This is a genomic window from Microbacterium dextranolyticum, assembly GCF_016907295.1.
GTDB classification, from domain to species: Bacteria; Actinomycetota; Actinomycetes; order Actinomycetales; family Microbacteriaceae; genus Microbacterium; species Microbacterium dextranolyticum.
In genome coordinates, this window is sequence record NZ_JAFBBR010000001.1 from 1 (window position 1) to 57,671 (window position 57,671).

A 57,671-nucleotide genomic window follows, 5' to 3' on the forward strand; every position below is an offset into this window, starting at 1 on the left:
GCCTACGCCGGCGGCGATCGCGACGGCACCGGCGAGCATGAACCCGCGTGCCTCCACGCCGGCGACGACATCGAACGCGTCGGCGAACGGCTCGATCACCGCGTCGACGACGGCTCGGAGCGCGGCGGCATCCGCCATCAGCGGCGAGATGTCGCGGAACAGGATGCCGGGTTCGGGAAAATCGGGGATCGTCGCGATGAGCGACTCGGCGCGCGCGAGGGCCTCTGAGGTCACCGGTCCAGGCTACGCGCCGCACACGACCCGGTTCGCAACTCCGGAGTTTCTGCGCCTCCCGCTCCTCCACGGCCGCGTTTCCGCCTCCCCGCCCACAGATCTCCGGAGTTGTGCCCCGCAACCGGGAGGTCGACACGACCGAACCCACCCGAGCAACCCGAGTCGATCTATGCGCAAGCGCTTGCGCTATGCTGGATGCCATGACGTCGCAGCTGACCTCTCCCGCCCCCGATCTCGCCGACAGCCGCCCTGGCGCGGAATGGTGGCGCACCACCGTGATCTACCAGATCTATCCCCGTTCGTTCGCCGACGCCTCGGGCGACGGCATCGGCGATCTGCCCGGTGTGACCGCCCACCTCGACGATCTGACCTCTCTCGGCGTCGACGCGATCTGGCTGAGCCCCTTCTACCGGTCGCCGCAGAAGGACGCCGGATACGACGTCGCCGACTACTGCGACGTCGACCCGCTGTTCGGCACCCTCACCGACTTCGACGCGATGCTGGATGCCGCGCACGCCCGCGGCATCCGCGTGATCGTCGACCTTGTGCCGAACCACAGCTCCGACCGGCACGTCTGGTTCCAGGAGGCGCTCGCCTCCGCCCCCGGCAGCACCGCGCGCGGGCGGTACCTGTTCCGCGACGGCGCGGGCGAGAACGGCGAACTCCCGCCGAACAACTGGGAGTCGGTCTTCGGAGGCCCGGCCTGGACCCGGGTGACCGAGCCGGACGGCACGCCCGGCCAGTGGTACCTGCACCTGTTCGACACGAGCCAGCCCGATTTCGACTGGTCGAACCCCGAGGTGCAGGAGTCGTTCCGCGGCATCCTGCGCTTCTGGCTCGACCGCGGCGTCGACGGGTTCCGGGTCGACGTCGCGCACGGGCTCGTGAAGACTGACGGCCTCCCCGACCACCTGCCGCCGGTCGACGGAGACAGCATGGGCGGTCACGACGAGGCGCCGTACTGGGGCCAGGAGGGCGTGCACGAGATCTACCGCGACTGGCACCGGGTGCTCGCGGAGTACGACGGCGACCGGGCGCTCTGCGCCGAGGCGTGGCTGCCGACCGTCGACCGCACCGCCGAGTGGGTGCGCTCCGACGAGATGCACCAGGCGTTCAACTTCCCCTATCTCATGACCGAGTGGCAGGCACCCGCCATCCGCGAAGTGATCTCCGAGTCGCTGCGCGCCTTCCCGGCGGTCGGCGCGCCCGCGACCTGGGTGCTCTCGAACCACGACGTCGTGCGCCACGCATCGCGTCTGGCTCTCACGGCCGAGAACCCGCAGGGGCACGGCATCGGTCCGGACTCGCCCGGTCAGCCGATCCCCGACCTGGGCCTGCGCCGCGCCCGCGCCGCCACGTCGATCATGCTCGCCCTGCCCGGCTCGGCGTACCTGTACCAGGGCGAAGAGCTCGGCCTGCCCGAGGTCATCGACCTGCCCGACGCGGCCCGGCAGGATCCGACGTGGTTCCGCACCGACGGTGAGCGCTACGGCCGTGACGGATGCCGCGTGCCGATCCCCTGGACGGCGTCGGCTCCGGCGTACGGCTTCGGGCCCGCCGATGGCTCGGGCGCATCGTGGCTGCCGCAGCCCGCCGAGTGGGAGACCCTGGCCCGCGACGTGCAGGAGGACGACCCCGACTCGACCCTGTGGCTGTACCGGGAACTCCTGGCGACGCGCCGCGCCGAAGACCTCGGAGCCGGCTCCCTGACCTGGCTCCACGGCTACGAGGACGACGTCATCGCCTTCCGCAACGGCGAGGTCACCGTGATCGCCAACCTCGGCACCCGCCCCCTGCCCCTCCCCTCCGGCACCGTGCTCGTCGCGAGCGAGCCGATCGCGGGGGCGGAGCTGCCCGTCGACACCGCCGTGTGGCTGCGGGCGGAGTGACCGGGCGCTGACGTGACGAGTCTCGACGACGTCGCCCGCGCCGCAGGGGTCTCGACCGCGACCGCGTCTCGTGCCCTCAGCGGGCGCGGGCGCATCTCGGCCGCGACCCGCGCGCGCGTGCGCGCCGCCGCCGAGGCGCTCGGCTACGTGGCATCCGCCACGGCGTCGTCGCTCGCCTCGGGCCGTGCCCAGAACATCGGCGTGGTCGTGCCGATCATGGACCGCTGGTTCTTCGCCAGCGTCCTCGACGGCATCGCGACCCGCCTCGCCCCCCGCGGCTACGACCTGACGCTGTACAACCTCACCGATGACCCCGATCAGCGCCGTCGCCTGTTCGACACGTCGCTGCGGCGCGGGCGGGTCGACGGCGTCATCGTCTTGTCGGTCGCCCTGACCGACGACGAGATCGCCGCCCTCGGCGGCCTCGGACGGCCGGTGCTGGGGCTCGGCGTGCCGCGCGGCGGGCTGCCGGCGCTGCGGGTCGACGACACCGCGGTGGGCCGTGCCGCGACCGAACACCTGCTCGGTCTCGGTCACCGCCGCATCGCGCACATCGGGCAGAGCGTGACGACGGATGCCGCGGGGACACCCGGGCGCACGCCCGACGTCGACATCCCCACGCGACGCCGTCGGGGTTTCGAGGCGGCGATGGCCGATGCCGGCGCCCCGGCCGCGGTCTTCGTTCCGGCGGATTTCACCGTGGCGGGCGGTCACGACGCCGCCGCGCGTCTGCTCGATGGGGACGAGCCGCCGACGGCGATCTTCGCCGCGTCGGACGAGATGGCCTACGGCGTGCTCACCGCCGCCCGGGAACGCGATGTCCACGTGCCTCGCGACCTCTCGGTGATCGGCGTCGACGGCCACGACCTGGGGGGCCTGTTCGAGCTGACGACGATCGACCAGTTCCCGCATGCACAGGGCGAACGCGCCGCCGAGGCGATGCTGGCGATGCTGGGCGATCAGGCCGCCGCGGGGGAGGGCGCCGCGGCATCCGACGCCGACTCGCCGCGCCGCACCGAGGCATCCGAGCCCGCTCTGCCGTTCTCGCTCGTCGTCCGCGGCACGACCGCGCCGCCGCGGGGCTGATCCGCGGGCTTCCCGACCGGGGCACCGAGCTGTCCGGCACCGCCCCCGGGGCCCCACGTAGGCTCGGGGCATGAGCATCGACCTCGAAGCCCTCTACATCGACCTGCATCGCCACCCCGAGCTCTCCTTCCAGGAGACACGGACCGCCGGCGTCGTCGCCCGCGAGCTCGCGGCACTCGGGCTCGACTACGTCGAGGGTCTCGGCAAGACGGGCGTCGCGACGAGCATCACGGGCACGGCGCCGGGCGAGGGCCCCGTCGTGTGGCTGCGCGCCGACATGGACGGCCTGCCCGTCGAAGAGCAGACCGGGCTCGCCTACGCGAGCACGGCGCGCGGCGTCGACCCGGCGGGTACCGACGTGCCGGTGATGCACGCCTGCGGTCACGACATGCACATCACGGCGCTGCTCGGCGCGCTCGAGAAGCTTCTCGCGACCCGCGACGAGTGGTCCGGAACCGTCGTCGCGGTCTTCCAGCCGGCCGAGGAGTACGGCGCCGGATCGCAGGCGATGATCGCCGACGGCGTGCTCGACCGCTTCCCCCGCCCCGACATCGTGCTCGGCCAGCACCTGACGCCGCTGCCCGCCGGCACGATCGGCGTGCGCCCGGGGACGCAGATGGCGGCATCCGACGGCCTCACGGTGCGTCTGCTGGGTCGCGGCGGGCACGGCTCGCGCCCGCACGCGACGATCGATCCGGTCGTGATGGCGGCGGCGACCGTCATGCGTCTGCAGACGATCGTCTCGCGCGAGATCGACCCGCGCGAGATGGCGGTCGTGACCGTCGGCTCGATCCACGCCGGACTGAAGAACAACATCATCCCCGCCGAGGCGAAGCTCGAGCTGAGCCTGCGCTACCCCGACGACGAGGCCCGCGCCGACGTCCTGGCGCGGGTCGAGCGCATCGTGCGGGCCGAAGCCCAGGCATCCGGCGCGAAACAGGAGCCCGTGATCACGACGGACCACTCGCTGCCCCCGACGATCAACGACGCGGATGCCACGGCGCGACTCACCGCCGCGTGGAACCGCGCCTTCGGCGAGGGCACCGTGATCGACCCCGGCATGTTCACCGGCAGCGAGGACGTCTCGTGGTTCGCCCGCGAGGCGGGCGCGCCGCTCGTCTTCTGGTTCTGGGGCGGCGTCGACCCGCAGACATTCGCGGATGCCGTGGCCCGGGGCACCCTCAACGAAGACATCCCGACCAACCACTCCCCCCACTTCGCGCCGATTCTGCACCCCACGATCGAGCGCGGTGTGGACGCCCTCGTCGTCGCCGCCCGGGAATTCCTCGCGTGAGCCTCGAAGACCTCTTCGGCGCGGGTGCGGGCGACGACCCGCCCCGCCGCGAGCCTCAACCGACTCGCGAGGCTCGACCGGCCCGCGAGCCCGAGCCCCCGCGCGAACCGAAACCCCCACGCACCCCCAAGCCTCCGCGCGAGGCGGGCTCGGACGGGGGCGACGGGTCGCGCACGCCGCTGATCCTGGCGATCGTCGCCGGCGTGCTGGCGGTCGCCGTCGTCGTGACGCTCGGGTTCGCGCTCACCCGGGGCGGGCCGACCGACGCCGACCCGGCGCCGCCGGCGAGCACCGACACGGCCGCCCCCGGCACGCCCACCTCGTCGCCGACGCCCTCGCCGACCCCCACCCGCACACCCGTCGCGCTCGACTTCTCGGCGACCGGGTTCGCCCTCGCCGACGCGACGGGCACACCGGTGTTCACGTACGCGTGGACCGACGATGCGAAGAAGGCCGTCACGGCGCTGTCGGCCGCCTTCGGCGCACAGCCCACGCAGCGCGTCGAACCGGGCGACGGCTCGCACTACCCCGACTACACGGTCTACCAGTGGGAGGGCTTCATGCTCTTCGACATGATCGAGACTCCCGGCGGCACGCCCCGTGCGCAGTACCCGCAGCCCTCGTACACGCTGTTCTCACGCAACCAGGTGGGCGGCATCGAGATGGTCGCCGAACACGGCCTGACGATCGGGATGACGGTCGACGCGGTGCGCGCCCTGCGGCCCGACGTCGAGATCCCCCGCGGCAACGTGGGCGCGATCCGGTTCGTCTTCGACACCGCCCGCACGAACGCCGCCGGGGCGCCGCAGTACAGCGCGATCGCCGACACCAACGGGTCGGTCATCACCGCGATCCTGTCGTTCCGCTACTCGCCGCTCTGACCCGACGCGGCGCCCGTGACCGCCGCCTCGTCGGGCTCACGGGCATCCGTCAGCCGCTGTCCCGACACCACCCCGGGAAGGCCTCGCCCCCCGGCCGTCGTGAAGACGAGCACGACGGATGCCACGACGAACGCGAACTGCAGCGCGGACCATCCGGCGGGAAGCAGCCCCAGCAGCACGTACCCGCCGACGCCGCCGAGGAAGCGCAGGGGGCGCGCCAGCGCCGCGGGGAGTCGCCCTCCCCGGTAGCGCAGCTCGACGGCGAGGTCTCCGATCGAGCGCCCCGTCCACAACACGACCGTGAGCCAGACGGCCAGAGGTGCGACCGTCGCCGCGACCGACCCCGCGCCGCCGTCGAGCACGGCATCGCGATCGCGCACGACGTACGCGATCCACACCTGCACCGCGGTCTCGGCGGCGAACGCCACCAGGAAGCCGCCCAGCGCGTCGCACACCATCGCCAGCAGCCGCCGGCCGCGCGTGACCGGACGCGGGCGGCCCGCGGCATCCACCGAGGCGCTGCCCCGCAGCCGTCGGGGAACGATGAGCGCGAGGAGCGAACCGAGCACGGCGCCCACAGTGTTGGTGAGCAGGTCGTCGACGTCGAACACGCGGTACGCGCACGGGTACACGCCCCAGACCCCGGTGAGCTGCGTCGTCTCGATGACGAGCGAGATGCCGAACCCGACCCCGAGCGCCACGAGGATGCCTCGACCGCCGAGCACGCGCAGGAAGAATCCGAGCGGCACGAACAGCAGCACGTTGAGGGCCAGCTGCAGCACCGCGACATCGGTCAGGCTGCGTGCCGCGCCCAGGTCGTGGACGAACGCCGTGACGTCCAGATTGACTCCCGCGCAGACGTAATTCTCGGCGTCGGGGAGGGGAAGCAGCGTGTACGTCCAGATGGCCCAGAAGTAGACGAGAGCCGCCGCCCACAGCATGAATCGCCCAAGCGTCAGGCCGCCGCGACGGCGGTAGCTCACCGCGACGAACGGAACGAACAGCGCCACACCCACGACGGCGCCGAGAGCGATCGCGACGGCTCCGGAGAGGACCTCGTTTCCCATGTGTCGATCCTCGCAGGCGCCTGGATTGCGCGCGGACGCGCCAGGGCGTAATGTCGCCCGCCGTGACCGATGACAAGTCCCCGGCGGCCGAGGAGACACCGATCGCCAAACGCATCCTCATCGGAGAGCCGCTGACGAGCGAAGAACTCGAAGGACAGCTGCTCCCGAAGAAGATGGCGCTGCCGATCTTCGCCTCCGACGCGCTGTCGTCGGTGGCGTACGCGCCGCAGGAGCTGCTCATGATCCTGCTCATCGGCGGAACGGCGTTCCTCGCCTTCAGCCCGTGGGTCGCGGCGGCCGTCGTCGCCCTGCTCGTGGTCGTCGTGCTGAGCTACCGGCAGCTCATCAAGGCCTACCCGTCGGGCGGTGGCGACTACGAGGTCGCACGCACCAACCTCGGCGAGAAGGCGGGCGTCATCGTCGCCGCGGCGCTGCTCGTCGACTACATCCTGACGGTCGCGGTGTCGGTGGCATCCGGTGTCGACAACATCATCTCGGCCATCCCGGGCCTCGACACCTGGCGCGTCGAACTCGCCGTCGGGTTCGTGATCCTCATCATCCTCGTGAACCTGCGCGGTGTGCGCGAGGCGTCCTCCGCCTTCGCCATCCCCACGTACGTGTTCATCGGTTCGGTGCTGCTGATGATCGTCACCGGGCTCGTGCGCTGGGGTCTGGGGGATGCCCCGATCGCCGAGAGCGCCCAGTACGCCGTCAAGGCCGAAGACCTCACGCAGGCCGCGGTCATCCTGCTGATCCTGCGCGCATTCTCGAGCGGCTGTTCGGCGCTGACCGGCGTCGAGGCCGTCTCGAACGGCGTTCCCGCCTTCCGCAAGCCCAAGGTGCGCAACGCGCAGACGACCCTCGTCCTGATGGGGTCGATCGCGATCGTGATGTTCGCGGGCCTCACCCTGCTCGCCCTCGTCGCCGGCGTCCACTACGCCGAAGACCCGTGCCACCTCGTCGGCTTCGACTGCGCCGCCGCGGTGCAGCCGAGCCTCATGGCGCAGGTCGCCGCCGCGACGTTCGGGCAGGGCAGCATCCTCTTCTTCGTCATCCAGGCCGCGACCGCCGCGGTGCTGCTGCTGGCCGCGAACACGGCCTTCAACGGCTTCCCGCTGCTCGGCTCGGTGCTCGCCCGCGACCACTACGCGCCCAAGGCGCTGAACACGCGCGGCGACCGGCTCGTGTACTCCAACGGCATGATCATCCTGGGCCTTGCCGCCGTGCTCGTGCTCGTGATCTTCCAGGCGAAGCTGACGACCCTCATCCAGCTGTACATCATCGGCGTGTTCGTCTCGTTCTCGCTCGGCCAGATCGGCATGGTCAAGCACTGGCGGCGCGAGCTGAAGCTGCTCTCGCCCAAGGCGACCGCCGCCCGGCGCGAGGCCTACAGCGGACTGTTCATCAACTCGCTCGGCGCGACCTTCACGGTCGTCGTGCTCGTCATCGTGACGATCACGAAGTTCACGCACGGCGCGTGGCTGGTGTTCCTCGCGATCCCGATCCTGTCGTTCCTCATGATCGGCGTGCACCGGTACTACCGCGATGTCGCGCACGAGATCTCGATGGACGACGACGTGCACTACGGGTCGTCCGGCGACGTCGCCCTCATCCTCGTCGGCACGCTGCAGAAGCCCGTCGCGAAGGCGATCGACTACGCCCTCGCCGCGCGGCACGACAAGACCCTGGCCGTGCACGTCGCCGTCACCCCCGAAGAGGCGCGCGAGGTGCAGGACGAGTGGGAGTTCCACAAGATGCCGGTGCCGCTCGTGGTGATCCAGTCGCCCTACCGGCAGTACGCACCCCCGCTGGCCCGCTTCATCAACCAGTACCGCGAGAAGCACGGCTCGTCGGTCGTGACCGTGTATCTGCCGCAGTACATCGTCGGCCACTGGTGGGAGGGCATGCTGCACAACCGCCGCGCCCGCCGCATCGCCCAGCAGCTGATGCTCGTGCACGGCGTGCAGATCACGCTCGTGCCGTGGCTGCTCGACTCGTCGGAAGTCATCTACGGCCGCCGCTCGCGCCCCCTGCCCGGCGACGACCGCGCCGGACGCATCGCCGGCTACGGCCTGGTCGCCCACACCGACGACCAGCCGTAGCCCGGGCTCTCGCCCCGGCCAGCGCCCTCGGAGGCGCCGAACCGCGGGTCGTGCGGCCGGGCATCCGCACAGTGGCGCCTCCGAACCGGAGCGCGCGGGCGCGGGGGCGCGCGTTGCGGGGCGGGTCAGCGGGATGCCAGGAGCAGCGCCTCGCGGCGAGACGCCAGGCTCGCCAGGCGCTCGGCCACCGCGAGGCGACGCTCGGCGAGGCTCTTCTCGAGCTCACTGAGCCGCACCCGCAGGTCGAGGGATTCCTCCCGTGCGCGGGCGATGCGGTCCCGCACCATCCAGTCGCTGACGATGTTGTCGAAGACGACGTCGAACACGGCCAGAGACGACGACATCTCGACGCCGCGCACCGGCCCCGCACCCACGTCGCGCAGCTCGATGGTCAGGCGCTCCAGCGCCCGGTTGACGCGTTGGAACGCCGCGGATGCCTCGTCGATGCGGCCGTGCTTCATCGCGTCGGCGAAGAACCCGCCGCCGAAGAACGTGTCGTACGTCGACCATCCGCCCGCGCTCTCGAGCTTCTCGAAGGCGATGCGCAAGGCATCCGTCGCGACCGCGAGCGCCGCGATCGCCTCGTCGATCTCGCGCAGAGCGTCGGATGCCTCGCCGATCTCGCGAGCGATCAACGCGAGCTCGTCGACGCCGGGCCCGCCGTGGCCGCGCACCACGCGTTCGTGTGCGGCGAGCGTGAAGGCGTAGGCCGACTCGACGTCGCCGAGGGCGTCGCGGTCGGCGACGAGACGCGCCAGTTCGCCGCGTGCACTGTCGAGGCGCTGGGCTGCGTTCAAGACCGCGCGGCGGGCGACATCCCGTTCCGCCTGCTCCCGGGCGAGGCGATCCTCCGCGTCCCCGCGCACCAGCGCCCACAGGCGCGAGGGCGACATCTTCTCGTAGCGACGGACGTCGGACTCCTCGACCCGCAGACGCGCCTGCAGCTGCGTCAGCTCGGCACTGCGGGCATCCGCCAGAGCCAGGGCGGCGGCGACCTGCTCGTCCAGCCGCACTCGGTGCGTTCGGTCTTCTGCCGCACGACGCAGGGCGGCCGCGGATGCCTCGAGCTCGCTCATCCACCCAGGGTGGCACGTCTCGCCCGCCCGCGCTCCCGCGCGCCGTCGCCTCTGCACCTGGCGTTCAGAGGCGCCGATCTGCGGCCTCCGAGCCTCCGCACCCGCAGGACGGCGCCTTCGAACAGTCCGGGGCCCGAGGCCCGGGCCTCAGGGGCAGGGGGCAGGGGGCAGGGGGCAGGGGGCAGGGGGGCAGGGGGCAGGGGGCAGGGGGGCAGGCATACACCCGGCGCGGAGCCGAGCACGAGCGCGGGGATTAGCCTAAGAGGGTGACTTCTGCGCCTGCGTCTTCCGCCGCCGCGACCGCACCGGCCGCCGCGCGGTCGCAGTGCGACCCGCTCGACGCCGCGGCGATCGCGAAGGACTTCCCGATCCTGGCCGAGCAGGTGAACGGGCATCCGCTCGTCTACCTCGACTCCGCCGCGACCAGTCAGCGCCCTCGCGCCGCCCTCGACGCCGAGCGCGACTTCCTCGAGCACGCGAACGCCGCCGTGCACCGCGGTGCCCACACGCTCGCCGCCGAGGCGACGGAGCTGTTCGAGGATGCCCGGGCCGCCGTCGCCGGGTTCGTCGGAGCCGCCCCGGAACAGCTCGTCTGGACCAGCGGCGCCACGATGGGCCTCAACCTCGTCGCGTACTCGATCGGCAACGCGTCGGTCGGACGGGGGGCGCCGGCATCCGCAGGTCTTGCCCTGCGCCCCGGCGATGAGATCGTCACGACCGCGATCGAGCACCACGCGAACCTCATCCCCTGGCAGGAGCTCGCCGCCCGCACCGGCGCGGTGCTCCGCCACATCCCGGCGCACGACGACGGCACGCTCGATCTCGACGCGGCCGCCGAGCTCATCGGCGAGCGCACGCGCATCGTCGCGTTCACGCACGTCTCGAACGTGCTCGGCATCGTGAACCCGATCGCCGAGCTCATCGCGCTCGCGCAGCGGGTCGGCGCGCTGACGGTGATGGATGCCTGCCAGTCGGCTCCGCATCTGTCGCTCGATCTCCCGGCGCTCGGCGTCGACCTGGCCGTCTTCAGCGGGCACAAGATGCTCGGCCCCTACGGCGTCGGCGGGCTGTACGGGCGCGCCGAGGTGCTCGAGGCGATGCCGCCGTTCCTCACCGGCGGGTCGATGATCACGACCGTCACCCTCGATCACGCCGAGTACCTGCCGCCGCCGCAGCGGTTCGAGGCGGGCACGCAGCCCATCGGCCCCGCCATCGGGCTCGCCGCCGCCGTCCGCTACCTCGACGGCATCGGTCTCGATCGCATCCATGCCCACGAGAGCATGCTCGCCGAGCGCATGCGGGCGGGACTCGTCGAGATCCCCGGCATCCGACTGCTGGGCGACGCGGCGGGCGCCCCGCGGGTCGGTCTCTGGGCGTTCGACGTCGAGGGCGTGCACGCGCACGACGCCGGGCAGTTCCTCGATGCGCGCGGCGTCGCGGTGCGAGTGGGGCACCACTGTGCGGCGCCCCTGCACACCAGGTACGGTGTGACGGCGTCGGTGCGAGCCTCGGCGGCGCTATACAACACCACCGGCGACATCGACACGTTCCTGGATGCCGTCAGCGGCATCCGCCCCTACTTCGGACTCTGACGGCCCCACAGGGCGCCGGCATCCGACCCCCACACGCTCCACCCCGACACCGACGCCCGCCATCTCGAAGAAAAGGCGACCCCGACCATGAGCGACCTCGACGCCCTCTACCGCGAACTGATCCTGGATCATTCCAAGCATCCGCAGCACTTCGGGCTGTCCGACGAGGGCGACGCCCCCGCCGCGGCCGGCTCGTACGGCACCTCGTACCAGAAGAACCCCGTGTGCGGCGATGAGATCACCCTGCGCGCCCTCGTCGACGGCGAGCGCGTCGCCGACGTCGCGTGGGAGGGGCGCGGCTGCTCGATCTCGCAGGCATCCGCCTCGATGCTCGCCGACCTGATCGCCGAGGAGGGCCTCACCCGCGCCGAGACGGTCGCCCTCATCGAGGGGTTCCGCGAGGCGCTGCGCTCGCGCGGGCAGCTCGAGCTCGACGAGGAGGTCTACGGCGATGCGGCAGCGCTGTCCGGGGTCTCGAAGTTCTCGGCTCGCGTCAAGTGCGCGATGCTCGCGTGGGTCGCGCTCGAGGATGCGATCGCGAAGGCATGAGCGCGCAGAACGTTCCCCACGTCGTCATCGTCGGCGGCGGTTTCGCCGGCATCGCCGCGGCCCGCGCCCTCCGGAACGCCCCCGTGCGGGTGACCCTCATCGACCGGCGCGTGTACAACACGTTCCAGCCGCTGCTTTACCAGGTGGCGACGGGCGGACTGAATCCGGGCGATGTCACGCACTTCCTGCGGAGCCTGCGGATCGCCCAGAAGAACCTCGAGATCGTCCACGAACACCTCATGGAGATCGAGACGGATGCCCGCACGGTGCGCCTTCTCGACGGGCAGGAGCTCTCGTACGACTACCTGCTGCTCGCGAACGGCGTGACCACCGCCTACCACGGCACACCGGGCGCGAAGGAGAACTCGTTCGCGGTCTACTCGCGGTCGCAGGCGATCGCGATCCGCGACACCCTCTTCACGCGCCTGGAGCGCGCCGCCGCCGACGCGGATCGCACCCGCGGCCTGTCCGTGGTCGTCATCGGCGGCGGCCCCACGGGCGTCGAGATGGCGGGCGCCCTCGCCGAGCTGCGCGACCAGGGTCTCGATCCGGCCTACCCCGAGCTCCACGGCGACGCGTTCCGCATCACGCTGGTGCAGCGCAGCGAGATCCTGAAGCCGTTCCTGCCGAAGCTGCGCGTCTACGCGGCGGAGCAGCTGCGCCGCCGCCACGTCGATCTGCGCCTGGGCGCTGGGGTCGACGAGGTCTGCGCGGACGCCGTGCGCCTGTCGGACGGCACGGTGCTGCCGTCCGACCTCACGATCTGGGCGACCGGCGTCGCCCCGCACGAAGAGGTACGCGAGTGGAGCCTGCCCCTCGACAAGGGCGACCGCATCCGCGTCGGCGAGGATCTGCAGGTCGAGGGCCTGCCCGGCGTGTTCGCCGCGGGCGATGTCGCGATCTGCCCGCAGGACTTCCCCCAGCTCGCGCAGCCGGCGATCCAGGGCGGTCAGCACGTAGCGCGCCAGATCGTGCGCCTGATCGCCGGGCAGCCCACCGTGCCCTTCGAGTACTGGGACAAGGGCCAGCTCGCCATCATCGGCCGCCGCGCGGCGATCGGCGAGGTGCCCGGCATCTCGCAGCTGCCGGTACTGCACCAGATCGGCTTCCTCGGCCGCATCCCGCTGCTGCGCAGACTCATCCCGCTCACGGGCCGCATGGCGTGGGCCACCTGGCTGTTCGTGCACATCACGAGCCTGCTCGGCCCGCGGAACAAGATGACCGTGATGATGGGTCTCGTCGCGCGCTACGGCGTGCGCCTGCACCGTGCGCCCGTGCCGATCGTCGGCGATGTGCCGGCGATCCGGCCCTCCAAGGCCGAGCGCCGCCGTCTCACCACGACGCAGCAGGCCGCCGTCGATGCCGCCGTGGCCGAGGACGCCGGCTGACGCCGCACCCCGAGCCGTCGCACCGGCCCCCGTTCGCCTCGCGAGCGGGGGCCGGTGCCGTTTCGGTCGCGCACGTGAGGATGGCGTAGGGACGGCGTCGCGATCCGTAGGGAAACCGTGAGGATGCCGCCGCGCGGGCATCCGTCGGAGTTGTATCGGATGCCGTGCCCACCGCGGGCACCCGCCCCCTCACGCGAGGCGGACAGCGTCTGGAGTCCCCCGTTGCTCGATGTGATCTACATCCTCACGGCGTTCGCGGTCTTCGCGGTCGTCGGCCTGGTCGCGCGGGGGGTGGAGCGCCTCGTGCCGCAGGAGGACGCCTCCGTCCGCCGCGGTGGTGCGGCGCGGCGCGATCCGTCGCCGTCAGCGGCAGCGACGCCGGAGGCGACCCGATGATCGTGTTCTCGGTGATCGCGGCCGTGCTCGGCGTCGCCGCCGTCGTCTACCTCGTCGTCGCCCTCGTGACGCCGGAGCGGTTCTGATGGATGCCGCGACCGTGTGGCTCGGCGTGCTGCAGATCGCCGCTCTGGTCCTCGTCCTCGCTCTGCTCTACCGCCCCGTCGGCGATCTGATGCACCGCGTGTTCACGACCACGAAGGACGCCCGCGTCGAGCGCGGACTATACCGCGTGATCGGCGTCGACCCGCGCGCCGAGCAGACCTGGCAGGCGTACCTGCGGGGTGTTCTGGCGTTCTCGCTGATCGGCGTGCTGTTCGTCTACGCGCTGCAGCGGCTGCAGGGTGCACTCCCCGCCTCGCTCGGCCTGCCGGCGGTTCCCGAGGGCCTGGCGTTCAACACCGCGGCATCCTTCGTCGCGAACACCGACTGGCAGTCGTACTCGCCCGAGACGACCATGGGGTATCTCGTGCAGGCGACCGGCCTCGCGGTGCAGAACTTCGTGTCGGCAGCGGTGGGCATCGCGGTCGCGATCGCGCTCGTGCGCGGACTCTCGCGCCGCGGCGCAGCCACGATCGGCAACTTCTGGGTCGACCTCACCCGCGCCGTCGGCCGCATCCTGCTGCCCCTCGCGATCGTCGGCGCGATCGTCCTCATCGCCGGCGGGGTGATTCAGAACCTCTCCGGCTTCACGCAGGTGGCCACCCTCACCGGCGGCTCACAGACGATCCCGGGCGGGCCCGTCGCCTCTCAGGAGGCCATCAAGCTGCTCGGCACGAACGGCGGCGGCTTCTTCAACGCGAACTCGGCGCACCCGTTCGAGAACCCGACGCCGTGGACGAACCTGTTCCAGTTGCTGCTGATCCTCGTGATCCCCGTGGCTCTGCCGCGCACCTTCGGGCGAATGGTCGGCGACGACCGGCAGGGCTACGCGATCCTCGCCGTCATGTCGACGCTCGCGATCGCGTCGATCGCGGCCGTCACCTGGCTCGAGGCGGCCGGGAACGGGGTCGCGCCCCAGCTCGCCGGTGCGGCGATGGAGGGCAAGGAACAGCGCTTCGGCGTCTTCGGGTCCTCCTTGTACGCCGCCGTGACGACCCTCACCTCGACGGGTGCCGTCAACTCGATGCACGACTCGTACACGCCGCTGGGCGGCATGATCCCGCTGCTGAACATGATGCTGGGCGAGGTGGCGCCCGGCGGCGTCGGTTCGGGGCTGTACGGCATGCTCGTGCTCGCCGTCATCGCGGTCTTCGTCGGGGGGCTGCTCGTCGGGCGGACGCCCGAGTACCTCGGCAAGAAGATCGGGCCCGCCGAGATCAAGCTCGCGAGCCTGTACATCCTGGTGACACCGACGCTCGTCCTCGCCGGAACGGCGCTGAGCTTCGCGATCCCCGCGGTGCGCGCCGACGTCGAGGCGACCTCGATCCTCAACCCGGGCGTGCACGGCATGACCGAGGTGCTCTACGCGTTCACGTCGGCCGCGAACAACAACGGCTCCGCGTTCGCGGGGCTCACTGCCAACACTCCGTGGTTCAACACGGCGCTCGGCATCGTGATGCTGCTCGGGCGCTTCCTGCCGATCGTGCTCGTGCTGGCCCTCGCCGGATCGTTCGCCCGTCAGCAGGTCGTGCCCGCCGGGGCGGGCACCCTTCCCACCCATCGACCGCAGTTCGTCGGGCTGCTGGCCGTCGTCGCGGTCGTCATCACCGCCCTCACCTACTTCCCCGTTCTCACGCTGGGTCCCCTGGCGGAAGGTCTCGTCTGACATGAACATCACCGATCACACCCACACCCCCCTCGCCTCGGCGGTCGGCAGTTCGTCGCAGGCGGACGGCGCCGGCACGCATGCCACCCGCACGACGCGCCCGGCCCCGCGCGCCTTCGGTGTCGCCCAGCTCGCCCAGGCGCTGCCCGGCGCGGTCCGCCGGCTGAACCCCGCACAGCTGTGGCGGAACCCCGTCATGTTCCTCGTCTGGGCCGGCGCCGCCCTCACCACCGCGATCGCGGTCGCCGAGCCGTTCCTCGGCGGCCCCGAGCCCTCGGGCGGATCGCCCGTGCCGGCGGGCTTCACGTGGGGCATCGCGATCTGGCTGTGGCTCACGGTCCTGTTCGCCAACCTCGCCGAGTCGGTCGCCGAGGGGCGCGGGCGGGCGCAGGCGCAAGCGCTGCGGCAGACCCGCACGTCGACGCTCGCGCACCGGGTGCGCGGCGACCACGCGGAGACGGATGCCGAGGCATCCGCCGCGGGCACCGACGACGTCGCGTCGTCCGAGCTCACCCTCGGCGATGTCGTGATCTCTCGGCGGGCGAGCTGATCCCCGGCGACGGCGACATCGTCGCCGGCATCGCCACGGTCGACGAGTCGGCGATCACGGGCGAATCCGCACCCGTCGTGCGCGAATCGGGCGGCGACCGCAGCGCCGTCACGGGCGGCACGCGGGTGCTGAGCGACCGGATCGTCGTGCGGATCACCTCGCGCCCCGGCGAGACCTTCGTCGACCGCATGATCGCCCTCGTCGAAGGCGCCAGCCGCCAGCGCACGCCCAACGAGATCGCGCTGAACATCCTGCTCGCGAGCCTCTCGATCGTCTTCGTCGTCGTGGTGCTGACGCTGAACCCGATCGCCTCGTACGTCGCGAGCCCCGTCAGTATCCCGGTGCTGATCGCGCTGTTGGTGTGCCTCATCCCGACGACGATCGGGGCGCTCCTGTCGGCCATCGGCATCGCGGGCATGGACCGCCTCGTGCAGCGCAACGTCCTGGCGATGTCGGGGCGCGCGGTCGAGGCTGCCGGCGACGTCACGACCCTCCTCCTCGACAAGACCGGCACGATCACCTACGGAAACCGCCGTGCGAGCGCCTTCCGCCCCCTCACGGGCATCGACGAGAGCGAGCTGGCGCGCACCGCCGCCCTCACCTCTCTGTCCGACCCGACTCCCGAGGGCGTCTCGATCGTCGAGCTCGCCGCGGCCCGTGGGGTGCACATCGATGCGCCGTCGGATGCCACGCCGGTGCCGTTCACGGCCCAGACCCGCATGAGCGGGCTCGATCTGCCCGGCGGCACCCAGATCCGCAAAGGCGCCGGCAGCGCCGTGCTGGCCTGGCTCGACGCAGAGGGGCACGCACCGTCGCCCGAGCAGCGGGCCGAACTCCTCCAGATCACCGATGCGATCGCCCAGTCCGGCGGAACCCCGCTGGTGGTCGCCGTGCTCGACCCCCGATCTGGAGGAGTTCCGCTCGGCGTCGTGCACCTGAAGGACGTCGTCAAAGAGGGGCTGACGGAGCGGTTCGCCGAGCTGCGGGCCATGGGCATCCGCACCGTCATGATCACGGGCGACAACCCGCTCACCGCCCGCGCCATCGCGGCCGAGGCGGGGGTCGACGACTTCCTGGCCGAGGCGACCCCGGAAGACAAGCTCGCCCTCATCCAGCGTGAGCAGGCCGGGGGCGCGCTCGTCGCGATGACCGGCGACGGGACGAATGACGCCCCCGCGCTCGCGCAGGCCGACGTCGGCGTCGCGATGAACACGGGCACCTCGGCGGCGAAAGAGGCCGGCAACATGGTCGACCTCGACTCCGACCCGACGAAGCTCATCGACATCGTGCGCATCGGCAAGCAGCTGCTCATCACGCGGGGCGCCCTCACGACGTTCTCGCTTGCGAACGACATCGCCAAGTACTTCGCGATCATCCCCGCGATGTTCCTCGGGGTCTTCCCCGGGCTCGCGGCGCTGAACGTCATGCAGCTGCACTCCCCGGCATCCGCCGTCACGAGCGCGATCGTCTTCAACGCGATCATCATCGTGATCCTGATCCCGCTCGCCCTGCGCGGCGTACGGTACCGGCCGGCGAGCGCCTCGCAGATCCTGGGTCGGAACCTGCTCGTCTACGGCCTCGGCGGCGTCATCGCCCCGTTCGTCGGCATCAAGCTCATCGACCTCGTCGTCAGCCTCATTCCGGGCTTCTGAGCCCACCCTCGGAGGAGATCATCATGTCCCGCACCCGTCCTCTGCTGCGCGCGACCGGCGTCGGCATCCGCGCGATGCTCGTCGCCACCCTCGTGCTCGGCGTCGGCTACACCGCCCTCATCACCGCGTTCGGGCAGCTCGTCCTGCCCGCGCAGGCGAACGGCTCGCCCCTCTCCGACGATGAGGGAACCGTCGTCGGCTCGGCGCTGATCGGTCAGTCCTTCACGGATGCCGACGGCGCGGCGCTGCCTGGCTACTTCCAGAGCCGGCCGTCCGCCGCGGGCTCGGGCTACGACGGCGGGGCGTCGTCGGGGTCGAACCTCGGCCCGACGAATCCCGACCTCGTCTCGGCGATCGCCGAGCGGCGCACCGCGATCGCCGCCCGCGAGGGCATGCCCGAGGCCGCCGTGCCCGCCGACGCCGTCACCGCCTCGGCGTCGGGACTCGACCCCGACATCTCGGTCGCCTACGCCCTGCTGCAGGCTCCCCGCGTGGCCGCGGCGCGGGGGATGTCGGTCGCCGACGTCGAGCGGCTCGTCGCCGCGCACACCACCGCGCGCGATCTCGGCTTTCTCGGTGAGATGCGCGTCAACGTCCTCGCCCTGAACCTCGCCCTCGACACCCGGCACTGACGTGGACGACGCGAGAGCGCCCGGGCCGGCGGCCGAGGCTGCGGAACTAGGGTGAACGCATGAGACGCGGCAGGCTCCGGGTGCTGCTGGGTGCCGCCCCGGGTGTCGGCAAGACGTACGAGATGCTCGAAGAGGGGCGCCGACTGCTCCTCGAGGGGCACGACGTCGTCATCGGCGTCGTCGAGACCCACGGCCGCGCCGCCACCGCCGCGCAGGCCGAGGGGCTGCCGTCCGTGCCGCTGCGCGTCGCCCGGCATCGCGGGGTGGAGCTGCACGAGCTCGACCTCGACGCGGTGCTCGAGCGGCATCCGGACCTCGTCCTCGTCGACGAGCTCGCCCATACGAACGCACCGGGCTCGCGTCACGACAAGCGCTGGCGAGACGTCGAGGCGATCCGCGACGCGGGCATCGACGTGATCACGACCGTCAACGTGCAGCACATCGACTCGCTCGGGCAGGCGGTCGCGCAGATCACGGGCGTCGCGCAGCGAGAGACGGTGCCGGATGCCGTGGTGCGCAGTGCCGATCAGATCGAGGTCGTCGACCTGGCCCCCCAGTCGCTGCGCGACCGTCTGGCGGCCGGCCACGTCTACCCGGCGGAGCGGATCGACGCCGCACTGTCGAACTATTTCCGGCTGGGCAATCTCACGGCGCTGCGCGAACTCGCCCTGCTCTGGCTCGCCGACGAGGTCGACAGCGCTCTGCAGCTCTACCGCGACGAGCACGGCATCACGGATGTCTGGCAGGCGCGCGAGCGGGTCGTCGTCGCCCTCACCGGCGGCCCCGAGGGCGAGACGCTGCTGCGCCGCGGCGCGCGGATCGCGGCGCGGGCCGCGGGCGGTGAACTGCTGGCCGTGCACGTGACGAGCCACGACGGGCTGCGCGGCGCGGCGCCCGGTGCGCTGCTGGCCCAGCGGGCGCTCGTCGAGTCGCTCGGCGGCACGTACCACCAGGTCGTCGGCGACGACACGCCGCGCACGCTGGTGCAGTTCGCACGGTCGGTCAATGCGACCCAGCTCGTCCTCGGCGCGAGCCGCCGCAGCCGCCTCTCGGCGGCGGTGACGGGGCCCGGCATAGGCGCCACGGTCATCCGCGAATCGGGCGACATCGACGTGCACATCGTCACGCACGCCGCCGCGGCGGGACGCGCTCGGCTGCCGCGTCTCACGCGCGGGGCCCTGAGCGTGCGCCGCCGCGTGTACGGCTTCGTCGTGGCGGTCCTGGGCGGTCCGCTGCTGTCGTGGCTGCTGTTCGCGACCTCGAACGACGAGACGATCACTTCGGACGTGCTCGCCTATCAGCTGCTGGTCGTCGTCGTCGCCCTCGTCGGCGGCATCTGGCCCGCCCTGTTCGCCGCCGTGCTGTCGGGGTTCACCCTCGACTACCTGTTCATCGACCCGCGGTACACCGTCACGATCGACAATCCCCTGCACGCGCTGTCGCTGGCGCTCTACGTCGTCATCGCGGTGCTCGTCAGCTGGATCGTCGACCAGGCGGCGCGGCGCACCCGCGTCGCCCGCCGCGCGGCCGCCGAGTCGGAGCTGCTGGCCACCGTGTCGGGCAGCGTGCTGCGGGGTGAGAGTGCGCTCGCGGCGCTCGTCAGCCGCACGCGCGAGGCGTTCGGCCTGGCGGGCGTCCGCCTCGTCGACGGCGCGGGCCGGACGATCGCGAGCGACGGCGAGGCGCCGGCGGGCGCCGAGGCGGGCGAGACGCGTACCGGCGAGGCCGCGGGCGGCACGGACGACGGGGCCGCGGGCGTGGCCCGCGTGCAACGGGTGGCGATCCCGGTCGCGCCGGGCGAGGGGGAACGGATGCCCCTGACCCTCGAGCTCCACGGCGACGCGATCGGGGGTGACGAGCGTCGACTGCTGGACGTCATCGCGACGCAGGTCGCGGCGGCGGCCGAGCAGGGCGAGCTCACCGCCGCGGCGCGCGACGCAGGCATCCTCGCCGAGACCGACCGTGTACGCACGGCGCTGCTGTCGGCCGTGAGCCACGACGTGCGCCGGCCCCTCGCGGCCGCCCTCGCCGCCGTCGGCGGTCTTCGACTCGCGGGTGACACGCTGTCGCCCTCGGATCGCGACGAGCTGCTCGCGACCGCCGACGAGAGCCTCGCGACGCTGTCGTCTCTCGTCACCGACCTGCTCGACGTCAGTCGGGTCGAGGCCGGTGTGCTCGCCGTCTCGACGACGGCGGTGGAGCTCGCCGACGTCGTCCTCCTGGCGGCGGACGAACTCGGGCTCGGTCCCGACACCCTCGACCTGGCGCTCGATCCGCTGCTGCCCGCCGCCCGCGCCGACGCGGCCCTGCTGCAGCGGGTCGTCGTGAACCTGCTCGCCAACGCACGCCGGCACTCCCCCGAGGGAATGCGCGTCCGCGCGGCATCCAGCGTCTTCGGCGAGCGCGTCGAACTGCGCATCGTCGACCACGGCCCCGGTGTGCCGCCCGAGCGCCACGGCGACCTGTTCGCGCCGTTCCAGCGGCTCGGCGACACCGACAACACGACCGGCCTCGGCCTCGGTCTCGCCCTGTCGAAGGGATTCACCGAGGGCATGGGCGGCGAGCTGCGCCCCGAAGACACCCCCGGGGGAGGATTGACCATGGTGGTCGCGCTTCCGGTGGCCGCGGCGGGGGCGACCGCACCAGCCACCGATTCGCACGAAGGGACGCCATGAGGATCCTGATCGCCGACGACGACCCGCAGCTCGTGCGGGCCCTGCGGATCACGCTCGGCGCGCACGGCTACGACGTGGTGACGGCCGTCGACGGTGCTGCCGCGATCGCCGCCGCCGCGCAGTCGCGCCCCGACCTCGTGATGCTCGATCTCGGCATGCCGGCCCTCGACGGCGTGCAGGTCATCCACGCGCTGCGCGGGTGGACCGACGTGCCGATCATCGTCGTGTCGGGCCGCACCGGCTCGGCCGACAAGGTCGACGCGTTGGATGCCGGTGCCGACGACTTCGTCACGAAGCCGTTCCAGGTCGACGAACTCCTCGCCCGCCTGCGGGCGCTCGCCCGCCGCACCGGGGGTCGCAGCGGGGCATCCGCCACCCCCGTCGTCCACTTCGGCGACGTCGAGGTCGACCTCGCCGAGACGCGCGCGACACGGGCGGGCGCACCCGTCCACCTCACGCCGACGGAGTGGCGGATGCTGGAGTTCCTCGCCCGGAACCCGGGCGCCCTCGTCACCCGCCAGACGCTTCTGAAGGAGATCTGGGGCACCGACCAGGTCGCCGACTCGGGCTACCTGCGGCTGTACATGTCGCAGCTGCGCAAGAAGCTCGAGCGCGACCCGGCGCACCCCCGGCATCTGCTCACCGAGCAGGGCATGGGGTACCGGCTCGTGCTCGATCCCGCCTGAGGCGGACCGCCGGCGGCGGACCCGAGCCGCGCTCGCCGCGGGCGGTCCGTGCCCGTCAGGCGCCGGAGCGGACCACGTTCTCGAGGCGCGCGTACGAGGCCTCCATGCCGTCGGTCATTCCGGTCGCGAGGATCATGTCGCGGGTGTCCTTATCGGGGTACTCGATGAGGAGGGTGAGCAGCGTCGCGCCGTCTTCTTCGTAGAGCTGCAGGTCGTTGAGGGTCGACGGGCCGTCGGTGCCGATCATCTTCTCGGTCGTGACGGCGCGACGGATCGGGTCGCTGAGCACCGTCTCACCCTCGAAACCGAACCGGGTCGACTCGTCGTCGCTCTGCTGCCAGACGTAGCGGTAGGTGTCGCCCACCTGGCATTCGATCAGCTGCCAGCCGTCGGGGCCGAGCAGCCACCGCCGCAGCAGCTCGGGCTCGTGGTGGGCACGCCAGACGAGCTCTCGCGGGCCGTCGATGAGCCGGGTGATCCGCACGTGCGTGTCGGTCAGCAGCTCGGTGCGGGTGCCCGCGCCCTGCGCGTAGGAACGGAGGTCCTGCAGCACGGCATCCAGCTGACCCATCGCGAGGCGGGTGCCCTCGACCATCCCCATGCCGACGGCCTGCTCGAGGGATTCGAGAGAGGTGAAGTAGGTCACGCCGTCGAATCGGGTGCGGTCGCCGTCGGCGGTGAAGGAGAAGACCATGCGCATCGCCGGCATCCCCTCGACGAGCGCGCCGTTCTCGTCGGCGAACCCGTCGAGCACCTCGAATGCGTCGGGCGCGTCGATGCGCACGAACTCCCAACGTCCGCGCGAGCTCTCGCCGCGCGGACCCGTCATGGCGTACTGCGCGAGCCCGCCCGGGGTGAAGTCGAACTGCGTGAAGGTCGCGGGCCACCCGGGAGGGCCCCAGAAGCGCTCGAGCTGACGCGGGTCGGTGAAGGTCGACCAGACGCGCTCGAGCGGAGCGTGGAACTCGGCGGCGATCGTCATGGTGAGCGAGTCGGGATCGGGGGTGATGTCGATGACGGGCATGTCAGTCTCCTGGGACGGGGTTGGGTTCGCGGGTGTCGTGAGGTTCGCGGGGTGTGCGGGTGGATGCCGGTTCGGCCAGCAGGGCGTCGAGGCGGTCGATGCGCGAGCGCCAGAGGTCTTCGTAGCGGGCGAGGAGCGCCCGGGCGCGGGCGATCATGCGCGGGTCGGCGCGCACGAGGCGCTCGCGTCCTTCGGCACGCTTGATGACGAGGCCGGCGGCCTCGAGGACGGCGATGTGCTTCTGCACCGCGGCGAACGACATGTCGTAGTCCGCGGCGAGCGCCGACACCGACTGCTCGTCGAGGATCGTGCGCCGCAGGATGTCGCGCCGCGTCGCCGCCGCCAGGGCCTGGAACAGCCGGTCGGTCTCATCGTCGCTCAACTCAGTTTGTACAACCATTTGGTTGCACGTTAGGGCGTCGCGTGGGCGGTGTCAAGAGGGCGGCGGGTGTCGATGTCTGCGGACCAGCCCGGGCCGAACTCCTCCATTTCGGTTCGCCGCACCGCGACGCGCCGTCTGTGGACGCCGCCTTGCCCGAAAGTGGAGGAGTTGCGGCCGGCTCAGCGCCAGCCCACCGCGCCGCCAGCCCACCGCGCCGCCGACCCGCCGGCGCGACCACCCACCTCGGCCGCGCCCCAGTTCAGGCGGCGCAGGCGATGCAGGTCGTGGCCATCGGGCGCGCCTCGAGCCGTGCGGGTGCGATGGCGCGACCGCACACGACGCAGGTGCCGTACGAACCGGCATCCAGCCGCGCGAGCGCGGCGTCGACCTCGGCGCGCTCGTCGAGCACCGAACGGCGCAGGGCGTCGAGCCGCTGCCACTCGCCCGAGAGCGTCGAGCCTTCCGGGTCGTGCTCGTCGTCGGCGGTCGCGGCCGAGCGGTCGGCGCGCACGGCATCGTCGTCGGCGTCGAGCCGCGCCAGCAGGGCGTCGAGCTCGCGCCGCCGCACGGAGAGGACGTCGCGGGACATGCCCCGAGGGTACGTCAGCTCTCCCCCGCCGGGACGCACGAGGGGCGCACCCGCGAACGGATGCGCCCCTCGTGACCGTCGGTCAGTGTGCGTGACGCCGGCGCCGCATGACCACGACCAGACCCGCGCACAGCAGCAGGATGCCTGCCGCCACCACGCCGCCCAGGTCGTCGCTTCTGCCGCCGGTCGCCGCGAGGCTCGGCGCCGTGACCGTCAGCGCGGCCGAGGCGATGACCGTGTCGGGAGCGTCGGCGCGCGACAGCTGCAGCGCGTGCGCACCGAGGGCGGTGTCCTGCGGGATCAGCAGGCTCTGGTCGATCGTGCCGTCGGCGCCCGCGGTCACCGTCGCCAGCAGTACCGGCGTCGAGTGCAGCACGAGTCGATACGAGGCCGAGGGCACGAGCCCCTGCGCTTGCACGCGAACCGTGCCGCCCGCGGCGACCTGGTCGGCCGACAGCGTCAGCGTGATCGCCGAGGTGCCGCCCCCCGTGCCCGGCTGGTTGGTGCCGCCACCCGTGCCCGGCTGATCGGTGCCGCCGCCCGTTCCGGGCTGGTCGGTGCCACCGCCGGTGCCCGGCTGATCCGTGCCGCCGCCGGTGCCCGCGGTCGTCGTGAAGGTGCGCACCTCGGAGTACTCCAGGCCGCCGTGCGGACCGGTCGCCTGCACGTACCAGCCGTGCTCGCCCGCCGTCAGGCCCTTCCAGTCGACCGTGGAGACCGAGCCGGACGGCGCCTTCGCGACCGTGCCGACCTCGTCGGCGGTGAGGATGTCAGCGCGGAACGAGTCGGTCGCGAGCGTCTTGGTCTGCGCCTTCAGGCCGATCGCCGCGTACGGGATCGTGAACTCCTGCATGCCTTCGGGGCTCGTGAGCGCCGGGTCCTGCGAGTCGAACACGTCGAGCGACGGCGAGTAGGTGCGGATGATGATCCGTCCGTCCTTGTTGTCGAAGTGCAGCAGTCGCAGGTAGCCGAGGCCGCCCTCCTGCAGACCCTGGTAGTCGAACAGCATCGAGTAGACCGTGCGGTCGGGCTGACCGTCACCGTTGTCGTCGATCGCATCGGTGCGCGTGTAGGCGTCGTGGTAGTGGCCCGAGCTCACCGCGAACACGTTCGGGTTGGCCTTGACGACCTCGTCGAAGATGCGCTGCGGGATGGGTCCGAGACCACCCGTCGTGAGCATGTACTCGTGCAGGTCGATCCACACCTTGCGCTCGGGGTAGCGGGCGATGACGGAGTTCATCCAGGCGATGTCCTCGTCGTTGGACGCCGTGTTGTTGACCGCCGGCCAGCCCATGTACAGCATCAGGAAGTCGACGCCGCCGACCGTCATGAGGTCGTAGTGGCCGCGGTTGTCCTTGTACGAGCCGCCGTACCAGGGATTGCCGCTGTAGCGGCTCTCACCGAAGTACTTCGAGAAGTTCGAGTAGTCGTCGGCAGCGTGGCCCACGTCGTGGTTCCCGGCAAGGATGCCGTAGGGCAGTCCCGCCTCGTCGAATCGCTTGTACTGGGCGTCGGCGTTCTTCCACTCGTACTCGGGGTCGTCGTTGCCGGCGGCCCGCTCGGTCGCGATGTAGTCGTCGACGATGTCGCCGGTGTGCATGACGTACTGCAGGTTGAGGTTGTCGCGCTGCTTCAGCAGGAAGTCATGGATGTCGACCTGGTGCTGGTAGAACTTGTCGTCACCGGTCGTTCCCGCCAGGTAGCCCTGGTTCTCGTTGTAGTACTGCGTGTCCGACTCCCAGCCGATCGTGAAGTCGTAGTCGCTGCGCGGCGTGGCCCCTGCGTTGTACGGGGCGGCCGAGTCGGTGCGGCTCGAGCGCGCGGTGCCCGCGAAGCCCTCGGAGTGCTGCACGAGGAACGTGAGCTTTCCGCCTGTGGCGTGGCCGTCGACGGGGACGAGCGCCTTCAGGGTGAAGGTGGTCGCGGCCCCTTCCGTGGTCAGGTACTGGTCGACCTTCTCCCACGAGCCGTCGGTCTTGCGTGCGTACAGCAGCACCTTCGCGTCGGCGTTCGCGCGACCGTCCCAGGCGACGCGGGCGAGTGCACCCGAGCCCGAGTCGGTCGGCACGTCGACCGTGAACAGCTGGTAGGGGAAGGCGGTGTCGCTCGTCGCGGCGACGTCGACCCCGTCGGTCGCCGAGAGCTTCGCGAGGTCGTCGGCGCTCAGCGGCGTGGCATCCGTGCGGTCGCCCGCCGCTGCCGTCGTCGTCGATCCGGATGCCACGTGCACCTGGCTCTGCGCCGGCGTGAACGTGTACCCGCGACGGAAGCTGAGGTCGAGGGCGTCGGCCTGCGCCGAGGTCGCGGTGGCCGACAGCGTCGCCTTGTCGCCGGTGACGGTGCCGCCCGCCGACGGTGCCAGCAGCGTGATGCCGGGGCGCTCGTCGGCCGTGCGGAAGGCGATCGTGCGCGTCGCGGTGTTGCCGACGTGGTCGCGCGCCGTGAAGACCGCCGTGTGGTCGCCCGGGGTGAGCGTCAGCGACGACGTGGCCAGCGGCAGCGTCACGGCGGCGCCGTCGAGTGTCGCGGTCAGCGTGTCGAGGCCCGAGCCGGCGTCGGCCGCCGATCCGTCGACCGTGAAGTCCCCGCGGTAGAGCTGGCCGTCGGTGAGCGCCGTCGTGATGACCGGCGCCGTGTTGTCGACCTGCACCGACCGCGAGAGGGCATGGTTGCCGTCGGTGGCCGCCACCGCGTGCGCACCGTCGGCGACCTTCGTGGTGTCCCACGTGGCGGCGATCGAGTCGAACGCGTCATCGGGGACGTCGAAGGTCAGATCGATCGAGACGAGCGTGTCGTCGCTGAAGTTGACGCGCTTGTCGCCGGTGGCACACGTGTACGGCGCCGGAGCGGTCACCGCACCGTCGGCCTCCCAGCGGGTCGCGCAGCTGACCGGGTGCAGCACCCGACCATCGGGCAGCGCGAGACGGAAGTTCATCGCCGAGAAGTCGTCGTTGTTCTCGTTCGGGTCGCCATAGGGCTTCGCCTTGGTGCCCGAGGTGACCGTCAGGGTGAGGGGCTTGCCCTTTTCCACCCGGGTGACCGGCACGGCCGCGTCGACCGTGACGATGCGCTCGTAGTAGCCCTCGTCGAAGATCTTCAGCACGTCGTCGCCGAGCAGGACTCCGTTGCGGAAGAACGCGTCGGTGTTGGTCGCCTCGAACGCGAAGATCGGGCCGTCCTCGAGCGACGGGGTCGTCGCGGCGAGCACGGAGCCGTCGGCAGTCAGCGCCAGCGAACCGGCGGCGGCGTCGCTCGTGCCCTGCACGCGCACCTGTCCCGACACGAACTGGCCGTCGGTGAGGTTGAGCCGCACCAGGTCGGTCGTGGCATCCGTCAGCGGAACGCGCACCGGCCCCAGGGTCGAGGTCTGCGAGCCGTCGGTGGCGGTGACCGTGTACTCGACCCACCGCTTGCCGAACAGGTCGGCCTGCGGCACGGCGTAGAGGTACCGGTTCGCGGCGCCGAACGTGAGGTTGCGGGTGATGGTCGCGCCCAGGTTGTCGGTCAGGGTGAGGGTGACGGTGCGCACCTCGTGGTCGTCGGTGATGTCGAAGCCGAGGTCGAGGCCCGGCGTGCTGGGCATCTCGGTGCCGCCGGTCAGGTCGGTGATGACGGGGGCGGTGCCCGCGGCCGGGGCGGGGCGGAGGGCCGGACGCACCTGGTCGTCGCTCACGGAACCGGGCGTGGGCGTGTCGAGGCGCAGCAGCGTCTGGACCGTGCCGTCGGCGGGCTTGGGTGCCCAGATCGGCGAGGCGCCCTGCGGGTTCCACGCGTACTGGATCGCAGTCGTGGGCGTCGTCTGGTCGTCGGTGAAGTAGTAGGCGCGGCTGACATCCGTGCCGGTGTTCGTCGAGATCTGGATGCCGCGGGATCCGCCGTTGGCCATGCCGCTCGTCGAGAGCTCGACGAGGTTCTCACCGGCGACGAGCGACGTGCCGAACTGCGAGTTGAAGTCCGCGGCGGTCAGCGCGGAGTTGTTGCCGTTCTTCACCCACAGCACGAGCGCCTTGCCGGGCTGGATGACCGGGTTGGCGGGCGTCGCCGGCCACTGCGTGGAGCCCTCGGAGACGGGGCCGCTGAGCGAGTTGTCGGTGTAGATGTAGTTGATGACGTAGTCGCCGAAGTTCACCGGCGCGTCCGAGGCGTTGTAGACCTCGATGAACTCGTAGCCGTCGGAGCCGTTGACGTTCACGGTGTCGGGGGCGAGCTCGGTGATCTGCAGGATCGGCGAGGCGAGCGTCGAGTCGGTGGGGCGCGTGAGCGCGCTCGTGACCTGGGCGGTCGTGACGGCACCGGGAGTGCGCGGTGCGTTCTCGGCGACGACGACCGCGTCGGTGGCGCCGATCGTCGACGGCACGCCGAACTGCACGACTCCGCCGTCGCTGTCGATCTTGCCCGCACCGACCCAGGCGCGGTTGATGACCGTTCCGTCCTTGACGAGGCTGAACCCGCGGTTACCGCCGTTGGCGAAGCCCTCCTGGTTGCCGAAGCGGAAGACCGGGACGTCGGCGCCGAGGCTGTAGTAGTCGCGGAACTGCTGGATGCTCATGGAGCGCTGGGTGCTGTTCTCCTTGTAGTTCATCCAGAACAGGGCCACACCACCCGCGGGGATCACGGTGGCGGTGGCGCCGTCACCGTCCTGGTGGAAGACGGGCTGGTCGCTGCCGGCGTTCCACTGCGACGTGTTGTAGCGGATGCCGATCTTCTGCGCGTCGAGATCGATCGGCTGGTCGGTCGTGTTGGTGACCTCGAGGTACTCGTAGAGGTCGGTGCCCGGGTTGTCGCCGAGGATCTCGGTGATCGCCAGCGGGAAGTAGCGCCCCGCGTTGCCGGCGGCTCCGGGACCCACGGCGGGGGCCGTCGCGGTCGGCGTGGGAGTCGGGGTGGCGCTGCCGGTCGGGTCGGGGGTGGGTGTCGGTGTGGGGGTCGCCGTCGGGTCGATGGGGGTGACCACGGCGGGCTTCTTCTGGGCGTCGGTCACGGTGCCGGCCGTGTACGCGCCGTCGCCGAGCGACAGGGCGCCGCGCGAGGAGGTGTCGGTCGGCACGCCGAAGTGCGTCGAGCGCCCCTTGTCGGCCGCGTCACGGGTGTACGACGACCAGGTGACCGTCTCGCCGTTCTGCGCGATGCGGATGCCGCGGGTGCCGGAGTTGGCCATGCCCGCCTGCCCCGTGACGTGGAACAGCGGCACGTCGGCGGCGGCGCCGACGTGGGAGCGGAACTCGGCGTCGGTGAAGTGGGTGCTGTCGACCGTCGAGCCGCTCTTGTACTGCAGCCAGAACACAGCCGATGCGCCCGCCGGGATGACCGGGGTCGTCTCGGTGACCGTCAGCGGCTTCTCGGCGGTGTCGTCGGTGGGCGATCCGGTCGCGTTGTAGATGTAGCTGAGCGCGTAGCCACCCGCGCGCAGGTCGATCGCCGCGGTGGACAGGTTCGTGATCTCGAAGAACTCGAACTGGTCCTGGTCGCCGGTGGTTCCGCCGGTGAGGTCGGGTGTGCCGGCGTTGTCGGGGGCGATCTCGGAGACGAGCAGAGGCCAGGTGGCGGGCTGCTCGGCGGCGACCGCGCTGGTCGCGGTCAGAGAGCCGAGAGTCAGCGCGACGACGAGTGCGGCCGCCCAGGGGGCGCGAACGGATGCTGTGATGTGAGGGGACACGAGGGGACAGCAAAGCGGCCCCAGGCAGACGGCGGGAGGCGCGCAGGTTAATGGCGGGTAACCGAGTGCGCGGATCTGTCGTCGTCAAGTGTTCTGGACCCCTGATAGCCGATGAGCCTCGTCACACCGAAGCGGTCGCGCACCTGCCCGTCGTGATCTCCCCAGGGCTTCAGCGCGAGCGCATCGATGACCTCTCCGGTCTCCGCCAGCGCGGCGAACCACCGCTCGAGCGTGGCGGGATCGGATGCGCCGAGCAGTGAGAAGAGGATGCCGCGCAGCTCCAGAGTGGCCTCGCCGGGCGCGGCATCCGATGCGAAGACGTCGACGGGGCCTTGCAGGGCTCCGTGGGCGATGTGGCCTTCGGGGCCGTCGTCGCGGCCGAACTCCGCATAGGTGTGCAGCACCACGTCGCCGCCGAAGACCTCGCGGTAGTGCTCGAGGGCGTCTCGTGCGGTGCCGTCGAACGAGAGGTACGGGATCGGGCCGGCCATGGGGCGAGGATACGACGCCGCGTCGGCATACGCGAGGCCCTGTGTCAACGCCCCTGCGCGACCCCGGGCACCGGCGTTGACTCGGGACAGATGGCGGACGGGCACACCGCCCCGACCGCCGCGATGACGAGGAGGACGACATGACCGATCCGCAGACCCCCGAGGCCGACCCGGCGACCGAGCCGGACGAGGCGACCGAGAGGCGCGAGCCGACCACCGACGAGCTCTCGGAACCGAGCACCGAGAAGGAGCCCGGCGAAGAGCCGACCGTGCCGAACCCGGACGAACCCCTCGCCCCGAACCCGGTCGAGCCCTCGGTGCCGGCTCCCGCCGAACCCTCGGCGCCGGGTCCCGACGAGGCGCCCGCCCCGCAGCCGGGCGAACCCGCCCCCGCCGCCGCCGAGCCCAGTCACCACGCGGTGGGGATCGGCGTGATCGACTCCGAGGAGGGCTGACCCGCCCCGTCCCCGCCGCCGCGCATCGCCCCGCCCCACCCCACACTGCAGGAGCAGGTGTGACGCGCGTGCCCCCTGACACCCCCGAGGCGCTGCGCACCCGCCCGCTCCTGCAGTTTGGCACCAGAGGAGCGAGGCCAGGCCCGCCCGCCCTGCGAGCTCACGACGGCGAGGCGCAGGATCCGCCCGCCCCAACTAGACTGAGGCGCGTCCCCGGCACCTGAATCTTGGAGTCCAGCCGCGTGAGCACCCCCGTCGCAGACACTGTCCAGCACGCCGAGCAGACGCCCGAGAAGGAGCAGCCGTACGCGGCGCTCGGCCTCAAGCCCGACGAGTACGACCAGATCAAGGCGATCCTGGGCCGCCGCCCCACGTCGGGCGAACTGGCGATGTACTCCGTCATGTGGAGCGAGCACTGCTCCTACAAGTCGAGCAAGATCTACCTGCGCCGCTTCGGCGACAAAGTCTCGGACGAGATGAAGGCCCGCCTCATGGTCGGGATGGGCCAGAACGCCGGCGTCGTCGACGTCGGCGAGGGCTGGGCGGTCACCTTCAAGGTCGAATCGCACAACCACCCGAGCTACATCGAGCCGTTCCAGGGCGCCGCGACCGGTGTCGGCGGCATCGTCCGCGACATCATCTCGATGGGGGCGCGCCCCGTGGCGGTCATGGACCAGCTGCGCTTCGGCGACATCGCCGACCCCGACACCGCACGCGTCGTGCACGGCGTGGTCAGCGGCATCAGCTTCTACGCCAACTGCCTCGGCCTGCCGAACATCGGCGGCGAGACCGTGTTCGACGCGGTCTACCAGGGCAACCCGCTCGTCAACGCCCTCGCGGTCGGCGTCATGCGCCACGAGGACATCAAGCTCGCCAATGCGACCGGCGCCGGCAACAAGGTCGTGCTCTTCGGGGCGCGCACGGGCGGCGACGGCATCGGCGGTGCGTCGATCCTGGCATCCGACACCTTCGCCGAGGGCGGCCCGACCAAGCGCCCCGCCGTGCAGGTGGGCGATCCGTTCGCCGAGAAGGTGCTCATCGAGTGCTGCCTCGAGCTGTACAAGGGCGAGCTCGTCGAGGCGATCCAGGACCTCGGCGCCGCCGGAATCTCGTGCGCGACGAGCGAGCTCGCGGCCAACGGCGGTTCGGGCATGCGCGTCGACCTCGAGAACGTGCTGCTGCGCGACCCCACGCTCACTCCCGAGGAGATCCTCATGAGCGAGTCGCAGGAGCGCATGATGGCGATCGTCTCCCCCGAGAAGCTGGATGCCTTCCTCGCCGTCACCGGCAAGTGGGACGTCGAGACGAGCGTCCTCGGCGAGGTGACCGGCGACGGCCGCCTGCAGATCTTCTGGCACGGCGAGCAGATCGTCGACGTCGACCCCTCGACGGTCGCCGTCGACGGCCCCGTCTACGAGCGCCCCGTCACCTACCCGACGTGGATCGACGCGCTGCAGCTCGACTCGGCCGCTGCGCTCGAGCGCAGCAACGATCCCGACACGCTGAAGGCGCAGTTCCTGCAGCTTCTCGGCAGCCCGAACCTCGCCGACACGAGCTGGGTCACGAACCAGTACGACTACTACGTCATGGGCAACACGGCGCTGAGCTTCCCCGATGACGCCGGCATGATCCGCGTCGACGAGGAGTCGGGTCTCGGCTTCGCGATCGCGACCGACTGCAACGGCCGCTACTGCCAGCTCGACCCGTACGCGGGTGCGCAGCTCGCCCTCGCCGAGGCGTACCGCAACGTCGCCGTGACCGGCGCGGTGCCCACCGCCGTCACCGACTGCCTGAACTTCGGCAGCCCCGAGAACCCCGAGGTCATGTGGCAGTTCGGGCAGGCGGTCGACGGGCTCGCCGACGCGTGCCTCGCGCTGGGCGTGCCGGTCACCGGCGGCAACGTCAGCTTCTACAACCAGACCGGCGACGTCCCCATCTTCCCGACCCCCGTCGTCGGCGTGCTGGGGATCATCGACGACGTCGCCCGCCGCATTCCGAGCGGGTGGCAGGATGCCGGCGAGAACATCTACCTGCTCGGCGTGACCGCCACCGAGCTCAGCGGCTCGGCGTGGGCCGGCACGGTGCACGGTCACCTCGGCGGACGCCCGCCGGCGGTCGACCTCGCCGCCGAGAAGCGGCTCGCGGAGCTGATCCAGGCGGCCTCGCAGCAGGAACTCGTCTCGAGCGCGCACGACCTCTCGTCGGGTGGCCTCGCGCAGGCTCTCGCCGAAGCCGTGATGCGCTTCGGCGTCGGCGCCCGTGTGTGGCTCGACGAGATCGTCGAACGCGACGGCGTGGATGCCGCGACCGCCCTGTTCAGCGAGTCGACCGCTCGGGTCATCGTCTCGGTGCCCCGCGAGGAGGACGTGAAGTTCCGCGGGCTCTGCGAGGGACGCGGCTACCCGGTGCTGCGCATCGGCGTGACCGACCCCGCCGCCGACGGCGACGAGGCGGCGCTCGAGGTGCAGGGCGTGTTCACCCTCACGGCGTCGGAGCTGCGCGCCCGGTCGACCGCGACGCTGCCCGCCGCCTTCGGGGCGACGGTGACCGAGCCCGTAGGCTGAGCGCATGAGCAGCGATCAGGACGAATACGCCGGAATGAGCGAAGCCCGTACGCGGCGGACCCGCATCGTGGCGTGGGTCGTGATCGCCGCCCTCATCCTGGTCGGCGGCGGCGCGACCGTGCTCGCCCTCATCTTCGGCTGAGGCACCGGGCCCGGCGTCGACCTTCCGGGAGCGCTGTCAGCGATGCTGGATAGCATGAGAGCGTGGATCCGATCTGGTCGGCGGTCGCCGAGTTCTGGTGGATCGGCCCCAGCGTGATCGGGGCCGGCGCCCTCGGCTGGATCGGCCTGCGCGGACAGCGCACCGCGAAAGCGCGTCGGCTCGCGTACGACGCCTCGCTCGAGGCCTTGCGCACGGCTCGTCGGGATGCCCTCGCGGCACGCGCATCCGTGCGCGTGGCCCGCGCCGAACTCACCCGCACGCAGGCCGAACGGGCGGCGGGGCGCGCAAGCGGCGCCGACGTCGAGGCGGCCCGACGCGACCTCGACATCGCACAGCGAGAGACGCGCGCGGCCACCGCGACGATGCGCGCGCGGCGCGCGAGCGTGAGCGCCGACCGCGTCGCCATCCGTCGACGCGGAGCCGACCCCGCCCAGTTCCCCCTGGCGCAACTGATGGCTGCCGACGATGCGCTGTCGGCGCGCTTCCTCGAGTACGAGACCGATCCCGCGCGTCTTCTGGCCTTCCCCGCGATGACCGATGTGCGGGTTCCGGCGACCGCCGCCTTCCACGCCGAGCTGCGTGCCACGCGAGCACTGCGCCCCTCATCGCCGAATGCCCGCATCACGCCCGCGCAGTTCAGCGCCTACCGCGACGGGGTCGCCCGGTTGTCCCGGGCGCTCGATGCGGCCGAGGCCGAGGCGTGGCGGCGCGCCCGCGCCGACGGTTCCGCCCCGGCCGGGCCGGGACCGGACACCGCGGCGACGGCACCGTGGCTGAGCTCGGCGCAGGAGATCGCACAGAACCTCACGCAGACGATCCTGACGCGCGGAGCCGAGGCACTCGCGCGGGCGACCGCGCCCCGTGCCCCCGAGCAGGCGCCCCGCGCCGGCGACCGAGGCGCACCGGGGGACGACGCGGACGGCCACCGCTCGACGGGGCCGCAGCGCGAGGCATCCGCGCAGGGCGCCACGCACACTCCGCACGCTCCACAACCCGCTCCGGAGGGCCCGACACGCGCCCCCGACCCCTCAGCAGCCACGCCCCCGGCGTGGCCGATCCCCTCGCGGAAGTCACGCCCAGACCGTTCCTGACATCGAGCGCGTAGGGTGGGCTCCGTGGGCGGGTTCTGGACATTCGCGGGCGAGTACTGGTGGCTCGTGTTCCCCATCATGGGCGTGCTCGGCGGCTTCGCGCGGCGGTGGGAGCTCGGGGCGCGCTCGCGCCACGCGCGCCGTCTCGAGATCCTGCAGGCGAAGGCTGCGCTGAAAGCCGCGGATTCGCCGCGGCAAGTGGCCTCGGCATCCGATCCCCGCCCGCTGACCAAGCCGACGCCGACCCAGCCTCAGCTCGAGAAGCTGTTCGCGGAGCACGACGGGGTCACCGCGCGGTGGCTCGACTACGAGCTCGACGTCGCGAAGCTGATCGCGTTCCCGACGATCAGCGACGGTCGCCAGCCGCTCACGGCTGCGTTCCTGCGAGCCAAGAAGACCGCCGACCGCCTACGCCCCGCGTCGATCAAGGCACACGTCACCGAGGACGAGCTCACCGCGTACGCCGATGCCGTCACCGACTACGAGGTCGCGTTCGACGTCGCCGAGCGCGAGGCGCGGCGTCTCAAGGATTCGGACTTCACCGACGCCGAGCGCAAACGTCTGCAGACCGCCCAGCAGCTGCTGTCGGTCGCCGTCGACGGCGGGGCCACGCCGGCGGAGCGTCAGGTGGCCTACAAGCGCGTGCGCGAAGAGCTCGACGGCCTCATCGTCGTTTCGGACGACGCGATCACGATCCTCGAGGAGCGCGTCGCACTCCCCCTCGACGCCAAGCCCCACACCGACTGATTCGCAGACCGCGCCCGAGGGCGTACGTCCTCGGGCGCGGTCTGCGGTGATCTCCCGCCCCTGCACTCAGGGGCGTCGTGCCCGGCGGCGACCCTCGATCAGGGCCACCAGACCCAGCGCGATCATCATGAGGATGGCGGGGACCAGGCCCGAGGCGAGCGCCCCGCCGGTGTCGGCAAGAGGAGACGCGTGTCCGCCGGCGGCGGGTCCTCCGCCCGACAGCGAACCGTCGGACGTGCCGCCGGATGTGCCGCCGGGCGTGCCGCCGGTCGAGCCGTCGCCCGGCTGGGGTTCACCCGTTCCGGGCTCCGTTCCGCCGTCGCCCGTACCGCCCTTGACGGGGAGCAGGTTCAGCGCGATGTCGTACCGTCGAGTGACCTCGCCGTTCGCCGATGTGACGGTCACCGTGAATCCGTGCACCTGAGCGCCGTCCAGTTCACTCGTGAGCGCGTGGCCGCCTTCTTCGACCTTCACGGAGGCTCCCGCTGCCGTGGCCGTTGCCCCGATCACCGGGACCGCGCCGACGACCGGTCCGACGGAGTGCTGGGCACGGCCGGTCGGAGCAGTCCGCGCCGCCGCGGGGACATCGATGACGTAGGCGCTCGTGTCGGGCGAGAAGCCCGACACCGCCACGCCGTCGAGTGTCAGGCCTGCGGCCGTCGCGACGCTCTGCGCCGTGGCGTCGGTGTGGCCCAGCACCGTGACCGTGCCGTCATCGGCGATCCGGATCTTCGCCGTCAGCGCCGCCGCGAGGTCGATCCGCTGCCAGCTCGCGTCTCCCGAAGCGGTCGCGTCCAGGGGGAAGCCGGAGTCGAGCGCCGTCTGCTCCAGGATCTGCACCCGCTGAGCGTTGCTGAGGTCGGGGAAGGCCGTCGTGAGGAGCGCCCCGGCATCCGCGGGGATGCGGACCGGCTGACCACCCGGTGCCACCTTCGCGAAGCCGTAACTCAGACGCTGCGAATACACCGCGAGGTCACCCGCGACGTCGAGACCGCGGTACGCGTCCTGTCGCGAGCACGATGCCAGGTCGTCGAATCCGGCGGCGGTGCACGCCGTCGTGAACACCTCGAGCAGCTCCTGTCGCGCCGCGAGCAGCAGAGGTGCGAACTGCGGATCGGCCCAGCGGTGAGCGATCGCCGCCTGCGAGACCATCCGGCTGCCCATGACATCGATCGGATAGTGGAAGCCGAGCACGACACGGTTGTCGCCGTACTCCGACGCGCGGGCGAGCAGCGGCGCGGACAGTTCCGGCACGAGCGTCGCCAGGAGCGTTCCCACCGTGTATCCGGCGTAGGTGTGGCCGCTCGGGTATGAGCCATCCGTCGACAGCGCGTCGTAGCCGACGCCCGACGCGTCGCGCATCAGACCGCCGGAGCCGACCAGACCCATCCGGACATAGGGACGCAGATAGCGGAACTCGTCCTTGGCGCGCTGGTGCTGGTCGATGCCGGTGCTGACGCGCCCGAACAGGGCGGCCGTCTTCGACAACCGACCGTCGTCCCGCGCCGCGAGGTAGGCAGAGGAGAGCACCGAGCCGAGCGCATCGGCCATCGTCCGACTCGGGTCGTTGTTGGCATCCGTCACGGCACGTGCGACCTGCGCCCGATCCGCGGCCCGGTTGGTCTGCAGCGCGATCAGATCGTTCTGCGCCGTCGGGCGCTCCCCACGCGCGGGCCGCGCGTTCTCGGCGAGCGCCGAGTCGGGAAGGGTGCGGAAGCCGCTCAGGATGTCGAGGAACTCGGAATCGGTCGACCAGGCATCCGACGGATACGTCGCCTTGAGGACCCCTTCCGGGAAGGCCCCCGGCGCATACGACGCCGGCGAGGTGTTCACGAGCGCGTCGACGCGGAGCGCCTCGAGGGTTCGCTCGCTGCGCTCACCGACGCGTATCGGAGCGGCCGAGGCGGAGCCCGACGACATCCCGACCGCGTTGAGCGCCCGCACCTGAGCCGAGACGCTGCTGCCGCGCACGAGACCGGCGAAGGTGACGGAGGACTGCGCCCCGTCGGCGACCGTCGCGCGGTGTCCGTCCGAGAGCTCGACCTGGTAGCCGGTGATCGGCGTGCCTCCGTCATCCGTGACCAGGGCCCATGTCACCGTCACCGCGTCGTCCACCGTCGACAACGCGACCGCGCTCGAGATTCCGGGCAGCTGGTCCGGCATGACGGCGAGGGCCGCTCGGGCGGCCTCGAGCGCCTGCGCGGCGCCGCGCAGCGCCTCATCGGAAGACGATGCGTCGGCGAGGACCGACGTGGCATCGGTCCGCGCGGCGACGAACGCCTGCCAGCTCTCCGACGTGTACCGCCCCTCGACGACACCGGCGGCAAGAGCCGTCAGGACCCGCAGCTCGGCTCGCACCGTCGGGACGAGCTGAGATGCCGCCAGCCGCAGCCTGCGCGTCTGATCGTCCACGTCGTCCTGCGAGGTCGTACCCGAGCCCACGAGTACGCGGGCCGAGGCCAGCTCGCGGGTGAAGGTGGCCGCGCTGATCCGGACGAACCGGTCCAGTCCCCCCTCGAGCGCGCTCACCTCGGCGATCGCACGATCGAGATCCGTCACGTCGGCCGGATGGGTCTCGGGCACGGTCGGGCGGATGCCGAAGATCAGATTGTCGATGTTTCCGACATAGGGGTGATCGGCGTACGCATCCGTCCGCAGCAACACGTGGACGGTGTGGCGTCCCGTGATCGCCTCCGGAAGGTCCGCCGTCATCGTCCCGGCCGCGGACCAGTTGGTGCCGGTCACCGGCAGGGGGATCTTCGCGAACGGCTCGCCCGGCGTCGCGGCATCGAATCCGTCGAGGTAGAGCCAGATCGCGGAGTTGCGCCCGACCCGGTTCGAGTTGTTGACGTAGTGCACGGCCACGGTGTTCTTGCCGGGCAGGCCGAAATCGATCATGCCGTAGTCCAGCCACGCCCGGTCATAGGTGCCGCCGAGGTTCGTGACGCGTGTTCCGTCGTTCCACGAGCTGTTCTCGGACTTCAGGCCGTTGCCGCTGTTCGCCGCCCACGCCTCGGCCTCCAGCACCGTCTGCTCGGTGGTCGCCGCGGTGAACACCACGCTGTCGATGTTGGCGACGTAGGGCTGAGCATCCGTCTGGGTCGATGACGAGAACACGGCCACCAGCGTCTGGCGACCCGTCAGTCGGCTCGCGTCGACGCCGGCCACCACCTCCTGCCAGGTGCCCCACCCATCCCCGGTGTACGGCAGCGGCACATCGGCGATCAGCTCACCGTCGACGGCGCCGAGGCGCAGCTGCACGTGCGAATCGGATGCCGCGCGGGACCGCGGCTTGTCGATGCGGAGGGTCACGGTGTCGACCCCGCCGCCGAAATCGATGTCGCGCCACAGCGCCCACGCACCGGCGGTGACGTTCTCGAACTTGCCGTTGGCGAGATTGAGCGCACGTGCTCCGCCGCCTGTCTGTGCGGCGTTACGTGCGGTCAGCTCGGCGACAGGTCCCGGAGGTTGCGGTGCGTCGTCGCCCTTGTGGCGCGAGAACGCGAACCAGTCGAAGTTCGACACCCAGCGCTGACCGGACGGAGCGTGCATGAGGAAGGTCGCCGAACCCGCGGCGGCGAGCGCGGCGGCATCCTCGGGAGTGAGGTCGGCGCTCACCGTGGCGTAGTTGCCCCACGACCCCGTCGGCGCCAGCGTCAGGGTCGCGATCACGCGACCGTCGCGATCACCGGCGCGGACCTCGACGGTGCTCGCGGCAGAGGGGTTGGCATAGCGGATGCTCACGGAGCGCGGCGCTCCCACCGAGAAGTCCAGTCCCTCGTAACGGACCCAGGCACCGTCGCCGACGCCGCCCAGGTTGCCGCCGGACTGATAGGCCTCGTTCACGAGCGATCCACCCGACCAGCTGTCGGACTGCTCCGCCTCGAGTCGTCGGAACCCGCCCTCGTCGATGACGAGCGCGTCGACCGCCGTCTGCAGCGCATCCTGCGCGATACGCACCGCCGCGCTGGTGGTCGCGGGAGAGTCGAGCACGACGCGCGCCCGATCGAGCGCCACCTGCATCGCACGGAAGGTGGTCACCGCGTAGTTGCCCCGCTCGAGCAGCTCGACATCGTGGACGAGGGCTGCGAGCGCCGACCGATCGATCTGGACGGGACTGATCGTGAGCGGGCTCCGCCCGGATAGTCCGTCTCCGGTGAGCGCGACGGCGGGATCGACCACGTCCTTGTCGACGTCGAGCCAGAACGTGCCGCCGGTCGTGCTGTGGCCGCTGAGACGGACCTCGGCCGTTGTCGCGGCGGTGACGACCACGCTCGCCGAGACACCGCTCGGCAGGCCGGTGACCGTGACCTTGCCGGAGATGTCCGTACCCGGCGCCGCGACGAACCTCGCCGCCGTGTCGAGCGTGAGAGTCATGACCCCCGACACCTCGCCGCTCGCATCGGCGGCGATCGTGGCCGGCGCGACTCTCGCGGTGGCCGCCGGCGTGGGCGTCGCGGTGCTGGCCGAGTACGCGGGGGCGGTGTCCGCACCCCAGGTCGACGGCGACGAGCCCATGTCGAACGAGAGGTCGCCGTTGCCGACGATGTCGGCGTAGTCCACCCAGGTGTTCGAGGTCGCTGTGCCGTTCAGCTGCGCCGACTGGATGTAATACGCGTCGGGAGAGACCCCGTTCGCAGAGACCGAGAAGCTCGTGCCGTCGCGGTGACGGATGGTCGCCTTCTCGAAGAACGGCGTGCCGATCTGATACTGCGAGCTGCCCGCCGTCACCGGGAACAGACCCACGGCCGCGGCGACGAACATCGTCGACATCGTGCCGGCGTCGTTGTCCATCGTCGGCAGAAGACCTTCCGGATCGAGCTGGTACACCTTGCGCAGCACCGGCGGGCGGAACTCGCCGCCGCTCGCGGGGTGACCTGGGATCTCGTTGCTGCTCCCCGTCGCGATGTACCGGTTCCAGCTCTCCTTCGTATAGATCGTGCGCACCCACTTCTGCGTGAGGCGGGGCTCGCCGACGTAGTTGAACAGATACGGGGCCTGCAGGTCGATCTCGTTCGCGTTGGAGTGCAGCATCGTCGACCCGTCGGTACGATCCGAGTCCTCGCCGAACATGTGCTCGATCGCGGCTCGTCCGGCGGCGGGGCCGCCGATCGCCGCGATCAATCCGTCCATGTCGTGCGCGCCATACCAGGTGTACTGCCACGGTGTGCCCTGATAGAGCCGGGCGGCCTCGAACTTCTCGTAGTCCACATCGACCCAGCTGCCGTCGCCGCGCCGCGGGGTGAGCAGACCCACGGCGGTCCCGTCCGCGGATGTCCACGCTCCCGGGCGGATCTGGTTCTTCACGGCGAACGAGGACTGTTCACGCAGCTGAGCCGCGTCCTGCGAGCGTCCGATCTCGTCGGCGACGATCGCCAGGGCCCATTGGTCGTAGCCGCGCTGCACGACGACTCCGGGGTCTTCGTTCACATACCCCTGGCGCAGCTGGTCTCCGGAGTAGTACCCCACAGTGTCGGTGAGGGAGGGCCAGGCCTCGTCCAATCGCGAGAAGCCGTCGAAGCCCTTCGACAGCGCGTCGGCGATGATGACGGCGGAACGCTCCCAGCGCACCTGCGGCACGGAGTGCATGAGCTGGTTGAGCTGCTTGCCGGTCGAAGCGGTGTCGGCCAGCAGGGTGATGAGCGACTGCACCATGTCGCGGTACTGATCGGGCGCCACGTAGGCGAACACGGAGTACTTGCGGAAATCGTCCCAGGACGACCAGCCGTCGTAGTAGGTGTAGCCGTCGGCGCGGTGCACGATCCCATCGACGCCGCGGTAGGTGCCCGATGTGCTCGTCGCATTCACGGGCGTGGCGAACATGCGGTAGAGGTGCGTGTAGAAGAGCTTCTTGAGCGATCCGTCGGCGTCGCTCGTCTCGGATGCCGAGATCTCGACGCTCTCCAGAAGCTGCTCCCACTCGGCACTCGTGCGTTGCCGAACTCGGTCGAACCCGTCCGACCCCAACTCGGCACGCTGGTCGACGGCGGCCTGCTCGCTGCTGATCGGCGACAAGGTGATGCGCAGACCGATGTCGGCGGCATCGGCGGCCGCGAAGCGGAGCACCGCGCCGGTGTCGGTGCCGGACCGGCGCTTCTCCTCACCGAACGCGCCCCCGTCGCCCCACGTCTGCACGGAGGTCACCGGCGCCGTCGTCGAGGCGTAGTAGAACAACCGGTAGTTCGCACCGTTGAAGGTGCCTTCCACGGCTCCCGACAGTGCGGCCGTGCCGTCGGGAAGCGAGGCGACGTCCACGGAAGAGGCGAGCCGCCCGGTGAAGTTGTTGCCCAGGTCCACGACGAGCGACGGGGTCTGACCCGCCGGGAAGGCGTAGCGCTGGACCGCCGTGCGGGTGGTCGCCGTCACCTGGGCATCGATCGTGCCGCTCTGCGGTCGGACCGCGGAATCGGTGCCGCCGATCGAGCGGAGCCCGACCCGGTAGTACCCGGGCGCGGCATCCTCGTCGTCGTGCGAGTAGTCGTGCGCGTAGGTGTTCGACGCCGGACGCTGGGTGTACTCGACCGTCGTGGGGACGACGAGCAGGTCGCCACCGGCGCCGCTGCCGCCCACACCGTCGAGGTTGGTCGCCGTGAAGCCCGCGATCTGGTCTTCTCGGTAGTCGTATCCCGCATGATTGCGGTTCGGCGTGGTCAGCGGGGTCACCTTGGCGAGCCCGTGCGGTGCCTGCGCGCCGGGGTGGTCGTTGCCGAAATCTCCGGCCGTGCCGACGAACGGATCGACGAGAGATGTCAGCCGACCGGCATCCGCCGGCACCGCGGCATCCGCCGGCATCGCGGCGAGCAGGTTCGTCGCCAAGGCGGCGACGACGGCGAGGGCAGCGAGGGAACGCGGCCGGCGGCGCGCGGAGGGGGAGGTCGTGGTCGGCAACGGCATCGAAGGCTCCGGGGGGTTCACGGGCGCGGGGAGCGGCCCCCGCGTATGGCAACATCGCCGAGTGGACCGGAACCAGGTGTCACGGTGTCTACCAAAACGTTACGGTTGAGTGAACGCCGTCGTTCCGATATCGCTGGCCGACCTCACCCCGAGGAGCGCGGAATCGGCGCACGCGGAGCCAGGGATTCAGACGCTCTCGGCGGCCGCGGTGTGGTGGCGGATGACCTCGGCCACCACGAAGTTGAACCACTTCTCGGCGAACTCCGGATCGAGGTCCGCCTCCTCGGCGAGGCGACGCAGCCGTGCGATCTGCTGCTCCTCGCGTGACGGATCCGAGGCGGGCATGCCGTGACGCGCCTTCAGCACTCCCACCTGCTGGGTGGCCTTGAAGCGCTCGGCCAGAAGGTGGATGAGGGCGGCGTCGATGTTGTCGATGCTGCCGCGCAGCCGGCGCAGCGTGGCGGTCGGATCGGCCTCGTCGGTCATGCCCCGAGCCTATCGCGCCCTAAAGTGTGAGCCATGAGATCCCGCCGCTCCGCCCGCGACGCCGCCCCGGTGAGCGCCTCCGACACGACGAACGCTCCCCTGCTGACCACGGCAGACGGCGCCCCGCTCGAGCCGCCCGCCGACCGCACCTATTGGAGCTACCTCAACCGTCCGTTCACGGTCGGCTTCTTCGTGACCTTCGGCGGTCTCGTGGCGTTCGCGCTCGGCATGGCCATCACCAACCTGGTCACGATCTGGATCTACATCGCCTTCGCACTGTTCGCCGCGCTCGGCCTCGACCCGCTGGTCAGCCGCCTCGAGCGCCATCGGGTGAGTCGTGCGTGGGGAATCGTGATCGTCTACGCCGTGTTCACGGTGCTGATGGTGGGGGTGCTGTGGCTGATCATCCCGACCGTCGTCTCGCAGGTCGCGCAGTTCGTCCGCGATCTGCCCCAGATGATCTCAACGTTCCAGCACAGCGACGCGTACGCGTGGATCACGGAGCGCTTCGGCGACCAGGCCGGCGCGCTCCTCGCGCAGCTGCAGCAGTTCATCAGCGATCCCGCGAACATCGCCGCGATCGGCGGAGGCGTCTTCCAGGTCGGCGCGACGATCGCGAGCTCCATCTCGGGACTCATCATCATCATCGTGTTGAGCCTGTACTTCCTTGCGTCGCTCGACCAGATCAAGCAGGCGTTCTACCGCCTCTGGCCGGCCCGTAGCCGCACGTTCGTGAGCGGCATGACCGATGAGATCACCGGTTCCGTGGGGTCGTATCTCGGCGGCATGGTGGTGCTGGCGTTCTTCAACTCCGTGATGACCTTCATCCTGTACACGGTGCTGCACTTGCCCTTCCCCCTGCTGATGGCCGTGGTCGCCTTCTGCCTCACGATCATCCCGCTCGTCGGAACGGTCATGTTCTGGGTCGTGGGATGCCTCGTCGCACTGTTCGCCAGCCCCCTCGGCGCACTGGTGTTCGCGGTGCTGTACCTCGTGTACATGCAGGTCGAGGCATACGTCCTGACCCCCAAGGTGATGAACAAGGCGATCTCGGTTCCGGGCTCGCTCGTGGTGATCGGCGCGCTGGTCGGCGGCACCCTGATGGGCCTTCTCGGGGCGCTCGTGGCGATCCCCGTCACCGCGTCGATCCTGCTGATCATCAAGAAGGTGTACATCCCGCGACAGGATGCCAAGGGCTGAGCCTCGGCAGGAGCGCGCAGCACGACGTCGCGAGGCGCGCCGGGCTCAGAGATCGACGCGTGCCGCTGCCGACAGAGCCGGACTCATCGGGCGCTCCGGATGTGCGTCGGCGTCGGCACCGCCACGCGGCGTCGTACCCGGCCCGGGACACCGGTGCGCTCGTCGAGAGACAGCGAGACGATCTCGTCGGAGTGCTGCCCCGCCACGAGAACCGTGTCGCGCTGGACGGTGTGATGCCGCGGCCAGCGCACTCCCGACTCGACCAGGGCCACGGCGGCGAGCCGCTCCCCGCCGCCGGCGACCCGCAGCGTCGCGATCGTATCGCTGCCCCGGACGCCGACGAGTACGGCACCCGCGTCGCGGGTCAGCGCGATCTCGGCGGCGGCATCCGTCCCGACGAGGACCCCCGCGCCGAGCGGCGCGCTCGAGACGACGCGCCAGCGCCGGTCCAGGGGTGCGGTGCGATCGGCGGTCAGGACGAAGACTTCGAGCGATGCCTCCGTGACCACGTAGAGGTGACCGCTCGGATGCCACACCGTGTGCCGCGGGCCCGCACCGCGCGGCAGCACGACCCGCTGGGTCTCATGCAGCTCACCGCCCGAAACCGCCCAGAACCGCACGAGGTCGTACCCGACATCCGTCGTGGCGATCACGCCACCCGGCAGGAATCTCGCCTGATGCGCCCGCGAGGTGCGTGCCGTCTCCCCCGCCTCCGTGCCGGTCGATGCCGCGGCAGGGTCGGTCGCGCCGCCCAGCAGCGGCAGATCGCCGATCGCGGTGAACGCGCCCATGCCGGCGAGGTCGCCGAGGCCGATCAGCTCGGCGGCAACGGCATCGCCGAGCCCGTCGGGTTCGTCGTAGGGATCGGCGGCCGCCGCCGCGACCCGCGGCGCACCGATCCGCCCATCCACGTGCAGCGGGTAGCGCACCACCCGGCCGTCGCCCCAGCACGAAGCCAGCAGCGCCGCGCCGTCGGGCGCGACCGCGACGTGGCACACCTGCGCCCCGGCATCCACGGCGTCGCCCCACGGTGCGAAGGACTCCGCACCGGTACGCACGAACGCGGCCACCGTCCCCGCGTGCTCCTGCGCGGCGTAGACCACCTCGAGCGTCGGATGCGGCGCGATCCACGACGGCGACGGCGCGCGCACGGCGGTGCCCCCGTAGGCGAGGTCGCCCCCGGCGAGCGGGTCGTCGGATGCCCCCGCGCGCACGGCGCCGATGCCGTCGGCCGATCCTCCGCCGTCGGCTCCGTAGCCGCCGACCCAGAACCTCACCGGCGGCTCGCCGCCCGACCGCGCCGGTGCGCGCGTGCCGTCATCAGTCGACGAGGTCGTGCCGCACGATCACGGCGTCGCGGGCGGGACCGACCCCGATGACCGAGATGCGGGTGCCGCTCATCCCCTCGAGGGCGAGCACGTACTCCTGCGCCGCGCGGGGCAGATCTTCGAAGGTGCGCGCACCCGAGATGTCCTCGGTCCAGCCGGGGAAGTACTCGAGGATCGGTGTCGCGTGGTGGAAGTCGCTCTGGTTGACGGGCACCTCGTCGAACCGCTCGCCGTCGACGTCGTAGGCGACGCACACCGGGATCTGCTCGATGCCGGTGAGGATGTCGAGCTTGGTGAGCACGAGGTCGGTGATGCCGTTGACGCGGGTCGCGTACCGGGTGACGGGCGCGTCGTACCAGCCGACGCGGCGCGGGCGCCCCGTCGTGGTGCCGAACTCGAAGCCGCGCTTGCGCAACCATTCGCCCTGCTCGTCGAACAGCTCCGTGGGGAACGGCCCGGAGCCGACGCGCGTCGTGTATGCCTTCACGATGCCGACGATGCGGTCGAGGCGGTTGGGCCCGACCCCCGAACCGGTCGAGGCACCGCCCGCCGTCGCGGACGACGACGTGACGAACGGATACGTGCCGTGGTCGACGTCGAGCATCGTGGCCTGGCCGCCCTCGAAGACGACGACCTCACCGGCATCCAACGCACGGTTCAGCAGCAGTCCCGTGTCGGCGACCATGGGGCGCAGACGCTCGACGTACGAGAGCAGATCGTCGACGATCTCGTCGACCGTGATGGCGCGCCGGTTGAACACCTTCACGAGCAGGTGGTTCTTCTGGTCGAGGGTACCCTCGACCTTCTGCCGCAGGATGTTCTCGTCGAAGAGGTCCTGGATGCGGATGCCGACGCGGTTGATCTTGTCGGCGTAGGTCGGGCCGATGCCGCGACCGGTCGTGCCGATCATGCGCTTGCCGAGGAAGCGCTCGGTCACCTTGTCGAGGGTGCGGTGGTACTGCGTGATGACGTGCGCGTTGGCGCTGATCTTCAGCCGCGACGTGTCCAGGCCGCGGGCGCGCAGGGCCTCGAGCTCACCGAAGAGCACCTCGAGGTCGACCACGACGCCGTTGCCGATGACCGCGTTGACCCCGGGCGACAGGATGCCGGAGGGCAGCAGGTGCAGGGCGTACTTCTCGTCGCCGATGACGACGGTGTGGCCGGCGTTGTTGCCGCCGTTGAACTTGACGACCCAATCGGTGCGGTCACCGAGCAGATCGGTGGCCTTCCCCTTGCCCTCGTCCCCCCACTGGACTCCGACGATGACGATGCCTGGCATGGATAACTCCCCCGTGTTCTGACGGTGAATACCCAGTCTACCGGCGGTGCGCCCCCGGCCACGGTGCGCCCTGCCGCACGGAGCGAAAGGCCGACCCCGCACGATCGGTGACACGCACGGGGGCCGATCAGCTCTCGCGACGACGACGACGGATCAGCAGCAGGATGCCCACTGCCAGCCCCGCCGCACCGATGCCCGAGAGCACGAGCAGGATGGCCGGGTGGCCTCCGGTGACCGGCAGGGCGCTGTCGAAGCGGTTGTCGATCGCGACCTGCGTCGTGGTGTCCTTGCCGATCACCACGTGAGCCGGGTTGGCCGCGGCCGCTCCGTCCACCGTCACCGACACCTGCGTCGCACCCCCGGTGCGTGACTCCGTGAGCACGCAGTCTGCGCTCGTCGGCAGATCGGTGTAGGTGACCGTGCTGCCGACCGTGAGGTCACGGACGGCGCCGCCCGGGATCGCGATGTCGTCGCCGTACCACGTGCACGCGAGCGTCACTCCGAACACATCGTGCCGGTGCGCGTCGGCGTCCGTCCCCGAGACCGCCTTCGTGACGGCGATCTGTCCGGCAGTGAAGGTGTTCGTGACGGTGACCTGCGGTTTCGACTGCCCCGAGAGGAGGACCGTCGCCGAGGTTCCTGCGACCGGGTCGGCGTCGTCGACGGCGATCGTCGTCGAGTCGGCGTGGCCGGTCGAGGTCTCGGTCACGTCGCACGACGCTCCCGCGGGCAGGTCCGTGTACGACGTGCGGTAGGCGTTGTCGGCCGACAGCAGGCGTTCGGCGCCGCCGGGGACATCGAGCGGGGTGACGACCCCGTCGACGACGGAGGTGCACACCGCGGTGACGGTGAACGGCCCCGCCGCGCCCGGGTTCAGGAGGTTGCCCTCGCGCTTCTTGACGACGTCGAACGACGCGAGATCGAACCGGTTGGTGGCGGTCACCGTCACCGACCCCACGGGGGCCTCCCCCGTGCCGGCCGCGATCGTCACAGTGCCGTCGGCGGGATCGAGCGAGGCATCCGTGGCACCGCCGGTCTTCTGCTCGGTCACGACGCACGACGTGCCCGCCGGGAACGGCGCGAAGGTCCGCGTGGCGTCGCGCTCGAGGGTGAACGTCTCATCGAGCAGCGTCTGCCCGTGATAGGTGCACACCGCGGTGAACCCGAACGGACCCGCGCCGTAGCGGTCGGCGCCCGTGCCCGTCACCTTCTTGGCGACGGTCAGGGTTCCCGCGTCGTAGCCGTTGGTGACGGTCACGTGGGCGGGCTCGGTACGCGGGGTGATCGTGGCCGATCCGTTGCCGTCGTCGACGACGTTGTCGCCCACGATCGCGATGTGGTCGGCGAACGACGATCCGCTCTCGGTCACCCGGCACGACGACCCCACGGGGATCCGATCGGCGGGCGCCGTCCAGGTCGCCCCGTCGACGAGCGTGAAGGCCTGCGTGCGGTCACCGGCATCCGAGAACGTCACCGGGGCCCCCGTCGCCGTGGTGCAGGTCAGCTCGAACGCGAACGGTCCGAACGATGCGCCCGTCGCCGAGGTCTCGACCTTCTTGGTGATCGACAGACCCGTGAACCGGTAGTCGTTCGTCAGCGTGACGACCTGCTCGGCCGGGATCTCCGCTGCCGAGCCGTCCTGCGGCGCCGCCACGTCGACCTTCACCGTGGCGGGCGAGCCGGAGCGGCTGGTCTCGCCGTAGGCCCCCCGCTCTCCGAGCTCGGTGACCGTGCACGACGTGCCGTTCGCACTCACGGGGATCCCCGTGAGCTCGACGCGATAGCCGTTCGCCTTGCTCAGCGTCACGGTCGCGTCCGCGCCGAGGTCGAGCGTCGCACCACCCGCGGTGCAGACGACGGATGCCTGGAACGACTCGGGCGCGTACGCCGCTGCCGGACCGGTGATCTGCTTGACGACCGCGATCGACCCGACGCGCAGCTGCACGGCGGCCTCGCGCGGAGCGATCTTGCGCGGTGACGCCTCGCCGGCGAACTGGAACTTCAGACCGTACTGGTTGACGGCCACCTGGTTCGCGGCCGGAACGACGTTCGATGCGCCGTCCGCGCGATCCGCGGTGCGGATCTTGTTGACCGTCGAGTAGGTGACGTCGGCCGCCTGTCCGGGAGCGAGCGCCCCCGCGGCCGTCGTCGTGAAGTCCAGCGTGATGCGGATGCCGGTGACCGCGCTCCAGTCGGTGGCACCGGTCGCGGCCGCCCAGCTCTCTCCGTTCTGCGCGCACGGCACGCCGGCCGGAAGCTGGTCCCACGTCCCCTGGCAGACCCCGGTCGAGGTGGTGACCTCGATCGACTGCGTGGTTCCGGCGGGGGCGTTCAGCGTCAGCGAGTCGGCGACGAGCTCGGGGCGGTACATCGAGCCGCGCGATGAACCGGCGATGATGAAGCTGTCACCGGCCGCCGGAAGCTGATCGAACAGCGTCATCGAGGTCACCGGAACGGTGCCCGCGTTGACGTTGTGCAGCACCCAGTTGTCGGTTCCGTCGATCTCGGAGTTCGCGACGCAGGGGGCACGGAAGTACCGCTGACCGTCGACATCGAGCGACGGGGCGCAGACGAGCGCGGGGTTGGCCGGATTCTCGGCACCCGCGAGCGAACCCTGCACGCCCTTGACGGTGAACAGGTTCGACCCCGCCACAGCGCCGACGGTGTCGGTCGTGCCGCACGTCTTCGGATCGTTCTCCCACGCCCCGGTCGTCGAACCGCCGCTCTGCGTGTTGCGGCAGACGTCGAGGGGCTCCTCCGTCGCGACGGTCATCGTGTTCGTGGCGACCGCCCCGTTCGTGAGGCCCGGCTGGAGCTCGAGGAACGCGCGGATCGTGAAGGTCTCACCCGGCTTCATGACATTGCCGCCGTCCGGCCACGTGAACGCGAGCGAACGACCGTCCGCGGCGGGGGTCACGGTGACCTTGTCCGACAGCGAGCCGTCGGCATCCTTCGTGAAGGTGGTCGTCGAGGGCTCGGTGTACGCCAGCTGCGCGGGGAGCGCATCGGTCAGCGTCGTGAGCGTCAGAAAACCCGTGCCGATGTTCGTGAACGTCAGGTCGAACGGCACCTGGTCGCCGACGGCGGCGATCCGCTTGCCGCCGTTGGTGAGCTTGCGCACGGCCAGCTCGTGCGAGCCGGCGCCGAGCGAGACCTCCGCGGAGGCATCCTTCGGTTCGGAATCATTGCCGTCGGGGCGGAACGACTGCGACGTCTGCGTGTTGGTGATCGTCCGGTCGAACGTCACCGGGGCGCCGGTCGCACGATCGTTCGGGCGCAGGGCCGCGGTGAAGGCCAGCGAGCCCGACCAGTTGTCGGCGGGGACGTTCGCCGAGAACAGTCCGCCGTCGGCGCGGCTGAACGTCACGCGCAGTCCCTGCACCTGACCGGCGGCGACACCGGCCGGCAGGGCGGGCGCGTCCCCCGGAGCGCCCGTCACCCAGGCGCCGCCCGTGAATGCGTCGATCTGCACCTGGTCGGCCCCCGCGGGCAGAGTCAGCGCGCCGAAGCCCGTGAAGTCGACGGCGTTCCAGAACTCCGTCGACGTGCTCTGGTCCTCGATCACGACACGGCTCGGCGAGAGCGTGCTGCGCGGGTTCGCGCCCTGGTCGGCACCCAGAGTGACCGTCATCGGCGTGGAAAGACCGGTGGGCTGGTCGAGGGTGTCGGGGGTGATCGTCTTCGACGGGCCGATGTTGACGTCGCCGCCGACGAGCGTCTTCGAGGCATCCGAGGTGTCGCCCGTCTTCGTGCCGGGGTTGATCACCGGGTCGTAGGACTGTGCGAACAGACGGTTGGTGACCTCGACCGATTCGCCGGCGCGCAGCACCTGGGGTGCGCCCGACGAGCGCAGCGTGGCGCGCAGCTGCGTCTCCATCGTGATCGTCAGACGGTTCTCCTTGGTGATCTGACCGGTGCCCTGCGCGCTCGCGCCGTCGAAGGTGGCGCTGACGCCGACGACGTCGGCGAGCTGCGCCGGGGTCAGCTGCGCTGCCGCGGCGGCCGTCGTCTGCGTGGTCGAGAAGACACCACCGTCGTCGTGCAGAAGCCACACGATCGAGGCATCCAGATCCACCTCGGCGGGGATGCTCGCGCCGAGCGTCAGCTTGGTCAGCGTGAACCGCTCGAACGGGTTGGGCTTCGCGGGGTCGGTCAGCGACGTCGCGCTCGTGTCGAACGGATCGGCCTTCGCTGCCGACACCTCCGACTCGCACGCGGCGACGTCGGTGTCGGAGCACGGCGCCGGATCGGTCAGCCGCACGGAGGTCGCCTTGGAGACCGACGCGTTCCATCCGGTCAGTGTCCACGTCGCCGTCGGGTGGCTGTCTTGTGGCGTGTTCGTGACGGGGACGAACATGTCGGCTCCGCCGCCGTCGACCGTCTTGGACGAGCCGACCGCGGGGTCCTGATCGATGATCGCGATCTTGGCGTCGGCCTGATCGCTCACGACGTCGCCGTTCGGGCGCGTGCCCTCCCCGCGGACGGTGTTGTCGACGACCCCGGCCAGGGCGTCGTTCAGGGCCGAGTGCGACGAGATGATGGCACCGTTCGAGCGCGTGACGTCGCGCAGCTGCCACCCGAGGTCGAACGTGCGGAAGCGCTCGCTCGCGCCCACGCCCGAGCCGGGTGCCGGGGCGAGCGGGTCACCCGAGGCGCGGGCCGCGGTGCGGGCGGCCGTGTCGGCCGCCGTCTCCTGCAGGACGATGCGCACACCGGTCGTCTCGGCGGACTCCTGCGGCGTCAGGGTGTACCCCGTGAACGAGCGGTCGGCGCCCATCCATCCGGCCGGGTTCGCGACGCTGTGCCACGTGCCGCCGTCGTACAGCTGGACATCGGTCACCGTGTCGTACTTCAGGTACCAGCCGTTCGTGTACGGGTCGGAGCTGGTGGCGATCCCGGCGATGCTCTTCAGGTCGAACGCGTCGAACACGGTCTGCTGCGGAGCGTCGAAACCGCTCGCCGCATCGGTGATCGTCACGGGGTCGAGCCCCTCGGCGACGCGCCAGTCGAGGTTCGTGTGCGGCTGGTCGCCGGACTGCGAGCTCACGCTCGCCCGGTCCCAGCTCTTCTCGACGTCGATGCGGCCCGGCCCGATCGGCGAGACGGGGTCGACCGTCGCCGAGGTCGTGTCCTCATCGTCGTCGTGCAGCGCCTTGCCGCCGGAGGTCGATCCGTCGGCGTCTGCCGTCGCCGTGTTGGGGTACGACGTCGAGGCCCCGCCGGGCGTCGTGGTGCCGCCGGTGCGCAGGTCGGATGCCGCCGCGAAGACGGGATTCGGAGACACGGTCGTGTCGCTCGGGAAGCCCTCATCGTTGTGGAACGAGAAGCGGACACCCTGGACATCGGCTTGCGAGAGGCCGATCGCGGCCAGTGCCGACGCCGTGTCGGCGGGGCTCAACTGGAAGATCGACGCGGATGCCTGGGCAGGGGCGACGGCCAGCCGCACCCACGTGCCATCCGCCGTGCGCACCTCGACCGTCAGCTGCGTGTTCGCCGGCACCTGGGTGGGCGCCACGGAGTCGAAGCGGAAGGCATCCCAGAAGGCGCCTTTCGACCCGTCCCACGCGTCGGTGACGACGATGTCGTGCACCGTGGAGTCATCGCCCAGGGCCTTGGCCTGCGTGTCGAGCGAGGCGACGACCCGCTCTCCGGGAACGACAGAGCCGGGTCGGATGGACTTGTCGATGGTCACGTCGATGGCAGGGTCGATGACCGTCAGGGGCGCGGATGCATCATCGGTCGCCTTCTGGCCGTTGGCCGCCGTGACATCGACGTTCACGGTGTTCGACAGAGCGAGCTGCGGGGCGCCCTTCGTGGCATCCGTCGTCGTGTCGATCGTGAAGCTCGCTCCACCGGTGGTGCTCGGTGCGATGGCGTCGCCCCGGTAGACGAGCTCGAAGCCGCTGATCGGCCCGCTCGGCGCGGGCGGCGTGGCGCCCTTCGCGAAGGGCCGCGTCTCGGTCGTGCCGTCGAGCAGGTGGTAGGTCACCGATGCGCTCGTGGCGCCGGTCGGCCAGTCGGGAGCGGCGGTGAATCCGCCAAAGGTGACGTCGGCGGTGAAGAAGCCGAGGTCGGCGAGGTGGAGCTCCGAGACGGGAACCGCCCCGTTCGTGGCCGAGATCGTCCCGGTGGCGCTCTGGCCCGCCGTGATGCGCCCGCTCACGATGCTCTTCTGCGCCTCGACCGTCGGGATGACGGGAGTGACGGAGTGCGACGCGGACGCATCCTTCGCGGCGGTGCGGTTTCCCTTGGCCGTGCTGCCGGTCGCGACGTTGTCGACGGTGTGGGTTCCGGTCGAGAGGTCCGCTCCCGTGTTCCGATCGGTGGAACGCTGGGTGACGGACGTGTCGAAGGCGATCTTCGGGCCGGGGGCGATGTCGCCCGTGCAGGTCACACGGTAGCCGCCCACGTCGCTGTTCGCGATGCCGTCCGGCAGCACGAGAGCGGCGGGGCCGGTGACGGGCGGCCCCGTGCGCCAGTGCCACGAAGACCCGTCGAAGACGTAGACGTCGACCTGCGCCGTCGTGCAGCCGGAGGGCAGCGACACGTTCGAGAATCCGGCGAAGTCGGTGATGGTGGCGGGGTTGGACGGATCGAGGCTCGACGCACCGTCGACGGCGGCCTTGGGCTCCTGGATCACCAGCGTGTCGACGGCGACGTTGGACGCGTTGCCGACCTCGAGCGAGATCGTCGATGCCTTCCCGGGCGCGAAGGTCTCGGTCTGCGGCTTCCAGCTCTTCGCGACGTCGACGTCGATCTTCTCTGCGACGTTGATGTCGATCGTGGCATCCGAGGCGACGGGGTTCGCGTTGTCCGCCGTCGCGGTCGCCTCGTTGACGATCGGACCGCTGTCGCCGACGGGATAGTCGTCGGGAACCCGAAGCGAGACGAGGACGCTGAACGTCGATCCTGCCGCCATGCTGGTGCTGCCGGGCTGGTCGATCTGCGCGGTGAGCGTCGTCTGCGCACCGATCTTCGTGGGCGGCGTCGATGAGCCCGTGTCGGACCAGGAGATCGTCGCGGGCGTCGTGGCCGGCGTGACCGACACGTCATCGACCTGGAAGCCGGCCAGGGCGGCGGGGAACGTGTCGATGAGCTTCGCGTTGACGCAGTCCTGCTCCGAGCAAGTCACCTTGATCGTGTAGGTGAACGTCTGACCCGGCAGCGGAGTCGCGTTGTCCACGCGCTTGTCGATCTGCAGGTAGTCATGACGGCCGTCGGCGGCCGACGCCGCCGGAACGACACCGCCCGCGATCATTCCGATGGACAGGAGAACGGCCATGACGGCGGCGATCAGCGGATTGCCGGACTTCATGACGGACAGGCGCGATCTGCGCATTCGAGTACCCCCCGGTAACTCCGCACCCGTCCACGACGCGTAGGCATCCCCCAAAGATGCCGACGGGCGCTGCTGTTCCTGACTAGGAGATGCACTCTGCGCCATCCGATAACGCGGAAATCGCACCTCTTTCACGATCGATCCGCGCTCTCGCCGCGTGGTAGCGCGTGCGCGCACGCGCCTGCGTGTCAATCTGCGCGCCGAGCGGACAGGGCCGCATCACGGACAGCCCGACCGCGCTGGATAGACTCGTGTTCCATGTCGAAGGTCCTTCAGTCCCTGCCCGTCGGCGAGCGTGTCGGCATCGCCTTCTCCGGGGGTCTTGACACCTCGGTCGCCGTCGCGTGGATGCGAGAGAAGGGCGCCGTTCCCTTCACCTACACGGGAGACCTCGGCCAGTACGACGAGGACGACATCGCCTCGATTCCGGGGCGCGCGCTGCAGTACGGCGCCGAGGGCTCGCGGCTGATCGACTGCAAGCCGCTGCTGGTCGAAGAGGGGCTGTCGGCACTCGCGTGCGGCGCCTTCCACATCCGCTCCGCCGGCCGCACCTACTTCAACACGACCCCGATCGGCCGCGCGGTCACCGGCACGCTGCTCGTGCGGGCGATGCGCGAGGACGGCGTCGACATCTGGGGCGACGGGTCGACCTACAAGGGCAACGACATCGAGCGGTTCTACCGCTACGGCCTGCTCGCGAACCCCGCGCTGCGCATCTACAAGCCGTGGCTCGACGCCGACTTCGTCACCGAGCTCGGCGGCCGCACCGAGATGAGCGAGTGGCTGGCCGCCCGCGACTTCCCCTACCGCGACTCGGTCGAGAAGGCCTATTCCACGGATGCCAACATCTGGGGTGCCACGCACGAGGCGAAGACGCTCGAGCACCTCGACGTGTCGCTCGAGACGGTCGAGCCGATCATGGGCGTGCGGTTCTGGGACCCGTCGGTCGAGATCGCTACCGAAGACGTCACGATCGCGTTCGAGCAGGGCCGCCCGGTCGCGATCAACGGCCGCTCGTTCACCGACGCCGTCGCGCTCGTGCACGAGGCGAACGCAATCGGCGGGCGCCACGGCCTCGGCATGAGCGATCAGATCGAGAACCGCATCATCGAGGCCAAGAGCCGCGGCATCTACGAGGCACCGGGCATGGCGCTGCTGTTCATCGCCTACGAGCGTCTCGTGAACGCGATCGTCAACGAAGACACGCTCGCGACGTACCACGAGCAGGGTCGGCGCCTCGGCCGCCTGCTCTACGAAGGACGCTGGCTCGAGCCGCAGTCGCTCATGCTGCGCGAGTCGATCCAGAAGTGGGTGGGATCGACGATCACCGGCACGGTCACGGTGCGCCTGCGCCGCGGCGAGGACTATACGATCCTCGACACCGTCGCCGCCCGGTCGTCCTACGCGCCCGAGAAGCTCTCGATGGAGCGCGTGGGCGACGCGGCGTTCGGCCCCACCGACCGCATCGGACAGCTGACGATGCGGAACCTCGACATCGCCGACTCGCGGTCGCGCCTCGAGCAGTACGCGCAGCTCGGCCTGATCGGCGGGGCGACCGCCGAGCTCGTCGGAGAGCTGCGCCAGGGCGAGGCCGCCGAGATCATCGGCAGCGCCGAGCCGCTCGATGCCGAGGAGGAAGAACTCGCGGATGCCGTCGAGGCGGCATCCGAGTCGGCGATGTACGACTTCGGCGCCGACTGACCCGTACCCGCCCAGGGCGGAAACTTGCACACGCCTGTGCAAACTAGTTGTACGATGGACCCGTGCGAAAGAGTGTGCAGGTCTTCCGGCGTGACGTCACGCGGATCTTCCGCGCGCGCCGCACGTGGGTCATCGTCATCGGCGTGCTGCTCACGCCCGCCCTGTACGCGTGGTTCAACATCACCGCGTTCTGGGATCCCTACGCGAACACCGGCAACATCAAGGTCGCCGTCGTCAACCTCGACGAGGGGGCGACCTCCGACCTCACCGGGCACGTCGACGTGGGCGCGCAGGTCGTCGACCAGCTGCACGACGACCACCAGCTCGGCTGGCAGTTCATGGGCGACGACGAGGCGCAGGCGGCGGTACGCTCGGGCGACGTCTATGCCGCGATCGTCATCCCGAAGGACTTCAGCTCCGATCTGCTCAGCATCACGACCGGTACCTTCACCCAGCCCGCCCTGACCTACTTCGTCAACGAGAAGGCCAGCGCGATCGCCCCGAAGATCACGGACGTCGGCGCCGCCGGGATCGACAGTCAGATCAGCAGCACCTTCATCGAGCAGGTCGCCGAAGCCGCCACCACCGAGCTGAAGGATGCCGGTGACTCGGTCGAGCTGAAGCTGCTGAACGCCAAGAACGACGGCCTGAACGCCTTCGACCAGGCATCCGGATCGATCGCATCCGCCCGCCAGGGCATCGCCGACATGAAGGCGGGGATCGCCCGCTCGCGCGGCTCGCTCAGCGGCGCGCAGACCACGCTGGGCGATGTCGACCAGACGCTCGGCGACGTGCAGACGGCCCTCGCCCAGGCGCAGGCGATCGTCGCGCAGGCGCAGACCGACGTGCTCTCGTTCACCGACGCCGCGACGAACGCCTACGTGCAAGGGGCGACGCTGCTGGCTGATGCCTCGGCGCAGGCCCACGTGTCGATCACCCAGGTCACCCAGGCCCTCGGGCAGGCCGGCACCCGCATCGACACCGCGATCGCCGACATCACGGCCGTCACCGACGCGAACGCCGCGGCGATCGCCCAGCTGCAGGACCTGCTCGACGCGGGCGGCCTCGACCCCGCCGTCGCCGCACAGCTGCAGCAGGTGCTCACCGCGCTCGAGCAGCAGAACCAGGCCGACCAGCAGCTGCTCGCCGACCTCGCGACCCTGAACACCGATACGGCGGGCGCGGTGCAGGCGGTGCAGGCCACCGCCGACGCACTGAACAACGCCGTCCAGGGCGCGCAGACCTCGGCCGGAACCCTGCGCGACGCGCTCACCGGCTCGCTCCCGGCGCTCACGAGCGCCACGGCGACCCTGTCCACGAGCGCCGGCGGCTTCTCTGCCGCGCTCGACGCCCAGCGTGCGCAGCTCACGCAGGCGGGCACGCTGCTGACCGGCCTCGACGCCCAGCTCGTGGCGACCTCGACAGCCCTCGACAGCCTCGACGGCAATCTCGCAGGCATCCAGACCGGGCTCGGCGACGCGCGCACCGACGTGCTGGCACTCGGCTCGGCATCGTCGTGGAAGACCTTGGGCACGGTCACCGGCCTCGACCCGCAGCAGATCGCGCAGTTCATCGCGACGCCGGTCGACGTCGCCGAGCACGCCGTCTTCCCGGTCGATTCGTACGGTTCGGCGATGGCGGCGCTCTTCACGAATCTGTCGCTGTGGATCGGCGCGTTCGTCATGATGGTGATCTTCAAGGTCGAGGTCGACACCGAGGGCGTCGAGCCGATCCGCGTGCGCGAGGCGTACGTAGGCCGCTTCCTGCTGTTCGGCACGCTCGGCGTGCTGCAGGCGATCGTCGTCACGGTCGGCGATCTCATCATCGGGGTGCAGACGGCGAACGCCGCGGCGTTCGTGGGCACCGGCATCCTCATCTCGCTCGCCTACGTCAGCATCATCTACGCGCTCTGCGTCTCGTTCGGGCATGTCGGCCGGGGCTTGTGCGTGCTGCTCGTGATCATGCAGATCCCGGGAGCCTCGGGCCTGTACCCGATCGAGCTCATGCCGCAGTTCTTCCGCAACATCTACCCCTTCCTGCCGTTCACCTACGGCATCGACGCGATGCGCGAGACGATCGCCGGCTTCTACGGCGCGCACTGGTGGCGCTTCATGGGCGTGCTCGGCATCTTCGTCGTGCTCGCCTGGGTGCTCGGCCTCGTGCTGCGCCGGCGCCTCGCGAACCTCAACCGCCTCTTCAACCGCGAGATCGTCGCCACCGACCTGCTCATCGGCGAAGACGTGCAGGTCATCGGGCGCGGCTATCGCCTGAGCGACGTCATCCACGCGCTCTCCGATCGCAGCGACTTCCGCAGCCGCCTCGACCGGCGCTCGCGCCACTTCACCGAGCGCTACCCGACGCTGCTGCGGGTCGCCCTGCTCACGGGCCTCGGCGGCATGGTCGTGCTGGGCCTCATCGCCTGGCTCGTGCACGAACAGAGCGCGACGCTGCTCTTCCTCTGGATGCTCTGGTGCCTCGTCGTCATCGCGTTCCTGGTCGTGCTGGAGTACGTCAACCACAGCTTCGAGGCGGCCGCCGAGCTCGCCGGCATGGGCGACGCCGACCTCCGCCGCGCGATGCACGGCGTCGACACGGTCTCCTCCGGCGGAGCCGCGGAGGCATCAGGCGGAGCCCAGCACCTCGTCGGCGACGACCTGACCACTCCCGACCCCACCGAGTCGGGGCCCGGTGCCGCGACGGCGGCGGGTGAGCCGGATGTCGGGGCGGCGAGCACACCGGATGCCTCCGACGCGGGCGCCGACCCG

General features: G+C 70.9%; 34 protein-coding genes and 2 pseudogenes (1 of these 36 running past the window's edge). 23 read left to right on the plus strand and 13 right to left on the minus strand.

From position 1 onward, the window contains the following. Window positions 1–234 (minus strand): annotated as a pseudogene (locus tag JOE64_RS00005) (adenine phosphoribosyltransferase); the annotation flags it as partial. Window positions 235–434: 200 nt separating this feature from the next. Between JOE64_RS00005 and JOE64_RS00010 the strand changes: the two are divergent. From JOE64_RS00010 to JOE64_RS00025, 4 genes are all read left to right on the plus strand, one after another. Next, window positions 435–2,123, plus strand: a complete 1,689-nt coding sequence (locus tag JOE64_RS00010; RefSeq protein WP_204962367.1) for a glycoside hydrolase family 13 protein — start codon at window positions 435–437, stop codon at window positions 2,121–2,123. Between the two features lie 12 nt (window positions 2,124–2,135). Continuing rightward, the gene (locus JOE64_RS00015) at window positions 2,136–3,209 is read left to right on the plus strand and encodes a LacI family DNA-binding transcriptional regulator (RefSeq protein ID WP_204962368.1); all 1,074 of its coding nucleotides are present in this window, start codon (window positions 2,136–2,138) and stop codon (window positions 3,207–3,209) included. A 70-nt stretch (window positions 3,210–3,279) separates the two neighbouring features. Continuing rightward, entirely contained in the window at window positions 3,280–4,503 is a 1,224-nt protein-coding gene (locus tag JOE64_RS00020; RefSeq protein ID WP_204962369.1) for an amidohydrolase, read from the plus strand. Then, window positions 4,500–5,384, plus strand: a complete 885-nt coding sequence (locus JOE64_RS00025) for a hypothetical protein (RefSeq protein ID WP_204962370.1) — start codon at window positions 4,500–4,502, stop codon at window positions 5,382–5,384. The genes JOE64_RS00020 and JOE64_RS00025 overlap by 4 nt, the downstream gene beginning before the upstream one ends. Here the strand turns inward: JOE64_RS00025 and JOE64_RS00030 are convergent. Continuing rightward, the gene (locus JOE64_RS00030; RefSeq protein ID WP_204962371.1) at window positions 5,369–6,451 is read right to left on the minus strand and encodes a VanZ family protein; all 1,083 of its coding nucleotides are present in this window, start codon (window positions 6,449–6,451) and stop codon (window positions 5,369–5,371) included. The two genes, JOE64_RS00025 and JOE64_RS00030, sit on opposite strands and share 16 nt — an antisense overlap. A 50-nt stretch (window positions 6,452–6,501) precedes the next feature. On the opposite strand from JOE64_RS00030, the gene JOE64_RS00035 reads away from it, so the two are divergent. Beyond that, window positions 6,502–8,553 carry an APC family permease gene (locus JOE64_RS00035; protein WP_204962372.1) on the plus strand — a complete coding sequence of 684 codons (2,052 nt, stop codon included), beginning with the start codon at window positions 6,502–6,504 and terminating at the stop codon, window positions 8,551–8,553. A gap of 125 nt (window positions 8,554–8,678) precedes the next feature. Here JOE64_RS00035 and JOE64_RS00040 read toward each other — a convergent pair whose 3' ends face one another. Then, window positions 8,679–9,629 carry a hypothetical protein gene (locus tag JOE64_RS00040; RefSeq protein WP_204962373.1) on the minus strand — a complete coding sequence of 317 codons (951 nt, stop codon included), beginning with the start codon at window positions 9,627–9,629 and terminating at the stop codon, window positions 8,679–8,681. 266 nt (window positions 9,630–9,895) lie between these two features. On the opposite strand from JOE64_RS00040, the gene JOE64_RS00045 reads away from it, so the two are divergent. The 10 genes and pseudogenes from JOE64_RS00045 to JOE64_RS00090 all read left to right on the plus strand — a co-directional run bounded on the left by JOE64_RS00045 (window position 9,896) and on the right by JOE64_RS00090 (window position 21,517). Further along, on the plus strand, window positions 9,896–11,221 hold the full coding sequence (locus tag JOE64_RS00045) for a SufS family cysteine desulfurase (protein WP_204962374.1): 1,326 nt from the start codon (window positions 9,896–9,898) through the stop codon (window positions 11,219–11,221). A gap of 87 nt (window positions 11,222–11,308) precedes the next feature. Continuing rightward, the gene (gene sufU / locus JOE64_RS00050; protein ID WP_204962375.1) at window positions 11,309–11,770 is read left to right on the plus strand and encodes a Fe-S cluster assembly sulfur transfer protein SufU; all 462 of its coding nucleotides are present in this window, start codon (window positions 11,309–11,311) and stop codon (window positions 11,768–11,770) included. After that, entirely contained in the window at window positions 11,767–13,158 is a 1,392-nt protein-coding gene (locus JOE64_RS00055) for an NAD(P)/FAD-dependent oxidoreductase (RefSeq protein WP_204962376.1), read from the plus strand. Before sufU ends, JOE64_RS00055 begins: the two co-directional genes overlap by 4 nt. Before the next feature lie 222 nt (window positions 13,159–13,380). Then, a complete protein-coding gene (locus JOE64_RS00060) occupies window positions 13,381–13,554 on the plus strand; it encodes a hypothetical protein (RefSeq protein ID WP_204962377.1) in 174 nt (57 codons plus the stop codon). Beyond that, window positions 13,551–13,640, plus strand: coding sequence for a potassium-transporting ATPase subunit F (locus JOE64_RS00065; protein ID WP_204962378.1), 90 nt, complete (start codon window positions 13,551–13,553; stop codon window positions 13,638–13,640). Before JOE64_RS00060 ends, JOE64_RS00065 begins: the two co-directional genes overlap by 4 nt. Beyond that, window positions 13,640–15,322, plus strand: coding sequence for a potassium-transporting ATPase subunit KdpA (kdpA, locus tag JOE64_RS00070; RefSeq protein WP_204962379.1), 1,683 nt, complete (start codon window positions 13,640–13,642; stop codon window positions 15,320–15,322). Before JOE64_RS00065 ends, kdpA begins: the two co-directional genes overlap by 1 nt. 1 nt (window position 15,323) lies before the next feature. After that, window positions 15,324–17,524, plus strand: a pseudogene (gene kdpB, locus JOE64_RS00075) (potassium-transporting ATPase subunit KdpB). A 23-nt stretch (window positions 17,525–17,547) separates the two neighbouring features. Next, window positions 17,548–18,156 (plus strand): K(+)-transporting ATPase subunit C, encoded by a 609-nt coding sequence (gene kdpC / locus JOE64_RS00080; protein WP_204962380.1) that lies wholly within the window; start codon window positions 17,548–17,550, stop codon window positions 18,154–18,156. Window positions 18,157–18,215: 59 nt separating this feature from the next. Continuing rightward, window positions 18,216–20,831 carry a sensor histidine kinase gene (locus tag JOE64_RS00085; RefSeq protein ID WP_204962381.1) on the plus strand — a complete coding sequence of 872 codons (2,616 nt, stop codon included), beginning with the start codon at window positions 18,216–18,218 and terminating at the stop codon, window positions 20,829–20,831. Beyond that, a complete protein-coding gene (locus tag JOE64_RS00090) occupies window positions 20,828–21,517 on the plus strand; it encodes a response regulator (protein WP_204962382.1) in 690 nt (229 codons plus the stop codon). Before JOE64_RS00085 ends, JOE64_RS00090 begins: the two co-directional genes overlap by 4 nt. A 55-nt stretch (window positions 21,518–21,572) precedes the next feature. On the opposite strand, the gene JOE64_RS00095 is transcribed toward JOE64_RS00090, so the two are convergent. From JOE64_RS00095 to JOE64_RS00115, 5 genes are all read right to left on the minus strand, one after another. Continuing rightward, window positions 21,573–22,541, minus strand: a complete 969-nt coding sequence (locus tag JOE64_RS00095) for an SRPBCC family protein (protein WP_204962383.1) — start codon at window positions 22,539–22,541, stop codon at window positions 21,573–21,575. A 1-nt stretch (window position 22,542) separates the two neighbouring features. Next, on the minus strand, window positions 22,543–22,941 hold the full coding sequence (locus JOE64_RS00100) for an ArsR/SmtB family transcription factor (RefSeq protein WP_204962384.1): 399 nt from the start codon (window positions 22,939–22,941) through the stop codon (window positions 22,543–22,545). A 241-nt stretch (window positions 22,942–23,182) separates the two neighbouring features. Continuing rightward, window positions 23,183–23,512: a TraR/DksA family transcriptional regulator gene (locus JOE64_RS00105; RefSeq protein ID WP_204962385.1), complete on the minus strand. Its 330-nt coding sequence runs from the start codon at window positions 23,510–23,512 to the stop codon at window positions 23,183–23,185. An 82-nt stretch (window positions 23,513–23,594) separates the two neighbouring features. Next, window positions 23,595–29,168: a lamin tail domain-containing protein gene (locus JOE64_RS00110; protein WP_204962386.1), complete on the minus strand. Its 5,574-nt coding sequence runs from the start codon at window positions 29,166–29,168 to the stop codon at window positions 23,595–23,597. 47 nt (window positions 29,169–29,215) lie between these two features. Continuing rightward, window positions 29,216–29,659, minus strand: coding sequence for a VOC family protein (locus JOE64_RS00115; RefSeq protein WP_204962387.1), 444 nt, complete (start codon window positions 29,657–29,659; stop codon window positions 29,216–29,218). 140 nt (window positions 29,660–29,799) lie between these two features. Here JOE64_RS00115 and JOE64_RS00120 point away from each other — a divergent pair, with 140 nt between their 5' ends. From JOE64_RS00120 to JOE64_RS00140, 5 genes are all read left to right on the plus strand, one after another. Next, entirely contained in the window at window positions 29,800–30,114 is a 315-nt protein-coding gene (locus JOE64_RS00120; protein WP_204962388.1) for a hypothetical protein, read from the plus strand. A 242-nt stretch (window positions 30,115–30,356) separates the two neighbouring features. Continuing rightward, the gene (gene purL, locus JOE64_RS00125; protein WP_271202469.1) at window positions 30,357–32,678 is read left to right on the plus strand and encodes a phosphoribosylformylglycinamidine synthase subunit PurL; all 2,322 of its coding nucleotides are present in this window, start codon (window positions 30,357–30,359) and stop codon (window positions 32,676–32,678) included. A 4-nt stretch (window positions 32,679–32,682) separates the two neighbouring features. After that, window positions 32,683–32,820, plus strand: coding sequence for a hypothetical protein (locus JOE64_RS00130; protein ID WP_204962390.1), 138 nt, complete (start codon window positions 32,683–32,685; stop codon window positions 32,818–32,820). Between the two features lie 62 nt (window positions 32,821–32,882). Beyond that, window positions 32,883–33,932 carry a hypothetical protein gene (locus JOE64_RS00135; protein WP_204962391.1) on the plus strand — a complete coding sequence of 350 codons (1,050 nt, stop codon included), beginning with the start codon at window positions 32,883–32,885 and terminating at the stop codon, window positions 33,930–33,932. Between the two features lie 24 nt (window positions 33,933–33,956). Then, window positions 33,957–34,679, plus strand: coding sequence for a hypothetical protein (locus tag JOE64_RS00140; protein ID WP_204962392.1), 723 nt, complete (start codon window positions 33,957–33,959; stop codon window positions 34,677–34,679). A gap of 66 nt (window positions 34,680–34,745) precedes the next feature. Here JOE64_RS00140 and JOE64_RS00145 read toward each other — a convergent pair whose 3' ends face one another. Both JOE64_RS00145 and JOE64_RS00150 read right to left on the minus strand, forming a co-directional pair. After that, the gene (locus JOE64_RS00145) at window positions 34,746–41,573 is read right to left on the minus strand and encodes a glycoside hydrolase domain-containing protein (protein WP_204962393.1); all 6,828 of its coding nucleotides are present in this window, start codon (window positions 41,571–41,573) and stop codon (window positions 34,746–34,748) included. 186 nt (window positions 41,574–41,759) lie between these two features. Beyond that, complete coding sequence (locus JOE64_RS00150) at window positions 41,760–42,059, minus strand: chorismate mutase (protein WP_204962394.1); 300 nt, start codon at window positions 42,057–42,059, stop codon at window positions 41,760–41,762. 33 nt (window positions 42,060–42,092) lie between these two features. On the opposite strand from JOE64_RS00150, the gene JOE64_RS00155 reads away from it, so the two are divergent. Continuing rightward, window positions 42,093–43,259: an AI-2E family transporter gene (locus JOE64_RS00155; RefSeq protein WP_204962395.1), complete on the plus strand. Its 1,167-nt coding sequence runs from the start codon at window positions 42,093–42,095 to the stop codon at window positions 43,257–43,259. Between the two features lie 83 nt (window positions 43,260–43,342). Here the strand turns inward: JOE64_RS00155 and JOE64_RS00160 are convergent, their stop codons facing one another. The 3 genes from JOE64_RS00160 to JOE64_RS00170 all read right to left on the minus strand — a co-directional run bounded on the left by JOE64_RS00160 (window position 43,343) and on the right by JOE64_RS00170 (window position 53,205). Next, window positions 43,343–44,536, minus strand: a complete 1,194-nt coding sequence (locus tag JOE64_RS00160; protein ID WP_204962396.1) for a lactonase family protein — start codon at window positions 44,534–44,536, stop codon at window positions 43,343–43,345. A gap of 43 nt (window positions 44,537–44,579) precedes the next feature. Then, window positions 44,580–45,866: an adenylosuccinate synthase gene (locus JOE64_RS00165; RefSeq protein ID WP_204962397.1), complete on the minus strand. Its 1,287-nt coding sequence runs from the start codon at window positions 45,864–45,866 to the stop codon at window positions 44,580–44,582. A gap of 127 nt (window positions 45,867–45,993) precedes the next feature. Continuing rightward, window positions 45,994–53,205: a DUF5979 domain-containing protein gene (locus tag JOE64_RS00170; RefSeq protein WP_204962398.1), complete on the minus strand. Its 7,212-nt coding sequence runs from the start codon at window positions 53,203–53,205 to the stop codon at window positions 45,994–45,996. 258 nt (window positions 53,206–53,463) lie between these two features. On the opposite strand from JOE64_RS00170, the gene argG reads away from it, so the two are divergent. Next, window positions 53,464–54,906, plus strand: a complete 1,443-nt coding sequence (gene argG, locus JOE64_RS00175) for an argininosuccinate synthase (RefSeq protein WP_204962399.1) — start codon at window positions 53,464–53,466, stop codon at window positions 54,904–54,906. 62 nt (window positions 54,907–54,968) lie between these two features. Continuing rightward, on the plus strand, window positions 54,969–57,671 hold the 5' portion of the coding sequence (locus JOE64_RS00180) for a YhgE/Pip domain-containing protein (RefSeq protein WP_204962400.1). Its footprint extends 192 nt past the window's final position; only the first 2,703 of its 2,895 coding nucleotides appear in the window; its start codon is at window positions 54,969–54,971; its stop codon lies off the right edge, out of view.

What these genes read in the sequence shown, in the direction of transcription:
- JOE64_RS00010 (WP_204962367.1), top strand. Translation starts at nt 435, where the DNA reads ATGACGTCGCAGCTGACCTCTCCCGCCCCCGATCTCGCCGACAGCCGC.
- JOE64_RS00020 (WP_204962369.1), top strand. Translation starts at nt 3,280, where the DNA reads ATGAGCATCGACCTCGAAGCCCTCTACATCGACCTGCATCGCCACCCC.
- JOE64_RS00030 (WP_204962371.1), bottom strand. Translation starts at nt 6,451, where the DNA reads ATGGGAAACGAGGTCCTCTCCGGAGCCGTCGCGATCGCTCTCGGCGCC.
- JOE64_RS00035 (WP_204962372.1), top strand. Translation starts at nt 6,502, where the DNA reads ATGTCGCCCGCCGTGACCGATGACAAGTCCCCGGCGGCCGAGGAGACA.
- JOE64_RS00040 (WP_204962373.1), bottom strand. Translation starts at nt 9,629, where the DNA reads ATGAGCGAGCTCGAGGCATCCGCGGCCGCCCTGCGTCGTGCGGCAGAA.
- sufU (WP_204962375.1), top strand. Translation starts at nt 11,309, where the DNA reads ATGAGCGACCTCGACGCCCTCTACCGCGAACTGATCCTGGATCATTCC.
- JOE64_RS00055 (WP_204962376.1), top strand. Translation starts at nt 11,767, where the DNA reads ATGAGCGCGCAGAACGTTCCCCACGTCGTCATCGTCGGCGGCGGTTTC.
- JOE64_RS00065 (WP_204962378.1), top strand. Translation starts at nt 13,551, where the DNA reads ATGATCGTGTTCTCGGTGATCGCGGCCGTGCTCGGCGTCGCCGCCGTC.
- kdpA (WP_204962379.1), top strand. Translation starts at nt 13,640, where the DNA reads ATGGATGCCGCGACCGTGTGGCTCGGCGTGCTGCAGATCGCCGCTCTG.
- kdpC (WP_204962380.1), top strand. Translation starts at nt 17,548, where the DNA reads ATGTCCCGCACCCGTCCTCTGCTGCGCGCGACCGGCGTCGGCATCCGC.
- JOE64_RS00085 (WP_204962381.1), top strand. Translation starts at nt 18,216, where the DNA reads ATGAGACGCGGCAGGCTCCGGGTGCTGCTGGGTGCCGCCCCGGGTGTC.
- JOE64_RS00090 (WP_204962382.1), top strand. Translation starts at nt 20,828, where the DNA reads ATGAGGATCCTGATCGCCGACGACGACCCGCAGCTCGTGCGGGCCCTG.
- JOE64_RS00095 (WP_204962383.1), bottom strand. Translation starts at nt 22,541, where the DNA reads ATGCCCGTCATCGACATCACCCCCGATCCCGACTCGCTCACCATGACG.
- JOE64_RS00100 (WP_204962384.1), bottom strand. Translation starts at nt 22,941, where the DNA reads ATGGTTGTACAAACTGAGTTGAGCGACGATGAGACCGACCGGCTGTTC.
- JOE64_RS00105 (WP_204962385.1), bottom strand. Translation starts at nt 23,512, where the DNA reads ATGTCCCGCGACGTCCTCTCCGTGCGGCGGCGCGAGCTCGACGCCCTG.
- JOE64_RS00115 (WP_204962387.1), bottom strand. Translation starts at nt 29,659, where the DNA reads ATGGCCGGCCCGATCCCGTACCTCTCGTTCGACGGCACCGCACGAGAC.
- JOE64_RS00120 (WP_204962388.1), top strand. Translation starts at nt 29,800, where the DNA reads ATGACCGATCCGCAGACCCCCGAGGCCGACCCGGCGACCGAGCCGGAC.
- JOE64_RS00130 (WP_204962390.1), top strand. Translation starts at nt 32,683, where the DNA reads ATGAGCAGCGATCAGGACGAATACGCCGGAATGAGCGAAGCCCGTACG.
- JOE64_RS00145 (WP_204962393.1), bottom strand. Translation starts at nt 41,573, where the DNA reads ATGCCGTTGCCGACCACGACCTCCCCCTCCGCGCGCCGCCGGCCGCGT.
- JOE64_RS00150 (WP_204962394.1), bottom strand. Translation starts at nt 42,059, where the DNA reads ATGACCGACGAGGCCGATCCGACCGCCACGCTGCGCCGGCTGCGCGGC.
- JOE64_RS00155 (WP_204962395.1), top strand. Translation starts at nt 42,093, where the DNA reads ATGAGATCCCGCCGCTCCGCCCGCGACGCCGCCCCGGTGAGCGCCTCC.
- JOE64_RS00165 (WP_204962397.1), bottom strand. Translation starts at nt 45,866, where the DNA reads ATGCCAGGCATCGTCATCGTCGGAGTCCAGTGGGGGGACGAGGGCAAG.
- JOE64_RS00170 (WP_204962398.1), bottom strand. Translation starts at nt 53,205, where the DNA reads ATGCGCAGATCGCGCCTGTCCGTCATGAAGTCCGGCAATCCGCTGATC.
- argG (WP_204962399.1), top strand. Translation starts at nt 53,464, where the DNA reads ATGTCGAAGGTCCTTCAGTCCCTGCCCGTCGGCGAGCGTGTCGGCATC.